The sequence below is a fragment of the Allosphingosinicella sp. genome, from assembly GCF_036387615.1.
GTDB lineage: Bacteria > Pseudomonadota > Alphaproteobacteria > Sphingomonadales > Sphingomonadaceae > Allosphingosinicella.
The window spans coordinates 1-56,132 of the sequence record NZ_DASVTH010000061.1; the positions used below are offsets into that span (position 1 = coordinate 1).

Annotated in this window: 55 protein-coding genes and 1 tRNA gene (1 of these 56 running past the window's edge); 33 read left to right on the forward strand and 23 right to left on the reverse strand. The window is 64.8% G+C overall.

The window, feature by feature from the left end; all coding sequences use genetic code 11:
* Positions 1-133: DUF1289 domain-containing protein (locus tag VF631_RS13160; RefSeq protein WP_431850884.1), on the reverse strand; the 133-nt coding region annotated here is incomplete at its 3' end.
* Positions 134-202: 69 nt separating this feature from the next.
* Here VF631_RS13160 and VF631_RS13165 point away from each other — a divergent pair.
* On the forward strand, positions 203-586 hold the full coding sequence (locus VF631_RS13165; protein WP_431850774.1) for a GntR family transcriptional regulator: 384 nt from the start codon (positions 203-205) through the stop codon (positions 584-586).
* Positions 587-1,255: 669 nt separating this feature from the next.
* Here the strand turns inward: VF631_RS13165 and VF631_RS13170 are convergent.
* The 4 genes from VF631_RS13170 to VF631_RS13185 all read right to left on the reverse strand — a co-directional run bounded on the left by VF631_RS13170 (position 1,256) and on the right by VF631_RS13185 (position 6,982).
* Complete coding sequence (locus VF631_RS13170) at positions 1,256-1,453, reverse strand: hypothetical protein (RefSeq protein ID WP_431850775.1); 198 nt, start codon at positions 1,451-1,453, stop codon at positions 1,256-1,258.
* Positions 1,454-1,719: 266 nt separating this feature from the next.
* Positions 1,720-5,310, reverse strand: a complete 3,591-nt coding sequence (locus VF631_RS13175; RefSeq protein WP_431850776.1) for an ABC transporter permease/M1 family aminopeptidase — start codon at positions 5,308-5,310, stop codon at positions 1,720-1,722.
* Between the two features lie 11 nt (positions 5,311-5,321).
* Positions 5,322-6,200: an ABC transporter ATP-binding protein gene (locus tag VF631_RS13180; RefSeq protein WP_431850777.1), complete on the reverse strand. Its 879-nt coding sequence runs from the start codon at positions 6,198-6,200 to the stop codon at positions 5,322-5,324.
* A gap of 125 nt (positions 6,201-6,325) precedes the next feature.
* A complete protein-coding gene (locus VF631_RS13185) occupies positions 6,326-6,982 on the reverse strand; it encodes a redoxin domain-containing protein (protein ID WP_431850778.1) in 657 nt (218 codons plus the stop codon).
* Positions 6,983-7,115: 133 nt separating this feature from the next.
* On the opposite strand from VF631_RS13185, the gene VF631_RS13190 reads away from it, so the two are divergent.
* The 4 genes from VF631_RS13190 to VF631_RS13205 all read left to right on the forward strand — a co-directional run bounded on the left by VF631_RS13190 (position 7,116) and on the right by VF631_RS13205 (position 10,634).
* Entirely contained in the window at positions 7,116-7,832 is a 717-nt protein-coding gene (locus VF631_RS13190; RefSeq protein ID WP_431850779.1) for a response regulator, read from the forward strand.
* Positions 7,829-9,178, forward strand: coding sequence for an ATP-binding protein (locus VF631_RS13195; RefSeq protein ID WP_431850780.1), 1,350 nt, complete (start codon positions 7,829-7,831; stop codon positions 9,176-9,178). The genes VF631_RS13190 and VF631_RS13195 overlap by 4 nt, the downstream gene beginning before the upstream one ends.
* 77 nt (positions 9,179-9,255) lie before the next feature.
* A complete protein-coding gene (locus VF631_RS13200; protein WP_431850781.1) occupies positions 9,256-9,696 on the forward strand; it encodes an MAPEG family protein in 441 nt (146 codons plus the stop codon).
* A gap of 320 nt (positions 9,697-10,016) precedes the next feature.
* Positions 10,017-10,634 carry a recombinase family protein gene (locus tag VF631_RS13205; protein ID WP_431850782.1) on the forward strand — a complete coding sequence of 206 codons (618 nt, stop codon included), beginning with the start codon at positions 10,017-10,019 and terminating at the stop codon, positions 10,632-10,634.
* A gap of 165 nt (positions 10,635-10,799) precedes the next feature.
* Here the strand turns inward: VF631_RS13205 and VF631_RS13210 are convergent, their stop codons facing one another.
* Together VF631_RS13210 and VF631_RS13215 are read right to left on the reverse strand one after the other, a co-directional pair.
* Complete coding sequence (locus VF631_RS13210) at positions 10,800-12,170, reverse strand: sensor histidine kinase (protein ID WP_431850783.1); 1,371 nt, start codon at positions 12,168-12,170, stop codon at positions 10,800-10,802.
* Positions 12,164-12,859 carry a response regulator transcription factor gene (locus VF631_RS13215; protein WP_431850784.1) on the reverse strand — a complete coding sequence of 232 codons (696 nt, stop codon included), beginning with the start codon at positions 12,857-12,859 and terminating at the stop codon, positions 12,164-12,166. Before VF631_RS13215 ends, VF631_RS13210 begins: the two co-directional genes overlap by 7 nt.
* A 142-nt stretch (positions 12,860-13,001) precedes the next feature.
* Here VF631_RS13215 and VF631_RS13220 point away from each other — a divergent pair, with 142 nt between their 5' ends.
* Positions 13,002-13,880 (forward strand): ABC transporter ATP-binding protein, encoded by an 879-nt coding sequence (locus VF631_RS13220; RefSeq protein ID WP_431850785.1) that lies wholly within the window; start codon positions 13,002-13,004, stop codon positions 13,878-13,880.
* A 12-nt stretch (positions 13,881-13,892) separates the two neighbouring features.
* The gene (locus VF631_RS13225; RefSeq protein WP_431850786.1) at positions 13,893-17,486 is read left to right on the forward strand and encodes a M1 family aminopeptidase; all 3,594 of its coding nucleotides are present in this window, start codon (positions 13,893-13,895) and stop codon (positions 17,484-17,486) included.
* 284 nt (positions 17,487-17,770) lie between these two features.
* On the opposite strand, the gene VF631_RS13230 is transcribed toward VF631_RS13225, so the two are convergent.
* From VF631_RS13230 to VF631_RS13255, 6 genes are all read right to left on the reverse strand, one after another.
* Positions 17,771-17,929 carry a hypothetical protein gene (locus tag VF631_RS13230; RefSeq protein ID WP_431850885.1) on the reverse strand — a complete coding sequence of 53 codons (159 nt, stop codon included), beginning with the start codon at positions 17,927-17,929 and terminating at the stop codon, positions 17,771-17,773.
* Positions 17,862-18,641 (reverse strand): hypothetical protein, encoded by a 780-nt coding sequence (locus tag VF631_RS13235; protein ID WP_431850891.1) that lies wholly within the window; start codon positions 18,639-18,641, stop codon positions 17,862-17,864. The genes VF631_RS13230 and VF631_RS13235 overlap by 68 nt, the downstream gene beginning before the upstream one ends.
* A 168-nt stretch (positions 18,642-18,809) precedes the next feature.
* Positions 18,810-19,802, reverse strand: coding sequence for a bifunctional DNA primase/polymerase (locus VF631_RS13240; RefSeq protein WP_431850787.1), 993 nt, complete (start codon positions 19,800-19,802; stop codon positions 18,810-18,812).
* A gap of 155 nt (positions 19,803-19,957) precedes the next feature.
* Positions 19,958-20,034 (reverse strand) — tRNA-Pro (locus VF631_RS13245).
* Positions 20,035-20,130: 96 nt separating this feature from the next.
* Positions 20,131-21,435, reverse strand: a complete 1,305-nt coding sequence (locus tag VF631_RS13250) for an FAD-dependent oxidoreductase (RefSeq protein ID WP_431850788.1) — start codon at positions 21,433-21,435, stop codon at positions 20,131-20,133.
* A 61-nt stretch (positions 21,436-21,496) separates the two neighbouring features.
* Entirely contained in the window at positions 21,497-21,826 is a 330-nt protein-coding gene (locus tag VF631_RS13255; RefSeq protein ID WP_431850789.1) for a polyhydroxyalkanoic acid system family protein, read from the reverse strand.
* A 149-nt stretch (positions 21,827-21,975) separates the two neighbouring features.
* Between VF631_RS13255 and VF631_RS13260 the strand changes: the two genes are divergently transcribed.
* The 5 genes from VF631_RS13260 to VF631_RS13280 all read left to right on the forward strand — a co-directional run bounded on the left by VF631_RS13260 (position 21,976) and on the right by VF631_RS13280 (position 29,154).
* Positions 21,976-24,642 carry a TonB-dependent receptor plug domain-containing protein gene (locus tag VF631_RS13260; RefSeq protein WP_431850790.1) on the forward strand — a complete coding sequence of 889 codons (2,667 nt, stop codon included), beginning with the start codon at positions 21,976-21,978 and terminating at the stop codon, positions 24,640-24,642.
* A 77-nt stretch (positions 24,643-24,719) separates the two neighbouring features.
* Positions 24,720-26,474 carry a type I secretion system permease/ATPase gene (locus VF631_RS13265; protein WP_431850791.1) on the forward strand — a complete coding sequence of 585 codons (1,755 nt, stop codon included), beginning with the start codon at positions 24,720-24,722 and terminating at the stop codon, positions 26,472-26,474.
* 126 nt (positions 26,475-26,600) lie between these two features.
* On the forward strand, positions 26,601-27,845 hold the full coding sequence (locus tag VF631_RS13270) for a pilus assembly protein TadG-related protein (protein WP_431850792.1): 1,245 nt from the start codon (positions 26,601-26,603) through the stop codon (positions 27,843-27,845).
* A gap of 5 nt (positions 27,846-27,850) precedes the next feature.
* Positions 27,851-28,342 carry a TadE/TadG family type IV pilus assembly protein gene (locus tag VF631_RS13275; protein ID WP_431850793.1) on the forward strand — a complete coding sequence of 164 codons (492 nt, stop codon included), beginning with the start codon at positions 27,851-27,853 and terminating at the stop codon, positions 28,340-28,342.
* On the forward strand, positions 28,342-29,154 hold the full coding sequence (locus tag VF631_RS13280; RefSeq protein ID WP_431850794.1) for a TadE/TadG family type IV pilus assembly protein: 813 nt from the start codon (positions 28,342-28,344) through the stop codon (positions 29,152-29,154). The genes VF631_RS13275 and VF631_RS13280 overlap by 1 nt, the downstream gene beginning before the upstream one ends.
* Before the next feature lie 30 nt (positions 29,155-29,184).
* Here the strand turns inward: VF631_RS13280 and VF631_RS13285 are convergent, their stop codons facing one another.
* The gene (locus VF631_RS13285) at positions 29,185-29,376 is read right to left on the reverse strand and encodes a hypothetical protein (RefSeq protein ID WP_431850795.1); all 192 of its coding nucleotides are present in this window, start codon (positions 29,374-29,376) and stop codon (positions 29,185-29,187) included.
* Between the two features lie 69 nt (positions 29,377-29,445).
* Positions 29,446-30,405, reverse strand: a complete 960-nt coding sequence (locus VF631_RS13290; protein WP_431850796.1) for a YncE family protein — start codon at positions 30,403-30,405, stop codon at positions 29,446-29,448.
* Between VF631_RS13290 and VF631_RS13295 the strand changes: the two genes are divergently transcribed.
* Positions 30,404-31,102, forward strand: a complete 699-nt coding sequence (locus tag VF631_RS13295; protein ID WP_431850797.1) for a hypothetical protein — start codon at positions 30,404-30,406, stop codon at positions 31,100-31,102. The genes VF631_RS13290 and VF631_RS13295 overlap by 2 nt on opposite strands.
* Positions 31,103-31,141: 39 nt before the next feature.
* Here VF631_RS13295 and VF631_RS13300 read toward each other — a convergent pair whose 3' ends face one another.
* On the reverse strand, positions 31,142-31,915 hold the full coding sequence (locus VF631_RS13300; RefSeq protein WP_431850798.1) for a CsgG/HfaB family protein: 774 nt from the start codon (positions 31,913-31,915) through the stop codon (positions 31,142-31,144).
* A gap of 9 nt (positions 31,916-31,924) precedes the next feature.
* Between VF631_RS13300 and VF631_RS13305 the strand changes: the two genes are divergently transcribed.
* The 4 genes from VF631_RS13305 to VF631_RS13320 all read left to right on the forward strand — a co-directional run bounded on the left by VF631_RS13305 (position 31,925) and on the right by VF631_RS13320 (position 36,363).
* Positions 31,925-32,110 carry a hypothetical protein gene (locus tag VF631_RS13305; RefSeq protein ID WP_431850799.1) on the forward strand — a complete coding sequence of 62 codons (186 nt, stop codon included), beginning with the start codon at positions 31,925-31,927 and terminating at the stop codon, positions 32,108-32,110.
* A gap of 63 nt (positions 32,111-32,173) precedes the next feature.
* The gene (gene lepA / locus VF631_RS13310; protein WP_431850800.1) at positions 32,174-33,991 is read left to right on the forward strand and encodes a translation elongation factor 4; all 1,818 of its coding nucleotides are present in this window, start codon (positions 32,174-32,176) and stop codon (positions 33,989-33,991) included.
* A 355-nt stretch (positions 33,992-34,346) separates the two neighbouring features.
* A complete protein-coding gene (locus VF631_RS13315; RefSeq protein ID WP_431850801.1) occupies positions 34,347-35,471 on the forward strand; it encodes a hypothetical protein in 1,125 nt (374 codons plus the stop codon).
* Entirely contained in the window at positions 35,461-36,363 is a 903-nt protein-coding gene (locus VF631_RS13320; RefSeq protein WP_431850802.1) for a hypothetical protein, read from the forward strand. Before VF631_RS13315 ends, VF631_RS13320 begins: the two co-directional genes overlap by 11 nt.
* On the opposite strand, the gene VF631_RS13325 is transcribed toward VF631_RS13320, so the two are convergent.
* Positions 36,332-37,519 (reverse strand): DNA cytosine methyltransferase, encoded by a 1,188-nt coding sequence (locus tag VF631_RS13325; RefSeq protein WP_431850803.1) that lies wholly within the window; start codon positions 37,517-37,519, stop codon positions 36,332-36,334. The two genes, VF631_RS13320 and VF631_RS13325, sit on opposite strands and share 32 nt — an antisense overlap.
* A gap of 447 nt (positions 37,520-37,966) precedes the next feature.
* Between VF631_RS13325 and VF631_RS13330 the strand changes: the two genes are divergently transcribed.
* Complete coding sequence (locus VF631_RS13330; protein WP_431850804.1) at positions 37,967-38,437, forward strand: SOS response-associated peptidase; 471 nt, start codon at positions 37,967-37,969, stop codon at positions 38,435-38,437.
* Between the two features lie 103 nt (positions 38,438-38,540).
* On the opposite strand, the gene VF631_RS13335 is transcribed toward VF631_RS13330, so the two are convergent.
* Positions 38,541-39,473: a hypothetical protein gene (locus tag VF631_RS13335; RefSeq protein ID WP_431850805.1), complete on the reverse strand. Its 933-nt coding sequence runs from the start codon at positions 39,471-39,473 to the stop codon at positions 38,541-38,543.
* Positions 39,474-39,565: 92 nt separating this feature from the next.
* Positions 39,566-40,663, reverse strand: a complete 1,098-nt coding sequence (locus VF631_RS13340; protein WP_431850806.1) for a helix-turn-helix transcriptional regulator — start codon at positions 40,661-40,663, stop codon at positions 39,566-39,568.
* 218 nt (positions 40,664-40,881) lie between these two features.
* Here VF631_RS13340 and VF631_RS13345 point away from each other — a divergent pair, with 218 nt between their 5' ends.
* The 9 genes from VF631_RS13345 to VF631_RS13385 all read left to right on the forward strand — a co-directional run bounded on the left by VF631_RS13345 (position 40,882) and on the right by VF631_RS13385 (position 48,540).
* Entirely contained in the window at positions 40,882-41,475 is a 594-nt protein-coding gene (locus tag VF631_RS13345) for a hypothetical protein (protein WP_431850807.1), read from the forward strand.
* A gap of 40 nt (positions 41,476-41,515) precedes the next feature.
* Complete coding sequence (locus VF631_RS13350) at positions 41,516-42,145, forward strand: penicillin-binding protein activator LpoB (protein WP_431850808.1); 630 nt, start codon at positions 41,516-41,518, stop codon at positions 42,143-42,145.
* 9 nt (positions 42,146-42,154) lie between these two features.
* Positions 42,155-43,285, forward strand: coding sequence for a hypothetical protein (locus VF631_RS13355; RefSeq protein WP_431850809.1), 1,131 nt, complete (start codon positions 42,155-42,157; stop codon positions 43,283-43,285).
* A gap of 20 nt (positions 43,286-43,305) precedes the next feature.
* Positions 43,306-43,770: a DUF1425 domain-containing protein gene (locus tag VF631_RS13360; RefSeq protein WP_431850810.1), complete on the forward strand. Its 465-nt coding sequence runs from the start codon at positions 43,306-43,308 to the stop codon at positions 43,768-43,770.
* Between the two features lie 20 nt (positions 43,771-43,790).
* The gene (locus tag VF631_RS13365; RefSeq protein WP_431850811.1) at positions 43,791-44,585 is read left to right on the forward strand and encodes a hypothetical protein; all 795 of its coding nucleotides are present in this window, start codon (positions 43,791-43,793) and stop codon (positions 44,583-44,585) included.
* Positions 44,586-44,738: 153 nt separating this feature from the next.
* Positions 44,739-46,223: an ATPase domain-containing protein gene (locus VF631_RS13370; RefSeq protein ID WP_431850886.1), complete on the forward strand. Its 1,485-nt coding sequence runs from the start codon at positions 44,739-44,741 to the stop codon at positions 46,221-46,223.
* Positions 46,220-47,878, forward strand: a complete 1,659-nt coding sequence (locus VF631_RS13375) for a response regulator (RefSeq protein WP_431850812.1) — start codon at positions 46,220-46,222, stop codon at positions 47,876-47,878. The genes VF631_RS13370 and VF631_RS13375 overlap by 4 nt, the downstream gene beginning before the upstream one ends.
* 131 nt (positions 47,879-48,009) lie before the next feature.
* A complete protein-coding gene (locus tag VF631_RS13380; protein WP_431850813.1) occupies positions 48,010-48,240 on the forward strand; it encodes a hypothetical protein in 231 nt (76 codons plus the stop codon).
* 90 nt (positions 48,241-48,330) lie between these two features.
* Positions 48,331-48,540, forward strand: a complete 210-nt coding sequence (locus VF631_RS13385) for a DUF2945 domain-containing protein (RefSeq protein ID WP_431850814.1) — start codon at positions 48,331-48,333, stop codon at positions 48,538-48,540.
* A gap of 3 nt (positions 48,541-48,543) precedes the next feature.
* Here VF631_RS13385 and VF631_RS13390 read toward each other — a convergent pair whose 3' ends face one another.
* The 3 genes from VF631_RS13390 to VF631_RS13400 are packed head-to-tail and all read right to left on the reverse strand — an operon-like array spanning position 48,544 to position 51,036.
* The gene (locus VF631_RS13390) at positions 48,544-49,455 is read right to left on the reverse strand and encodes a 50S ribosomal protein L11 methyltransferase (RefSeq protein ID WP_431850815.1); all 912 of its coding nucleotides are present in this window, start codon (positions 49,453-49,455) and stop codon (positions 48,544-48,546) included.
* Positions 49,452-50,348, reverse strand: coding sequence for a subclass B3 metallo-beta-lactamase (gene bla, locus VF631_RS13395; RefSeq protein ID WP_431850816.1), 897 nt, complete (start codon positions 50,346-50,348; stop codon positions 49,452-49,454). Before bla ends, VF631_RS13390 begins: the two co-directional genes overlap by 4 nt.
* A complete protein-coding gene (locus VF631_RS13400) occupies positions 50,338-51,036 on the reverse strand; it encodes an SDR family NAD(P)-dependent oxidoreductase (RefSeq protein ID WP_431850817.1) in 699 nt (232 codons plus the stop codon). The genes bla and VF631_RS13400 overlap by 11 nt, the downstream gene beginning before the upstream one ends.
* A gap of 95 nt (positions 51,037-51,131) precedes the next feature.
* Here VF631_RS13400 and sdhC point away from each other — a divergent pair, with 95 nt between their 5' ends.
* The 6 genes from sdhC (at position 51,132) to VF631_RS13430 (ending at position 55,686) form a co-directional block, all read left to right on the forward strand.
* Positions 51,132-51,530, forward strand: a complete 399-nt coding sequence (gene sdhC / locus VF631_RS13405; protein ID WP_431850818.1) for a succinate dehydrogenase, cytochrome b556 subunit — start codon at positions 51,132-51,134, stop codon at positions 51,528-51,530.
* Positions 51,527-51,916 carry a succinate dehydrogenase, hydrophobic membrane anchor protein gene (gene sdhD, locus VF631_RS13410; RefSeq protein WP_431850819.1) on the forward strand — a complete coding sequence of 130 codons (390 nt, stop codon included), beginning with the start codon at positions 51,527-51,529 and terminating at the stop codon, positions 51,914-51,916. Before sdhC ends, sdhD begins: the two co-directional genes overlap by 4 nt.
* Complete coding sequence (gene sdhA / locus VF631_RS13415; RefSeq protein WP_431850820.1) at positions 51,916-53,703, forward strand: succinate dehydrogenase flavoprotein subunit; 1,788 nt, start codon at positions 51,916-51,918, stop codon at positions 53,701-53,703. Before sdhD ends, sdhA begins: the two co-directional genes overlap by 1 nt.
* A gap of 223 nt (positions 53,704-53,926) precedes the next feature.
* Positions 53,927-54,181 carry a DUF1902 domain-containing protein gene (locus VF631_RS13420; protein ID WP_431850821.1) on the forward strand — a complete coding sequence of 85 codons (255 nt, stop codon included), beginning with the start codon at positions 53,927-53,929 and terminating at the stop codon, positions 54,179-54,181.
* Between the two features lie 2 nt (positions 54,182-54,183).
* Positions 54,184-54,381 carry a type II toxin-antitoxin system HicA family toxin gene (locus VF631_RS13425; protein WP_431850822.1) on the forward strand — a complete coding sequence of 66 codons (198 nt, stop codon included), beginning with the start codon at positions 54,184-54,186 and terminating at the stop codon, positions 54,379-54,381.
* Between the two features lie 60 nt (positions 54,382-54,441).
* A complete protein-coding gene (locus VF631_RS13430) occupies positions 54,442-55,686 on the forward strand; it encodes a threonine synthase (protein WP_431850823.1) in 1,245 nt (414 codons plus the stop codon).
* A 6-nt stretch (positions 55,687-55,692) separates the two neighbouring features.
* On the opposite strand, the gene VF631_RS13435 is transcribed toward VF631_RS13430, so the two are convergent.
* A protein-coding gene (locus tag VF631_RS13435) for a hypothetical protein (RefSeq protein WP_431850824.1) crosses the window boundary here: on the reverse strand, positions 55,693-56,132 show its 3' portion. 1,201 nt of this gene lie beyond the right edge of the window; the window shows 440 of its 1,641 coding nt (coding positions 1,202-1,641); its start codon lies beyond the right edge, outside the window; its stop codon occupies positions 55,693-55,695.

The following is a 56,132-nucleotide window of genomic DNA, read 5'->3' on the forward strand; positions in this document are numbered from 1 at the left end:
TCTTGAGCTTTTCTTCAGTTCCCGCGATTGGCCAACGTCCAATCTCTGAGGCTGTGCGACCACAACCCACACACCACCGCGTGGGTCGGTCCAACTGGCACACGCCATTGCAAGGAGAGGGTGGCTCTTGCATTATAGTGGCCAACCAGATTGCCGTCGCGTCCGCAACCGCAAGTGATGGGATGTAGATGGGCTCACAACATTGACCAACCACAGACCATTATACCAGCGGATCAGGAGCAAGATTGTCGCACTGATCCTGGACGGCCGTGCTAAAGAAGGGGACCTACTTCCCTCTGTTCGATCCTTGGCAGCCGATCTCGGCGCAAACCCCCTCACCGTTGCAAAAGCGTATCAGACACTCCTGGAAGCGGGCTTTGTGAGGGCAAGGAGGGGTATCGGTTTCGTCGTTGCCGACGGGGGCACCAGCAGACTGAGGCAGAGCGAAAGGGTGAAGTTCACGTCTGCGGAGTGGCCAGCGATCCGGGCTGAAATGGAGCTGCTTGAACTCGATACAGAGGCTTTGGTCACACGGGCCCTAGAAGATCGCCGGTTGCGTGCTCCCGGCGTGCGTCACCCAAAATGACTGCTGACCTATAGCCGCCCCGCGAGCGCCCGGTGTGGGTGGAAAGCAGACGCTCGACGCAAGCTTCGACTGCTGCCAGCTCGTGGTCGCTCGGCAAGCACCCACAAGAACCTCGCCACTTCACCGTGTTCCCGTTCGCCGATGATCTCCTCACGCCTGACGAGGAAACCCGCTTCCTTCAGCAGTCGGAGGTTAGTGGGCGCATCAAAGTGGCTGAAGAACATCACCGCGCCGTGCACGGCATCAACGTGGAAACTGAATCCGGGCCGAGTGGCACTATGGTCCGGGTGGGTATCGTTCGTGCCGGAAACCTAGGATGATCTGGATCGGGAGCCAAGCGAGGCACCGTGCTCTTTCGTTTTAAGTGACCCTGGCATAGGTGGCGTTAGCCTCACCGGCTCAAGGCCCGCTTTGCCCCTTTTTCGCCGGAAAGCAGACTGTCCGATCCCGGCCACAAGCAGACGTGGGGCAGGGGCGTCCGCTATGCGCCAAAAGCAGTCGTTTATGGCTGGGCAGCCCCGAAAACCCGACCTCTGTTCGGGCGAGACCAAGGTCCGTCTACGAGCGGCGCCGATTGAGCGCCCAACGTAAGGGCCCCGACTCGCCATATCGAGGTAAACGGGAGCTTCGCGCCCGCACAAGGAAGTCGCGCGCTTGAAGCGCCGGGTGCTAGGCCATGGGCAGTGTGTGGCATGGGATCACGTATGCGTCCGCGTCGCTTAGCGTCACGCAGAGCTGGGGCACGACGTCCTCGACCGGGCAAGCCACGAAGACCAGAACACGCACAGTGAGGGCGAAGAAGGGCGCGCCAAACATGATGTAGACGAAGCTGGGGCTGTTTAGCGCGCCCCTCATCTCGACGTGCATCCGCGGCGCGAGCAGGGGCCAAGCGGCGCGATGGCCAAGATGCGGCTGAATGCACGCGAAACGTTCGAGTAGGAATGGCTCGCTTTGTCGAACCTTAGCATAGGCACTCACCTCCAGACGAGAAGCGATATGCGGGAGCGACGTTGCCGCTGAATTTCAGGCCGGTTTCGCTTTGTTGCAGCCCTGAAATGCCGGTCAATCGACCTAGAATCAGCAAGCGAGGCGCCATCCGCCACCACGCCGCTGCTCGCCCACTCCCCATTCCATTAGTTCTTCACGCCCGTGAGATTGTCGGCCGAGTTGCGGTCGATGTAGAAATTGTACGGATCGATGCCCGCATGAGTGGGCTTCTTGTCAACCGCGAATTTCAGCAGCTGCCGGCCTGACCGGATCTGTCGGCGCTCCATCAAGACGACGTTCCGCCGATCGAACGCGCCGCTGCCGGGCTCCGCGGTGAACAAGCCGATCTCGATGTGCTCGGCGAGCGGGGTTTCCTTCTCGGCTCCTTCGGAGTTGGCGTAGAATTTTCGCGCTTCGACCGGCACGCTGACCTCCCATTTTCCGTCCGGACGGCGTCTCGCCTCCGGATCCGCCGTCTTGAGGTCGTAGAGCGTGATGCGCTCGAAAAGATCGGTGATGAGCGCCTGATCCTCCGGCGTCTTCGCCTCCTTCCGCAATGCCGCGACGAGGTCCACCGATCGGGCATAAGGCGCGCTCTTGAACTTGTACCTGTCGAGCAGGCTCCTGAGCGCACGGTTCACGGCGGCCTCACCAAGTCGCTCCTGGACGAGGTACATGGCCAGCGCGCCCTTGTTGTACATGAGATATCTCTGGTGCCCGACCCTGACGAGCGGGACCTCCTCCAGCTTCTCCCAGGCGCGGCCGGAGAGATAGCTATAGAGCTGCATGCGCAGCTGTCGCCGGATCTGATCCTCGCCATTCACCTTACGCATCACCATGATCGCCGAATATTGAGCCAGCGTCTCAGTGAGGAGCGTTCCGCCCTCCATGTAGGCGGGAGTCAGCTGATGAGCCCAATATTGGTGCGCTATCTCATGCGCCACGAGGCCGGCGACATAGTCGAGCGCATCAGGTGAGCTGAGTTCGGCGAGGAAGCCGAGCGTCTCGGCGTTTGGGATCGTGTTCGCGAAGGCCTGGGCGTAGTTGTAGCTGTAGCTGGGGAACTCGATAACGCGGGCCTGGTCGAACTGGTAGGGTCCGAAGTTGGCCTCGTAATAGGCGAGCGACTTGTCCAGCATGTCGAGCATCCGGTCGACGTTCCAGGCGTGACCGGGATGATAGTAAACCGAGAGATTGATGTGTCGGTAGCGCCGGTGCCGTTCGGCATACCGGGCAGACTGGACCGCGAAGGAGCTGCGGATCGGAGCATCCGAGACGAAGCGCGAAACGCGCCGGCCGCCTCGTGTGACATCCGACACCTTCTTGCCCGGCGCGAGGGGCGTCTGGTCGGCCGAGGTCGACAGAGTGATGTCGGCCGTCGTCCACGAGCGCTCGCCGGATGCGGTCTTCACCGCCGGGAGATCGTCGAGCCTGGCGAGGCCCCGCAGGGGCGGCAGGCCATGCTTGCGCCGCGCCGCGGGGCTGATCAGCTTGGGCTCGCCGTTCATGCCGACGACCGGCAGCAGCTCGTCATTGCTGAGGAAGGTGCCGTTGTCGACGATCCTGGTGCTTGGCGCGCCGTTCGGAAAGCCGCGGTGCCAGCGCTGCGCCTCGAAGGTCATCGTGCGGGTCTCGCCCGGCGCCATCGCCCGGTCGAGGCGGAATATGCGATAACCGTATTTGCGATCCTCGAAGATCAGGCGGGCGCCCGAAACGGCGGCGGCTACCAGCTTCAGGTCGCGGTCCCGTTGCAGCACGTGCACGTCCGCTACCGGCCGGTCCTCGACGTTGCGCAGCAGATAGGCGCCCTTCACCGTCGCCCGCCGCTCCCCCGGATAAAGCGCGACCTCGAGCTTCACGTGGGAAATGGACGGCTGCGGCAAACCGTCATACTTCATGTACTTCCGCTCATACCCGGCCCAATAGGCCTCTTCGGCTTCGGGCGCCTCGTAGCGGTTGAGGATGTTGGTATTGTAGAAGGCGTAGGCGCCCGTGGCCGCAAAGGTGAGCAGCGCGACGGCCGCGACGAGCCGCGGCGCGCCGGTAAGCCGCCTCGCCGCAAGCTTCAGCCTCGGCTTCAGCCGGAGCTCCGTGCCGCGCCTCCACAGGAGGTGCGCCGCGACCAGCAGAAGCACCGCCATCGCGCCCCAATAAAGCCGGAACACCAAGGGCCCCTCCCACAAGGAGGTGACGCCGTCCATGTCGCTGTAGTGGATGGGCGGCCGGCCGGCATAGTTGAGCAGGTTGTGGTCGGGCGTGAACCCGGTGAACTTGGCCGCGACATAGAGCACCATGATCCCCCAGCCGATGAACTTATGGGGGCTTAGCGCCTGCACGAAGACGGCGAGCGCGGCCGCGAGCATCGCATCCCAGGTCATCGGCAGCACATACCAGAGAAGGTACGTGCCGATCTCCACCCGGCCGAAGCCGAGGGAGAGCTGGGTCACGACGGCGGCCGCCACGCTCGCCACGAACATCGAGAGGAGCACGATCGCGATCGCCGCCGTCTTCGGCACCACATAAGCCCAGTTCGGATGGGGGGCCGCATCGACGATCTCGTGCATCCTGCGGTCCCGCTCGCGCCAGACCAGCTCACCGGCATAGATGATGACAACCACCACCGGCAGGATGAAGAATATCTCCTCGAGCTCGGGGATCATCGTCACGGTGAGCGGGTGGCTGGGCCGTCCGTCGGGATCGCGCTGCGTGATCAGCACGAACAGGGCCGTGAACGTTGCCCAGAGCATGAGGATGATGAAGGCCGGGCTCTTCAGCACCTGCTTCATTTCGAACCGCGTGCGCACCGCCAGCAGGGCCCAGGCGGCGCTGCGGCCGTGCTGCGGCGATGGGAGGGGACGCAGCGAAGGGGCCTCGGCAGAGTCTGCCGCAGCTTCCAGGTCCGCCATCCTCTGCTTTCTGCGCCTGCGCCGCGAGATTTCGCCCTTGCTGGCGAAGTTGAAACCGAAATAGGCGATCGCCAGGAACAGGACTGAGATGCCGATCCACAGCAGCCGGTTGTAGAGCAGGGTCCCGGAAAATGCAGGGAGCAAGGCGTTGCGTTCCGGGGTCGTCCAGTAGCGCGTCGCATCGTCGAACGCGCGGTTCGCGAACGGCTCCGCCATCCCGAAAGTATGGATGAGCTCAGGATTGTTGCCGAGCAGGCTGAGGAGCGTGAAATAGAGGGCGAGAAAGCTGATGAGGCCGACATAGGTGCCCATCATCGAGCGCGAGACCGTCGCCAGCGTGAAGAAGATGGAGGCGGTGATGAGCACGTTCGGCAGCGCGATCAGGAAATAGGCGTAGAGATGATCACCGATGCGGTTGGGACCGACCGTTGCAGGGTCGACCCATGGCATCAGCGCTCCTAGCCAGATGCCCGGAGTGACGAGCGCGAGGCAGAGCGTCACGATCGCGAGCGCGCCCAGGAAACGCCCAAAGAGATAATCGAATTTGGTGATGCCCGTTGAACGCAGGATCGGCCCGAACTCGGTCTCGTCGTCGCGCAGGACGATGTTCGACACAAACACGGTCGTCGCGAACATGAACAGGCACGAGATGATCGTGTACTTGCTGATCACCTCGTAGCTGGAATTCTTGAAGACCTTGACGTCCTCTTCGAGCCCCATGCCGAGCGCCAGCGAGGCGAAGGGTATCAGGAAGACGGCTGCCGCGGTCATCCACAGCAAAGGGTTCTTGAGCAGGTAGCGGAACTCGAAGGCGGCGATCCTGGCGAGCATGTCGGAGCTCCTCAGGCGGCGCGGCGCGATTGCGCAAGTGTCGAGAAATAGACGTCGGCAAGGCCGCCCTCGAGCGTGGCGAAGCCGTCGCCCGGATCGCTGTCCGAGAGGATGTGAACGATCGTCTGCCCGGCGAATAGACGCGTCGAGATCACCGCGTATCTCTCCCTGCACGCCTCGAGCTCGGCCCGGTCGATCCGCTTCATCCAGATCCTGCCCCTAGTCGCGCGGATGAGCTCGGCCGGTGCCCCTTCGAGGCGGATGCGGCCGTCCGCGATCACCGCCATGAGCGGGCAGAGGTCGGAGACGTCCTCGACGATGTGCGTGGAGAGGATGACCACAACATTCTCGCCGATCTCCGCGAGGAGATTAAGGAAGCGGTTGCGCTCCTCCGGGTCGAGCCCGGCGGTCGGCTCGTCGACGATGATTAGCTCGGGGTTGCCGATCAGCGCTTGGGCGATGCCGAAGCGTTGCCGCATTCCACCTGAGAAGGAGGTGAGCGCCTTTCTCCGGACGGGCCAGAGGTTGGTCTGCTGGAGCAAAGTTTCGACTGTCGCCTTGCGGTCGGGGGTCGACGCGATGCCCTTCAGCGCCGCCAAATGGTCGAGCATCTCCCAGGCCGAGACCCGGGGATAGACCCCGAAATCCTGGGGCAGATATCCAAGCGTCCGCCGCAGCTTCCCCGGCTCCCTGACGACGTCGATGTCCCCGAAGCGGATACTTCCTTCGGTCGGCGTCTGAAGGGTCGCGACCGTCCGCATCAGCGTCGACTTGCCCGCGCCGTTCGGGCCAAGAAGACCGTACATCCCGCGCGGAATGGAAAGCGTCACGTGGTCGAGCGCTCGCGTTCCGTTCGGATAGACATGGCTGACGCCGTCGAGTTCGAGCATGGGTGATTATTCTCCCTCATCACGGGAGGGGGTGGATCAACCATGTTGCCCGAGAATTTCGCGACGTTTCCGTTTGTTGCAGGTTTGAAACAACAAGCGCGTGCCGCTGCTCAGGCGACCTCGTATCAACTATATTTGACGGAGCACCCATAGGCGCGGCTCGTCGGCACGGAGACGGGCTCGCCGGCCTTCAGCTCCCTGAGCGCGGCTAGGACATGATTGCGGGGGCCTTTGTCCGCCTCGCTCTTAGCCGGAGTGTCGATGCCGCCGCTGATCCCTCCGCGATAAACGAGCGCCCCGGCCTTGTTGACGACGTAGAGGTGCGGAGTCGCCTTGGCCCCATAAGGCCTTCCGACCAGCCCCTCGGGGTCGAGCAAGTAGGCGGTCGGCTGCGCTCTTTGCGCCGCAACGTAGGCCTTTGCCTCGGCCCCGTTCATATGGCCCTGCCTCCATGGCCCGCCTGAATTGATCGTCAGCCAGACAACTCCGTCGGAGGCTGCGGCGGCCTGCGTCTTCTGCATGGTGCCGCTCTCATAGTGCTCCTTCACGGTCGGGCACTGGGGATTGTTCCACTCGAGCACGACAGTTTTGCCGCGGAAATCTGCAAGGCTGACGGCGCGGCCATCCGCATCGGTGGCGCGAAAGTCGGGCGCCGCCGTCCCGATAGGGAGATCGGCGAGAACCGGGGAGGCAGCTGGAATGCCGAACATCTGGAGGTACGACAATGCGGAAGCACCCACCACACCGGCAGCTGCAAGCGTAATCTTGCTTCTCCTCCTCATCTTCATCCTTCCAGGAAGCCGCCGAAGCCGAGGAGAGCAGCGTGACTCAGTCACGTTACAGCAGAATTTCGAAGCGTTTCGCTTTGTTGCACCGCTGAAATAGTTGGGCAACGCGAGAGGCGGAGAAGCAGGCATGAACGAAGCAGGTGTAGAGCAGGCGAGTCTCGTCCTGCTCGTCGACGACGATCCGGACATACGGCAATTGATCGGGGACTTCCTCGCTCAGCACGGTTTCCGCATCGCTGCCGCTGGCAACGGTGCCGAGATGGATCGGCTGATCGCTGCCGAGCGCCCAGCGCTCGTTGTGCTCGACCTCATGCTTCCAGGCGAGAACGGCCTCGCCATCTGCCGCCGCCTGTCGGCCGTGCGAATTCCTGTGATCATGCTGAGCGCGCTCGGGGAGGAAACCGATCGTGTCGTCGGGCTCGAGCTCGGCGCCGACGATTATCTTCCGAAGCCGTGCAGCCCTCGCGAGCTGCTCGCTCGAGTACGCGCCGTCCTGCGCCGCCACGAAGGCGTTGAGCCCTCCAAGGACGCAGTCTATCGCTTTGCGGGCTGGTCGTTTGACGCCCGGCGGCGCGAGCTCAGCTCGCCGGGTGGCGTCGTCGTCGCGCTATCCTCCGGCGAGTTCCGGCTGCTGAGCGCCTTCCTTGAACGGCCGCTACGCGTCCTCAGCCGCGACCAGCTCCTCGACTTTGCCCGCGGCTCGAGCGCCGAGGTGTTCGACCGCGCGATCGATGTTCAGGTCAGCCGCCTCAGGAAGAAGCTTGCCGACCAAGGCGGCGCCGATCTCATCGTCACCGTACGCACCGAAGGCTATATGCTCGCTGTCCGGCCGGTGCTTCGATGAGCCGCCTCGCACGCGCTCCGCTCTTCTCGCAGACGCTGGGGCTGGTGGCGGCGACGGCGCTGGCGGCCCAGCTTACTACCTTTGCAGCCGTGGCCATCATGCCAATGCCGCACAGCGCCTTCACTCTCGACGAGGTCGCCGACACGTTGCGCGGCGCGCCCCCGCCGGATGACGGGCGCGTGAAGCTGTCGGTCGAGATCGTCAACGCGCCGCCGCCGGGCTGGGAGCAAGACGACCGACGCGAGCGGCGCTTCCGGCTGACGCTGGCGGAGCTTCTCGGCAGGCCGCTGGCGGATCTGCGGGTCGAGCAGCAAATGCCCATTCCCGGGGGAATGTGGCTGCTGCGTCTCAACCAGCCTACGCGCCCTGACGCTGAGCTTCCGACGCGCCCCTACGAACGCGGAGGCGCTACGTCCTTCGAGGATGCGGCCGTGGCGATGCGCCTCGCGGACGGCCGCTGGATCGTGGTGACCGATCCGGCCGAATGGGGTGGGATCAGCGCTTTCCTACTGACCTGGCTTGCGGCCAACGCACTCGTCCTAGGTGCGCTCGCCTGGAGGTTCACGCGGCGGCTGGTCGCGCCGATCCGCGCCTTCGCTGATACCGCCGAAGCCGCCGGCCGTGGCGATCCAGACGCCACCTTCGCGATTGCCGGGCCGCGCGAGGTGCGCAAAGCGGCGCAAGCCCTGGCCGAGATGCAGGGCCGCATACGCGGCGCGTTGGAGGAGCGGACCAAGCTGCTCGCCGCCATCGCCCACGATCTGCGCACGCCGCTCACGCGCCTGCGCTTTCGTGCCGAATATGCCCCTCCCGAGCACCGCGACCGGATCGTGCAGGACATCGAGCGGATGGATGCGATGATCGGCGGAGTCCTTGCATTCGTCCGCGGCGAGGAGCGGATCGAGCGGCAGCGGCTCGAATTCGCCGCGCTGGTCCAAGCGTCGGTTGACGATTGGGCAGATTCGGGAGCCGACGTGATTGTCACCGAGGCCACCCCCGTTCAGGTGGACGCCGATCCGCTAGCCTTGCGTCGACTCGTCTCCAATCTCCTGGAGAATGCCGTCAAATATGCCGGCAGTGCCCGATGCCGCGTCTATGGGGACGGCGCCGATGCGCTGCTGCTGGTTGACGATGACGGGCCTGGTATCCCCGAGGAGTCGCTGGAGCGCGTTTTCACGCCGTTCGAGCGGGGAGACGCGACGCGGGATCCTGCAACGGGCGGCGTCGGCCTGGGGCTTGCACTCGCTCGCGGGATCGCAAGAGCGCATGGTGGCGACGTGTGGCTGAGCCGACGTCAAGGCCGAGGCCTCAGCGCGCAGGTACGACTTCCGGCTGCGGGGCTGTGACGCAACAAGCTTGCCGTGGGCAACCGCTACGGTGTCCGAAAACGTCGGCCTGGTACTGAAGTTCAAGAGGTGTTTTCATGGACAATAAGGTCAGTCCGTTGCTCGCTCCGGTCGTCGCGCTCGTTATCTGGACTTTGATAATTCAGATCTGGATGTATGCGACCCGTCTTCCGGCGATGAAGCGCAAGGGGATATCGCTGAAAGGTCGTGTCGGCGGCAAGCCCGGCATACTGGACGGAGTGGTCGAGGATCATGTCCAGTGGAAGGCTCACAACTACAATCACCTGCTGGAGCAGCCGACGCTCTTCTACGCCGTTGCTATTTCGATGGTGCTTTTACACGGACACGGCGACAGCGTTACGAACATCGTGCTCGCCTGGGCTTATGTTGTCTTCAGGATCGCTCACAGCTTAGTCCAAGTGACGGTAAACGTGATCCTGTACAGGTTCGTGCTGTTCAACCTTGCATCGATCGTTCTGCTGGGCCTCGCCATACACGCGGCAATCCACGCATTCTAAACAGAAGCGGATATGCACCGAAGGCGAGCTTACCGTTCGCCGTAGAGTGCCTGAAGCCAATCGAACGGCGCTGAACGCGAGCGGCCGCTTCGACCATCCGACTGACCGGAACCGGTCCTTCCGCTTGCGGCCAGACTCCGCCATTCCGATAAGCGCAAGCGTCAGCCGCTTACTGACGCCGGCTTAGGTTCACTACCGTTGACCGGGCCTACAAGTCCACCTAACGTTCGTCACGCGAGTTTGCAGAGGGCGCGCCGATGACGAAAGCAATTGCTTACTATCGCGTCTCCACCGCCAAGCAGGGCGCATCGGGGCTCGGGTTGGATGCGCAGCGATCCGCGGTGGAAACGCTCTGCGCCAGTCGAGCCTGGCAGATTATCGCCCCACCTTTCGTCGAGGTTGAGAGCGGAAAGCGCGATGACCGGCCCGAGCTGCTCGCCGCCATCGAACGTTGCAAGGTGACAGGCGCAGTCCTGGTTGTTGCCAAGCTCGATCGCCTGAGCCGGAACGTGGCCTTCCTGGCGACGCTTCAGGACAGCGGCGTCCGGTTCCTGGCCGCGGATATGCCCGAGGCCAATGAGCTCACCATTCACATCATGGCGGCAGTCGCTCAGGCTGAACGGAAAGCCATTTCGAAGCGCACCAAGGAAGCCCTGGCGGCGGCCAAAGCGCGTGGACAGAAGCTGGGCAACCCAAACGGCGCTGCTGCCCTCCGTCGCGCTGGCAAGGGCTCAGTAGCAGGAACCGCGGCCGCTCGGGCGAATGCCGATGCGCACGCAATGCGCTTGAAACCCGTTCTGGAGCGGATGCGAGGCGAGGGCCGCAACTCGCTTGGTGAGTTGGCGAAGGCGTTGAATGATGAAGGTATGGTCACCCCCCGCGGTGGGCGATGGCACTCATCATCGGTTCGCAACCTACTCGCTCGACTTTCGCCTTGAACGCGGTTCTGGCGGAGTGAGTGGGCTACGGCGCAATCGTGCGACCGTTGATGAACGTCCAGAATTGGCCGAAAGCGGAACGTCTGCTAATACGGCGGAGGGCATCAAAGCGGGCCTGTGCTGACCTCCGGCGCGCGCTTCAATCTCAGTCGTTGCTCAGAGCTCCTAGTTTTCATGAGAGAGCTCCTCGATCGGCGTGAGGAATTCCAACCTGAGCGCTGCCCCCCGCTCTGTCGGAAGTAGGCGCGCGTCACCGCCCTCCTTGCGCATTATCTCGCGGGTTAGGTGAAGGCCAAGGCCGCATCCCTCGCCGGTCCCGTTGCCGCGGGTGAAGGGCTCGAACAGATGCGGCAGCAGCGACGGCGGTATGCCGGGGCCCTCATCGGCAACCTCGATCGTGCCCTTCAGGCCCACCGCGACGCAGATCTTGCCGGTCCCGCCACCATAGGTGATTGAATTGCTGATCAGGTTAGTCAGCGCTCGTACGATCGCGTGCTCGTCGCCAATTACCGTCACCGGCGTTTCCGGCGCGTCGAGCGAAACTTCGTATCCTGACCTGATCGCCATCGGGGCGAGATCGGCAAGCACGTCGCGGGCGATGGCGACTAGGTCGACCGGGCTGCGCTGATCGCTGGACAATGAAAGGCGCTCAAGGTCGAGCATCTGCGCAACCAGGCGCGTAAGGCGTCCTACGCCGCGCCGCAGATCCTCCTTTGCAATCTCATCGGCCAGCGCTTCGACGCGCAGCGACACCACGGCCAGAGGCGTTCGAAGTTCATGCGCCGCGTCGGTGATGAAGCGCTTGCGCCGGGCTAGCTCGGCCGCGAGGCGATCGAGCGTCGCGTTGAAGGCGCGGACCAACGGCAGCAACTCCCTCGGGGCCTTCCGCTCGTCGACCCGGCGTCCGGGATCGTGCGGAACGACCGCACCGGCTTCGGCGGTGAGCGGCTGGATCGCACGAGTGAAAAGCGGCAGTGCAGCGCCCATCGCGACCAGCCCGAGAAGGCCGATGATGACAAGCGCGACCACCACGCTTTCCGGCCCAAACAGGCGCAAAGAGTCGATGGGTGTGAGCGTTGCCGAGTTCACCCCTCCCGCCGCCAGAATGAGTGCGTCGTCGCCGCTGCCGATGCGCTCCAGCTTCGCGCTGGCAACCTCCGAAGGCACGCCGGGGACGCGGAAGCGGGCGCTGTCAAAGGGATCCCGAGAGCGATCAAACAGGTGGAGAGCCGCAGGCGGCACGGTACCGAAGGTGAACGAGCGATCGCCACGACGGGCAACCAGCCACATACCCGGGTTCCGTGCCGCAAGCTGCGCGAAGGCGCCGTCGTCCGGGAGCTTGAACGAGCCTCCTGCCTCGGTCAGCTCGTCACTCGCGAAGGTCATGGCTGTATGGGACCCGGCATAGGGTTCTACTCCAACGTCGAAGGCGCTCGAAAAGACAAGCATCGCCAGGAAGGCGGCGAACACTGCGACGTAGATCGACATGAAGATCAGGGCGGCGCGCAGGGCCAGCGAGGGCGGTGCCTTCAGCATGGCTGAAGCATGTAGCCGACGCCCCGGATCGTCAGCAGCTCGACGCCGGCCGCGGCGTCCTCGAGGCGCCGGCGCAAGCGGGACACGACTGTTTCAAGGGCGTTGGCCGTGAAATCTCCGTCGAAGCCGTAGAGCTCCGATTCGAGATGCGACCGCTGGACCACGCGTCCGGCCCGCCGCACCAGCAGTTCAAGCAGGGCGAGTTCGCGGCGCGGCAGGGCAAGCGCGCGGGCGTCCACCCAAATCTCTCGCGTGGCTGGATCGAAGAAAAGGCCACCCACTTGGATTGCCGTGGGCGCGCCTTCTGTTGCCGGCCGCCTGCAGGCAGCCCGGACGCGGGCGAGCAATTCCTCAAGCGCGAACGGCTTCACCAGATAATCGTCGGCTCCGGCGTCGAGGCCCTCGATCCGATCGGCAATGTCGTCGCGCGCCGTGAGGAAAATGATGGACGGCGGCGACGGCCGGGATTTTGCCGCCGGTACGAGGCCGATCCCGTCGCCGTCGGGTAGCCTGCGATCGAGGAGGACCAAGCGGTAGCGGAGGGTGATCACCGCCTCGAAGGCGTCGGCCAGCGAGGAGACGTGATCGGCTGGCCAGCGCTCGCGCTCAAGCGCACGCATGATCTCGCGCGCAAGGGCGGGTTCGTCCTCCACCAGCAGAATTCTAGAGCCCTCGGACACTCCCGGCACCTACAGCGCAACCCTGACTGGAACCTGACAGAAATGGATTGCCGCGGCCAGAAAGGCGTCAGCCGGCGCCGCTACTCAGCTGGAGCGAGGGAACGGGCATGCGTCGCGCCTCGACCGCAGCTTGCCGGGGGAATGGTTCGAAATGCTCGATCTTCATCGTGTCAGCCACGTTTATGCCAATGGGACGCGCGCGCTCGACGAGGTCAGCCTGTCGATCCCGCACGGCATGTACGGGCTGCTGGGGCCGAACGGGGCCGGCAAGTCCACCTTGATGCGCATCGTCGCGACGCTGCAGACCCCGACGCGGGGGAGCATCCGCTTCGATGACATCGACATCATCGCGGAGCCAGAGAAACTGCGCCGCAGACTCGGCTACCTGCCGCAGGATTTCGGGGTCTATCCGCGCGTCTCCGCCTACGAGATGCTCGACCACATGGCGGTGCTGAAGGGGATCGTTTCCCCCGCGGACCGGCGCGAAACGGTGGAGCGGCTGCTCAACCAGGTCAATTTGTGGCCGGTGCGGAAGAAGGCACTGGCGGGCTTTTCCGGCGGAATGCGCCAGCGTTTCGGCATCGCGCAGGCGCTGATCGGCGATCCCGATCTCATCATCGTCGACGAGCCCACAGCCGGCCTCGATCCGGAGGAGCGCAACCGGTTCCTGAACCTCCTGGCCGGGATCGGCGAGGAAGTGGTGGTTATTCTTTCGACGCACATCGTCGAGGATGTCGCCGACCTGTGCCCCCGCATGGCCGTCTTCGCGGCAGGGCGCATCCGTCTCGAGGGCGCGCCGTTGCAGCTGATCGAAGCGTCGAGGGGCCGCATCTGGAAGAAGACGATCGAGCGGAAGGCGTTCGACAGCTATCGGGACCGCTACGAGCTCATCTCCAGCCGGCTCGTCGCGGGCCGCACCGTTATTCACGTGCTCTCCGATGGTGATCCCGGCAACGGCTTCATCCCTGTGGAGGGCGACCTTGAGGATGTCTATTTCTCCACCCTCGCGCACTCGCGCCGCGCCGCCTGAGGAATGACGTCCATGCTCCTCAAGATTGCCGCCTTCGAGCTGCGCTATCAGCTCAGAAGCCCGGTGTTCATCACCGTCGCTACGTTTGCCTTCCTCATCCGCTTCGGCGGCATGAGCGTTGAAAGCCTGTCATTCGGCGGAGGCGGCAACATCCTCCAGAACAGTCCTTATGCCCTCAGCATCGCTCAGCTCCTCACCTCGATAGTCTTCTGCTTTGTGGCGGCCGCCTTCGTTTCGGTTGCTTTCCTGCGCGATGACGAAACCGCCTTCGGCCCAATCATTCGCTCGTCGCGCATCGGTAAGGCGGACTATGTCCTCGGCCGCTTCCTCGGCGCTTTCACGCTCGGAGCCCTGGTGATGGCCATGCTTCCCCTGGGCAGCTGGCTGGGTACGCTGATGCCGACCGCTAGCTCGGAGGCGATCGGACCCAATCACTTCGCCGCTTATGCTTATGCCTACGGGTTTTTCGGGCTCCCGAACGCGCTGATCGTCTCTGCGATTCTGTTTGCCGTCGCGGCCTGGACGCGCTCCGCTATGGGAATTTACCTCAGCGTGATCGCCATCATCGCGCTCTACCTCGGATCGCAGTTCTTTTTCGCCACCCGCCAGCTCGAAACCGCGCGCGCCTTGGCCGATCCGTTCGGCGTCGGCGCCTTTCAGCAGGCCATGAGCTACGCCACCGCGGCGGAGTTGAACGCGGGGTCAATCGCGCTCACCGGGCCCTTGCTGTGGGGCAGGCTGCTCTGGGTAGGCTTTGCGCTCGCCCTTCTGGCGCTGACCTATTCCCTATTCCGTTTCTCGGAAAAGGGCATGTCGCCCCGAAAAGTGGCCAGCTTTCTCATCCAGCAGGCGGAGAAGCAGGCACCGGCTCACGCGGCGGCCGGAGTGACCGCGCTAGTTGACCTGCCGATGCCGCGCTTTGAGGGCCGGACCGCCCGCGCCCAACTCGCCGCGCGCGCGCGCATGGAAGCGCAGCATATCTTCAGGAGCCCTTCTTTCTTCGTCCTGCTCCTTATCATCCTGTCACTGACCTTGATGAGCCTCTGGTTCGCTGAAAATCAGTTCGGGCAGGAATCCTATCCGCTCGCGGCGCTGGTCATTCCGCAGATCCACGAGGTTCTGGGCGACTTTTTCCCGATAATCGCCATTTTCTTCAGCGGCGATCTCGTCTGGCGCGAGCGCGAGCGGCGCGTGCACGAGATCATCGATGCGACGCCGCTGCCGACCTGGGCCTTGATGCTTTCCAAGGTCTTGGGCCTCATGCTCGTACTCCTGGCAGTTCTGCTGGTCATTTCCGCCGGCGCGATCTTGGTTCAGCTGGTGCGCGGCGGCGTGCCGCTGGAGCTCGGGAAGCACCTTCTCTGGTATATGCTTCCCGGTGCGGCCGACGCGGTCTTGATCGCCGTCCTCGCGGTATTCGTCCAGGCGCTCAGCCCGAACAAGTATATCGGCTGGGGCATAATGGGGCTCTACCTCGGCGCGCTCATGTTCGGCGGCATGCTCGGCCTCGAGCATCACCTGTTCGTCTACGGCAGCATCCCGGCAGTGCTGATGTCCGACATGAACGGGATTGGCATCTACTGGGAGGCGGCCTGGTGGTTCCGGTTGTTCTGGGCTGCGATGGCGGCGCTGCTGCTGGTGGCGGTGCATCTCCTTTGGCCACGTGGCACCGACAGGAAGCTGAAACCGCAGCTTCGCCGTTTGCCCATGCGCCTCAAGGGGCCCGCTGGGATCACGGCGGCGGCGGCCGCAGCGGTGCTGACCGCGTCCGGCGCTTGGATCCTCCACAACACCGCCATTCTCAACGAATACGAGATTTCCGCGGAGAAGGCGCGTGACCTTGCGGACTATGAGAAGCTTTTCGCGCGCTACGTAACCCTCCCGCAACCGACGGTTCGGCACGTCGAACTCAATGTGGCCCTCCATCCGAGCGACATTCGCCTCGAGGCGCATGGCCGGTACCGGATCGTAAATGAAACCGCACGTCCGATCGAGCAGGTCCATGTGCGCATGGTCGACAGCCAGAGCGAGTTGGCCGGCGTCGATCTGCCGGGAGCTCAGCTGGAGAGGAATCACGTGGCGTCCGGTTATCGCATCTACCGCCTGAGCCGGCCGATGCTGCCAGGGCAATCGCGCGACCTGCTCTTCCACGTCCGTAGGCAGCAGATCGGCTTCCGGACTTCGGGGGCGGACCAGCGGCTCGTGCCAAACGGCACCAACCTCAACAATTTCGAAGTTGCGCCCCGCATCGGCATGACTCGTGACAACCTGCTCGAAGATTCGGCTGCGCGTCGCAAGCACGGCCTGCCCGCCGTGAGTGGCCTGGCCCGGCTCGACGACATGTCGGCTACGGCCAGGAACCGGGGCAACCAGAGTTGGATCACGGCCGATATCACAGTCTCGACCTCGGCCGAGCAGACCCCGATCGCGCCCGGCAAGCTGGTATCTGACAGGATACGAGACGGTCGGCGAACCGCCCGCTTCCTGTCCGACACGCCGATCCTGGACTTCTATTCGATCCAGTCGGCCCGCTACGCCGTAAGGACGGTCAGCCACGAAGGGGTTCAACTCGCGGTGTACCATCATCCGGCCCACCATTGGAACGTAGAGCGGATGCTGACTGCCATGCGTGGAGCGCTGACCTATTACCGAGACGCATTTGGGCCATATCAGTTCGACCAGGCACGGATCATTGAGAGGCCGGCTTATGGAGGCGGCGGTCAGGCATTCGCTAATACCATTGCCATGTCGGAGACCCTCGGCTTCACCACCGATCATCGCGGCGCGCCGGAGATCGACGTACTGACCTTCGGCGTGGCGCATGAGCTCGCGCATCAGTGGTGGGCGCATCAGGTGATCGGCGCCCATATGGAGGGCGGCGACGTGGTCACCGAAACCCTTGCCCAATATTCGGGCCTGATGGTGATGCGAAAGCTGTCGGGCGGAAACAGCATCCGCCAGTTCCTGAGGTTCCAGCTCAACCGTTATCTGACCGGGCGCCTCCTTTCGGGGAAAGAGGAGCTGCCGCTCGCGCGCGAGAATGAGCCTCACATCGTCTACGGAAAGGGCGCTCTCGTCATGTACCTGCTTCAGGAGCGGATGGGCGAGGATGCGGTCAATCGCGCGCTCCGCCGCTTCGCTCAGAGGTTTCGGTTCGCGGGACCTCCCTATCCTCGCTCTACGGACCTCATCCGGCTGCTGCGCGACGAAGCCCGCACTCCCGAGCAGCAGGCGCTTATCACCGATATCTTCGAGCGGATCACGATTTATGATCTCAGGGCAGGTGATCCGATGGCTGTGCGGCGCACGGACGGCCGCTGGGACGTGACTGTGCCGGTGACGGCGCGCAAATACTATGCTGACGGAAAAGGTAATGAGCGGGAGGCTCCGCTGAACGAGCAAATCGAGATCGGCTTGTTCACGGCCCACCCAGGCGCCGAGGCCTTCAACCGGTCCAACGTCATCCGCATGGAGCGCCGGCCGATCCGCACCGGAGCGCAGGTGCTGCGCTTCGTCACCCCTGTGAAGCCGAGCCATGCCGGTGTGGATCCGTACAACTTCTACATCGACCGCGAGGACGATGACAATGTCGGCTCGGTTAAGTGAGGCTGGGAAACCTACTCTGCGCGTCAGCCGCCCAAAATCTCATTTCGTGAGACAGGGACGCAGCGCATGGCGTCCTGCAGGACGAGAACGAAGCCGCGCCATTTGACCCTAGATTACGGGTTTTCCACTAGGCTTACCAGCACGACTAGCAGATGCGGCCCATCATAATCCGAACGTCCGCTCTTTGGCCCTCGCTCTGTCGGTCAAAGTGTCCGGACGTGGCGCTAAGCGGACGATTGGCTCGGCGCGGGCGAATATCCGCAATGGGTCAAAACAGACATTCGTTAGGTCGCCCTCAGCGCCCGCAGGAGCCCCGCTGCGGCTCGTCTGAGACTCACAGCCTCATCGCTCCAGCTGCCATGCTTCCAGGCGCCGTTAGCGGCTCCTTGTGGCGCTCCTGAGCCTTTGCCCCCGTGCATGCGGCAGACCCGCTGCCCCTTCAACGCCGGAGATAGGCAGGAGACCTTCTGCCGCGTCTGAGCTTGGCAGCGCGCTGCTTGCGCCATCGCTGACAATCCTGCTGTCCATGGGTGCATGGGGTTGGCCTCCATTCTCTTCCCCTCCCCTGTGCACATGCACATGCTGGTGCTGGTGGATATGCTTCTCATGGCTGACCTTGATGTTCTGGCGGCTGGTTTTGCGGCCTCGCAACTTTACGAGCGTCTCGCTCTGAATGGCGAACGTCCGAGCCAGCTTGGCTGCCACGGCGGCCATCCGAGGATCAGCGCAGGCGTAGGTCTGAAGAGCTCGGGCCGAGACACCCATCATCATCATGTGAACCGCAACCATCTGTGCCGCCAGCGCAGCTTCCATCTCATTGCGGGGCTGGATGCCAGCGATCATGTTCAGGATCATGTTGAGCTGGCACTCGTCAGGGCACCATTCGCCGCCGCCGGCCTCGTCTGGATGCCAGTTCTGCTCACACAGCACCACCAGCTGGTTGAGGAAGGTAAGTGCGTTAGCTTCAGAGCGCGTGCCGAACGCATCGCAGACCATGGCCTGCCAAGCTTCTGTGTCCCTGTGGGGAGAGGCAAGTCGGTAGCCTCGCTCCGTCACCTTCTCGACTTCAACCTCGATCGCCACTCCGGGATTGGCATGCCGCTTCCTGTGGCGCTCGCGAGCTTCTTCAGCCGGTTGTTCCAGGTGCGCAGGCATGGCCGGCTTTTGCGAAGCTTTGCGCAGCCGGCGGAGAGGAACTGGTCGGTCGTGAGTTCGCATACTATTGTTCCCGAAGGTTCTGCCCCGAGCGCGCTAGCGGGCCCATTGACCTTACTCGATAGCGGGAGGGGCAGAGGGAAGAGGGTGTAGGTTTCTTATTGGTGTTCATTTCTGCCCACCCTTAAACCTGTAGCGAGCGGGTCCACGGTGACGGCTCGCCGGGGTTAACTCCACAATCTCGCCGAGCTCGATCAGCTGCTTTCGCGCCGCTGCAAACCGGTGCCTGCGCCAACCTCCCGCGGGCATAGTCTCGTGCATCCCATTGGCTACGACGAACTCGCGACCCCAATGGTGCCGCCTCAGGAGAGCCAGCAGCAGGAATGCGTCGGGATGAGTGTGTAGTAGGCCGTCAACCTCAGCGGTGTCGAAGACGACGCGACCGCCCCTGCCATACCAGTTTGTGCCTGTAATCTCCTTGTCCCAGGCGCTGGCGACAACCTTAAGCACCTCGTGGGCGGGCAGAGGCTCGTAGAATTCGGAGCGGTTAATTCGCACAGCTTCCTCCATCAATTCGGAAACGTTCGCGGCTCTATGAGCATGCCTCATGCAGTGTCGCCACAGTGTGTCATTCCTGCGTCCAGCCTCAACCTGGCGCCCGCTGTCTGTCCAGCCGAGTGGAGCGAGCGGCGCTTCGGTGCGCCGCATCGTCGGCAAGTGCGCAAGATCGTCCAGCCCACCAGCTATTATTTGATAGGCTCCCTTTTTGCCTCGTGAGGGCGGGGCGACGACGAACCCATCTCCGAGTATGTCGATCGGTCGAGCTGGATCAGGGCGGACCTTCCGCGGCTCGCCATTGTGACGGTACCACGCTTGAAAATTGCCCGAGCCGCTCATGACCACGAAGGGGCTAGGGCCCACCTCGCTCATGGCGTCCGCGAGCAGTCGCTCGTCCGGAGCATCAACATCAAGCACAGTGATGCGGCTAGGTCGGCAGGCGAACCCAAGTGCTTCTGCGGCCGGAAACTTGCTGACGTACTCCCGCGATGCTCGGAGTCCGCACTTGAGGTATCCCCGGACCGCCGGGCGCTTTCCCCGCACCGGGAATGTCGGAATGCCGCGCTCAGCGTACCGCGGCTGCCACTCGGCGAACGCGCTCACAAGTCAGCCGCCGGCCGTTGAGGCCGAAGGGTCTGTGGGGGCGCAGCCTGGCTGTGCTCGGGCTCAAACCTGCTTCGCGGGCAAGAACATATCGCGTTCGTCGGACATTCGTCGGACGCTGTGGTAAGCAGAAAATCAGAAAACGGCGAAAAAGTTGGTCGGGGAGAGAGGATTCGAACCTCCGGCCCCTGCCTCCCGAAGACAGTGCTCTACCAGGCTGAGCTACTCCCCGACCGGTGCGTCCGGCCTTGCGGCCGACCGGGAGACAGGCGGCGGGCTATACGGGCGCGGCCAGCCTCGCGCAAGCGCGGTCTGGCGGCTTCCCGGCCTAGCTCCTGCACAAGCCAAGCATCTCCTCCACCGCGACGAATTTCTCGCGCGGGCTGCCGTCGCGGGCGCGCGCCGCCTCCGCCGCTTCGATGCGCTGCCAATCGGCGAAGGTGATGACGTGAACCCCGCGGCTCGCGAGCAAGTCGTCGAGCCCGGCCCCGCCCGGCTTGTCGCCGCCTGAGCCGGCCAGGTCGGCGGCGATGCGTTCGGCCACCTCGATCCCGTCAGGGCGGTTGGTGCCGATCGTGCCGGTCGGCCCCCGCCGAGCCCAGCCGACGCAGTAAAGTCCGCCGCCGATCACTCCGCCCTGGTTGCGGAACCGGCCAGCGGCTTCATCATAGGGGACCCCCTCGATCGGCGGAGTCTGGTAGCCGATGCAGGGGATAACCAGGCCACATTCAACCGTGTAGATTTCGCCGGTACCGGTTGCGCGGCCGTCAGGCTCCAGTCGGGTTCGCTCGATGCTCAGCCGTTCGACGCGCCCGTAGCCCTCGATCGCGACCGGGCGGGCGAAGAAATCGAAATGGATCGTCTTGGGCTTACCCGATGGCGGGGCGGCGGCGAAGTCGCGCAGGTGCGCCACCGATTTGCGCAAGCCCGGGTCCAGCGCCGCATCGGCTTCGGACGAAGGCAGGTCGGCCGGATCGACTTGCGGGCGCGCGGCTTCGAGATGGCCGAGTTCGCCCAGCTCCTTGGGCGTCATCGCGATCTGGTGAGGCCCGCGGCGACCGAGCACATGGATGGTCCGGATCGACGATCTTTCCAGCGCATCCAGCGCGTGGCCGACAATGTCCGATCCCGCGAACTCGTCGCGGGTCTTGGACAGGATGCGAGCGACGTCCAGCGCGACATTGCCGTTGCCGACCACGGCGGCGGCCGCGACATCGAGCGGCGGGGCAAGCCCGGCATATTCCGGCAGGCCGTTATACCAGCCGACGAAGGCCGCCGATCCGATCACGCCGGGCAGGTCGTCGCCCGGGATGCCGAGCGGCCGGTCGCGCGGGGCTCCGGTGGCGACGATCACGGCGTCATAAGCGGCGACGAGTTCGGGCACGCTCACGTCGCGCCCGACCAGCACGTTGCCGAGGAAGCGAACCTTGCCGCTCAGCGCCACTTTCTCGTAGCGCTTGTGGACGGCCTTGATCGACTGGTGGTCCGGGGCGACGCCGAAGCGGATGAGGCCGTAGGGAACCGGCAGCCGGTCGATCATGTCGATCCGGATCTCGTCGCCGAGCAGCTTGAGAAGCGCCTCCGCGCTGTAATAGCCGGCCGGCCCGGTCCCGATCACCGCCACATGCCGCATCAGCCGAACTCCCGCTGTCCCTTTCGGATGCTAGCGGGCACGCGCGCGCCGGGCAAATCGCTCAGCCGCTTTTCCCGCCGCTCTTGTCCTCCAGCATCTCACCCCCCTTGGAGCGAAGGTATTTCTCAAGCGGGCCCGCCATCATCGCGAGCAGCGGCGGCAGCATGAGCTCGACATGAACCTTGCTCTCCTGGACGTCGAGCGTGCCGCTGACCGTCTGGCCCATCGCCACCACGTGAAGATGGAGCCGGTCGCCCTCCCATCGCGACTCCACCTTGGCGGCGCCGCCCGGAATATGCTCGGGCAGTTTGCCGATCCCGTTCTGCATCCGGCGCTTGGCCTCATCCCGGCCAAGCTTGTGCGGCATGTCGACTATGAAAGGCTTGTTCATGGTCCGGCTTTAGCGGCCCGGCATGTGGCCCGGCAACAACAGTGTCACGCAATCGTCGCCGGTTCGGGACCAACCTATTTTAACTTCTCTGAAAAAACCTACTCTCCCAGTGGGAGCGGCCCGGGGGAGAGCCGCATGGGGAACATGCCATGACCAAGATCACCAAGCTGCTGCTGCTCTCGACCCTGTCGACGTTCGCGCTCTGCGCGCCCGCGGCCGCGCAGGAGACGAACGCCGATCCCGCCGATCCGGCTCTGGATGCGGTCGAGACGACCGAGCAGGACGTCGTGCCGCAGGAGACGATCATCGTCACCGGCACGCGCCGGACCGACCGCGTGGTCGCCGACAGCCCGGTGCCGATCGACGTCATCTCCGCCGAGGCGCTGACGCAGAGCGGGTTCACCGACACCAACCGGCTGCTTCGCGAGCAGATACCGTCGTTCAACTTCCCGCAGCCCTCGATCACCGACGGCACGGACGTGGTTCGTCCCGCCAGCCTGCGTGGCCTGTCGCCCGACCAGACTTTGGTGCTCGTCAACGGCAAGCGCCGCCACACGACTGCGCTCCTCAACATCAACGGCTCGGTCGGCCGCGGATCGGCGGCGGTCGACATAAACCTCATCCCGACCATAGCGCTGAGCCGGGTCGAAGTGCTGCGCGACGGCGCCGCCGCACAATATGGCTCGGATGCGATCGCGGGCGTGATCAACTTCCAGCTGTCCGACCGCAGCGAAGGCGGGCGCTTCACCGTCAATGTCGGCCGCTATGAAACCCGGGTCGAGGGCATCGAGGAATTCACCGGACTGGCGCTCGGGCCCAATGGCCAGCCGCTGCTCGGCCCCGATGCCAACCGCAACGGCAACGGCGACATCTTCCAGACCACCACCACCGGCCGTGACCTCAAGCGTTCGGACGGCAGGACGATCACGCTCGCCGGAATCGTCGGCGTGCCGCTGGGCGCCGAGGGCCACCTCAACATCTCGGCCGAATATCAGGACCGCAATCCGACCAACCGCACCGGCTTCGATCCGCGGCGCCAATATGCTCGCATCGGCGGCAACGTCGATCCGCGGGAGTTCGATTTCGATCGATTCAGCCACCGCTACGGCGACGCTGGGACCAAGGACCTGAAGCTGTTCGCGAACGCCGGCCTGCCGATCGGCGACGCCGTCGAACTCTACAGCTTCATCACCTATGGCGGCCGGCAGGGTCAGAGCGGTGCTTTCTACCGCCTGGCCAGCGATGCGCGCAACGTGCCTGCCATTTACCCGAACGGGTTCTTGCCGCTGATCAATACCGACCTTGAGGATTACTCGATCGTGGCCGGCGTCCGCGGCGAGGTCGGCAACGGCTTCCGCTACGATCTGTCCGGCAGCCACGCCCGCAACGAGTTCGATTTCTTCATCTCCAACACGCTTAACCGCTCATTCGGTGCGGCATCGCCGACCGGCTTCGACTCCGGCGGGCTTCGCTATGGTCAGGACCTCATCAACCTAGACGTCAGCAAGGACCTCGCGATCGGCTTCTTGAAGAGCCTGACCGCCTCTGCGGGCGTCGAATATCGCAAGGAACGCTTCCGTATCCGTCCTGGCGAGCCGGCGAGCTACGGCAGCGGCGGTATCGCTCTGCAGCCGCTCGGCGCCCAAGGGTTCCCGGGTTTCGCCCCGGTGATCGGCGGTCAGGACGTCGCGGGTGAGCGCAGCCGCGACAACGTCTCCGCCTACGTCGAGCTGGACGCCGACGTGACGGAGGCTTTCACCCTTCAGGTCGCCGGCCGGTACGAGGATTATTCCGATTTCGGCTCCGACATCAACGGCAAGATCGCGGCCCGCTTTGAGCCAGTCGAAGGCATCGCGCTGCGCGGCGCCGCCTCCACCGGCTTCCGCGCGCCCTCGCTCCAGCAGCAATTCTTCGCCGCCCAGGCGACCAACAATGTGGGCGGCGTGCTGCTCGAAACCGTGACGCTTCCGGTCGACAACCCGATCGCGATCTCGCTCGGCGCGACGCCTCTCGATCCCGAGACGTCGGTATCCTACTCGGCAGGGCTCGTCTTCACCATGCTGCGGGGGCTCAGCGTCACGATCGACGCCTACCAGGTCGAAATCGACGATCGCATCGTGGTGACCGACAACCTGACCGCCAACCGCAGCGCGACCGCCACCGATCCGGGCCGCTCCATCGCCCGCATCCTGGACCAGGCCGGCTTCAACACCACCAACGCTGCGCGCTTCTTCGTGAACGGCATCGATACCCGCACCCGCGGCGTCGATGCGGTGGCGACTTATCGCACCAGCCTGGGCGATCTCGGCCGCGTGTCGCTGACGGCCGGCTTCAACTACAACAAGACCAAGATTCAGGATGTGCTGGCCGCTCCGGGTCCGCTCGCCAACATACCCAACCTCGTGCTGTTCGGGCGTCAGGAGTCGATCCGGCTTACGCAGGGCCAGCCCAGGACCAAGATCAACTTCGGGCTCGATTACGACTGGCAGTGGCTCGGCTTCACCGCACGCACCAATCGCTACGGCAAGGTGCTGGCGGCCGGCACCGACCAGTTCGGCGACGTCGAGCTCGAGGCCAAGTGGGTCACCGATTTCGAGATCCGCGCCCAGGCTCTGGACAAGGTCGAGTTCGCGATCGGCGCCAACAACGTGTTCGACGTCTACCCGACCAAGGTCCCGACCGGTCTCGGCACCGACCCGGTGACGAATGCGGCCCGCGCCTATCCGGCGACCAATTATGTCGCGCCGTTCTCGGCCTTTTCACCCTTCGGCTTCAACGGCCGCTACATCTACCTGCGCTCGGCGGTGCGCTTCTGATCGCCTGATGGGGCGGCTTGCCCTTTGGGCGATGCTGCCCCATCAGGCGGGTCCGACCGGATAACAAGGGCCAGACGATGGCGAGCCCCGAAGGCGCTAAGTCAGAACTGAAGCGAATCCTGGCCCAGTCGCGCGCTGCTTTCATCGCAGTCGCGATCCTGAGCGCCGTGCTGAACATCCTGGTGCTCGGCGGCTCCATCTTCATGATGCTGGTCTATGACACGGTCCTGCCCAGCCGCAGCGTGCCGACGCTGGGCGGGCTGCTGATCATGCTGATCGTCGTCTACCTGTTCCAGGGCGTGCTGGACGTGATCCGCGGCCGCATGCTCGCCCAGATCGGCGCCACGGTCGATCGCGGCCTCGGTTCGCGCATCCATCAATTGATCGGAAAGATGGCGCTCAGGATGAAGATGCCGGGCGATGGCCTGCAGCCGGTGCGCGACCTCGACAGCGTCCGCTCCTTCCTGTCCGGCGCCGGTCCGTCCGCGCTGATCGACCTGCCTTGGATGTTCTTCTTCATCCTGATCCTGTTCCTGCTTCATTACTGGCTGGGGATCACCGTCCTGGTGGGCGCGCTGATCCTGATCGCGCTCACCTTCGCGACCGAGCGGATGACCAAGGAGCCGAGCAAGCAGGCGACGGCGCTCAACGCGCAGCGCCAGGCGGTCGCGGAATCGACCCGCCGCCACGCCGAGGTCGTGCAGGCGATGGGCATGGGCGGCCGGCTCAACCAGACCTGGGTCTATATGAGCGACCAGAGCCTGGCCGCACAGCAGAAGCTCACCAACGTCGCGGGCACGCTCGGCGGCAGCAGCAAGATCCTGAGGCTCCTGCTGCAGTCTCTGGTGCTCGCGGTCGGCGCGCTGCTCGTGATCAACAACCAGGCCACGGGCGGCATTATCTTCGCCAGCGCGATCCTTGCCGCGCGTGCGCTGGCGCCGGTTGAAGTCGCGATCGCAAACTGGAAGGGCTTCGTGGCCGCACGGCAAAGCTGGGCCCGGCTCCAGGAGATGCTCGGCCAGATGCCGGACGACGACGTCCAGCATATCCTGCCGCCGCCCACCGCCACTCTTTCGGTGGAAGCACTCTCGCTCGCACCCCCGGGCGCCAACAAGCTGACCGTCGACGGCGTGACCTTCGCGGCCAAGGCCGGCGAGGCGATTGCGGTGATCGGGCCGAGCGGCTCCGGCAAATCCACCCTGGTGCGCGGGATCTGCGGGATTTGGCGGCCGATCAGGGGGAGCGTGCGGCTCGACGGGGCGACGCTGGACCAGTGGGCGGGCGACGATCTTGGCAAGCATATCGGTTACCTGCCGCAGAATGTTGAGCTGCTCGACGGCACTGTGGCGCAGAACATTGCCCGCTTCGATCCGGCCGCGCCGTCGGAAGCGATCACCGCGGCCGCCAAGCTCGCCGGCGTGCACGATCTCATCGTGCGCCTGCCCGACGGCTACGAATCGCAAGTCGGGAACGACGGCTCGAACCTGTCCGCCGGCCAGCGCCAGCGCATCGCCCTTGCCCGGGCGCTCTATGGCGATCCGTTCCTGATCGTCCTCGACGAGCCCAATTCCAATCTCGACGCCGAGGGCGAGACCGCCCTCGCCGAGGCCGTCAACTCGGCCCGCAAGCGCGGCGCGGTCGTGGTGCTGGTCGCCCATCGCCAGACCATCCTCGCGGTGGTCGGCTCGATCCTCTACATGCGCGACGGTCGGGCGCTGGCCTTCGGCCCCCGCGACGAGGTGCTGCGCAAGCTGACGGGAACGGAACCGCCCAAGAAGATCGCGGCGAGCGTCGCCACGGCCGAGGCCGCACAGGCGCCGTCCAAAAGCTAAGCGGCTGCGACGCCCCGCGGAACAGGGCAAACTTCCCGTTCACCACTTCCTCTAACAAGCCGTAAACGACGACTTCTCTAAACCGGCTCACAACGGCCCAGTGCCGATTTCCTGTGAGGGTTTGAGATGAGCGTTTCGAAATTCCTCAGCCGCCTACAGCACCACGAGTCCGGCAACGTAATGGCGATCTGCGCCGCGATGATGCCGCTGCTGATGGGATCGGCCGCGCTCGCGATCGACGCAACGCAGATCGCCTTGTGGAAACGGCAGCTGCAGCGGTCTGTGGATTCCGCGGCGATCGCCGGCGCCTATACGCTGACGCAGAACGGCAGCAACGGCCAGGTGGAACAAGCCGTCGACGACGACCTCGACGAGAATCCGCATCCGCCGATTACTAATCAGACGGTGGTTATCGCCCCGGCGTCGGGCTTCCAGCAGACGGTAAGGGTCGCGCTCACATCCCAGCGGACCCTGCCCTTCGCCAACATCTTCACGAACACGCCGACCACCATCGCCGCCGACGCGACCGCCGCGATCGTGACCGCGGGCAATTATTGCATGGTGTCGCTTTACAGCGGCCCCGACACCGGGATCGACATCAGCGGCAACGCCACCGTGACTTTGGGGTGCGGGATGATCGCCAACAGCCGGTCCAGCGAGGCCGTTACGGCCAGTGGCAGTTCGTCCGTCACCGCGAGCCCGGTTGGCGCAGTCGGAGGCCTGAACGGCGGCACGCAGAATTTCGAAGGTGAGACGGTCTTGCTGCCCTACACGGCGCCGCAAGCGGATCCCTACGGCTATCTGCCCGATCCTGAGAAGCCCGAAGGGAAGGACTGTACCGGCAACGCGCCAGTCGGCGAGATCATCCCGGGGGGCAGCTGCTACGCGTCCTGGAACGTCGGCAATGGTGAAACGCTGCTGCTCGGGCCGGGAACCCACTACATTTACGGCGGCGACTCAACCTTCCACGGTACGGTCAAGACGGTTGCCGTTGACGGTGTCGAAGGCGCGACCGTCATCATGACCGGGCCGAGCGGCAAGGCCGGCGACATCAAGATGAACGCGCAGGCCAGCATCCAGATCAAGCCATCGCAAAGCGGCACCTACAAGGGCATCACCTTCTACCGGGATCGCCGTGCGGATTTTGTCGAAATCAAGATGAACGGCGGCGCCGACGCTGTTTACACGGGCGGCTACTACTTCCCCTCGGCCGACCTCTGGTTCAACGGGAACGCCAGCATCACTTCCAATTGCCTGCAGATGGTCGCCCAGAAGCTGACGTTCCGGGGCACCTTCGATCTCGCCAATACGTGCGCCGATGGTCCGAACAACGGCAACTTCCGTCGCCGGCTCGTCCGGCTTGTGGAGTAGTCCTGATGCATCTCCCCCCTCAGCGCCTGCGCCGTCTGTTCAACGATGAGCGCGGCTTGACGATCGTCGAACTCGGCTTGGTCGCGCCGTTTCTCGTGCTCCTGCTCGCCGGATGCATTGACCTCGGCCGCGGCCTGTCGGAGCGTTACGCGTTGCAGCAGGCCGCCCACCGCACGATCGAACTCGCCAATTCGATGACGCTTGCTGCCGACAAGGATGCGAACGAGATCGACTTCGGCCCGCTGAAGGCAGAGGCGGCCGCCGCCGCGGGTGTGCCGGAGTCGGCTGTAACGCTTACCCGCTGGGTGGAGTGCAACCGCGTGGTGAAGGAGGCCTACAACATCGTGTGTCCGCCAGGTGAAATGGTCGCGCGCTACATCCAGCTCGAGATCGTCGGCAAGTATGTGCCTATGCTGAAGCTCGCCCATGTCTATCCTCTCACCGACGCCAATGGCGAAGTGACCATGACGGTAGAAGCAGCCGTGAGGATCCAGTGATGAAGCTCCTGTCCCTCCACACCGATCAGCGCGGCGCCTCCGCAGTCGAGTTCGCGATGATAGCGCCGGTCCTGTTCTCGATCATGATCGGGGCCGCCCAGATGGGCGTGCTCTTCTTCGCCAACACCGGCCTCCAGCATGCGGTGGGGGAAGGTGCTCGGGTTGCGATGATCTTCCCGCGCCCGACCGACGCCACGATCAAGGAGTCGGTCAACAACGCGAAATACGGGCTCGATCCCAATTATCTGGTTGGGGATCCCCTCATCACTTATGAAGACGACGGAGGCGTTTGTGCCGCCGTGATCAGATGGAGCTACAATGTTCCGCTGAACTTCATCTTCTATCAAACGCCAGCGGTGACGCTGGAGCATGAGCGCAGAGTCTTTCTCCAGGGCGGTACGGCGGGTGCACTCACCTGCGACGCAGCCGGAACACCGACCGGCGGCGGCGCTGGCGGCTCTGGCGGCGGCACGAGCAGCGGCGGCGGCACCACCACCGGAGGCGGCACGACCAGCGGAGGGACAACCACCGGCGGGACAACCAGCACCAGCAGCGGCGACACCGGCGGGACGACGAGCACAAGCACGGGCGGCACAACCAGCGGCGGGACGAGCACAACGAGTGGAGGAAGCACGACCAGCTCAGCCAGCTCCACCAGCGGTGGATCGACCACGACCAGCAGTGGAAGCACCAGCTCAACGAGCACCAGCTCGACCAGCACCAGTTCGTCCAGCAGTGGCAACAACGGCAGCAGCGGCAACAATGGCAGCAGCGGCAACGGCAAGGGTTCGGACAAGGTCAAGGGCAAGTAAGCGGCCCGCCCTTCGCCTGAACCGCAATAGTCAGGGCTGGGCCGTGTTCCCGCCCCCGCCCGGCAAAGCCTTGGGGATCGCCGTTCCGGCGGCCGACGGCTCGCTCGGCGGGTTGCGCAGGAAAGCCCAGGCCGCCAGTCCCGCGATCAAGGCGAGGAGGAGCAGCAGCATGACCATGTTGCAGCCGCGGCCACGTCGACTCGGCGGTGGAACTTCAACCACTTAGCGCTCCCTAATGCGTCGCCGGCCAACGGCTTCCTGTCGCGGGAGTTCCGGGTGCTCGCGAAACGATCATGGCGCGATCGCCAGCCCATCTCCTTGCTTGCCGGACTTGAATCGGCGCAACACCCTGCCGGACGCGAACTCGACCTCGGCCACCTCGTTCCGCCCGGTCTCGGCGGCGTAGATCCGCTTGCCGTCGGCTGAAAACAGGATGGTGACCTGCTGCGCCGCATCGCTGCCGCTGACCTGCACTTCGCGGACCGCCTTGCGGGCGCGGGCGTCGATCACCGTCAGGCTGCCGCTGCCCAGGTTGGAGGTGACGATCCAGCGCCCGTCCGGGCTCGCCGCGACACGGATCGGCACCGGCCCTGTCTTAACCTCGGCAAGTTTCGCGAACGTCCGGGTGTCGAACGCCTGCACCCGCGCGCCGTCGAGATCGGCGACCCAGAGTTCGCCGCCAGCGCGGGCCAGCGCGATCCCTTCCGGCTTTCCGCCCACCGCCAGGTCCCGCAGCTTGGCGCCGGCAGGCAGGTCGATCACCGACACGGTGCCGGCCGCGATGTTCGCGGTGTAGGCGCGGCTCCTGTCCGGCGAGACCGCGACCATGTGCGTGCCGGCCTGCCCGGTCGGCACGGCCGACACGGCATCTCGCCGCCGGGTGTCGATCACCGTCAGGCTCTGGCTGCGCTCGGTGGTGGCGACCAGCCGCCCGTCCGGCAACCAGACCAGCCCGTGCGGCCCCTGATTGGGCGCGAGCTCGACCGTGCGAAGCTTGCTGCGCCGCCGCACATCGAAGATGTCGATGCTCGACCCGCCGTAAGCAACCACCGCAGCTTGCCGCCCGTCCGGAGAAACGGCGATTTCGTGCGGCATCCGGCCGGTCGGGACGCGCGCCAGCTCCTTGCCGGTGCGCAGGTCGATGAAGCTCAGCGTGTCCTCGCCCTTGTTGCCGACCAGCAATGTCTGCGCCGCCGCCGCGCCGCAGGCGAGCGCCAAAGCCAGCAATGCTCCACCCAGCTTGAACCGCATGCCCGTCTCCCTCGTTGACAAGGCTATGCTAGGCCGCCCGCGTCCACAGGCAAGTTCTCCGCGCCGCTCCCGGCGGGCGGGCCGCGCCGTCGCGCTGGCGGTGGTGGCTGCGCTTGCGCTTGCTCGCCCGGGCGCCGCGCAGGAGCAGGCAGAAGGGCAGAGCAAGGCGGATTACCATGCATGGCTCGCCCGCGAGCCCGCCGCCCGCGCGCAGCTGCTCGCCTTCAAGCAGTTCCTGGAGATGCGCGAGGTGGATGGCGTGCTGCCGACCTGGCAACTCGTCCGCACCGCCAGCCGCTGGCGCGAGTGCAATGGTCCACGCTTCGAAGTCGCCCCCTTCACCGAGTGGAACAACGTCGCGCGGACTTTGCGCTTCATCAAACTCCATGTCGAGCCGGTGGTCGGCGATGTCGAGGCCATGTCCGGCTATCGCAATCCCGAGCTCAACGCCTGCTCCGGCGGCGCGAAGGAAAGCGCCCACCGCCGTTTCTTCGCGGTCGACCTCGTGCCGCTGAAGCCGATCGGCCGCGCCGGCATGATCCGCAGCCTGTGCGCGATCCACGCCTGGCGCGGAGCCGGCTACGATGTCGGCCTCGGCTTCTATCAGGGCCGGCGCTTCCACATCGATTCCAAAGGCTTCCGCAAATGGGGCCCCGACGGCAAGGGCGCGACCAGCCCCTGCGTGACTGGGATTTAGGCCAACCCTCCCCCCGCAAGGGGGGGGAGGGCTCAGGCCTCAGCGCGTCGCCTGCGGGGCGGCCGCGCTCGGATTGGCCGGCAGCCCGCCGAGCTGCGTCACCATGTCCTTGTAGGCGTCGAGATAGGCGAGCACGAGCACCTGGCCGATGTCGGTGTCCTGGTAGCCGCCGCCGGCGATCCCGCCGAAGCCGCCGCCCCAGAAGCCGCCGGCGCCGCCGCCGAAGCTCCAGTCGGACTTGCGGGCATAGCCCTCGGTCATTCGCTCCTGCTCGGTGGTGCGGCTGTTGACCAAAGTCAGCAGCACATTGGCTTCCTTCTTGTTGACGCTGATGTTGCCCGCGATCGCACCGAAACCGCCAAGCCCGCGGCCGAGACCGCCCAGCACGCCGCCGAGGCCGCCGCCACCCGACCGCTCGTTCTTCGAAACGATGTCCGGCACGATGAAATAGTCCGCGGCCTTGACCTGGCCGCGGCCGATGTTGGAGCCGCCCTGCAGCTCGCCATTGTCGGCCAGCGCGCGTTCGATGTTGCGGCTGGCCAGGCCCTTGTTGCGGTCGACCAGGCTGAAGCAGCCCGACTTCATCACGAACAGCTTCAGCACCGCCTCCGGGCTGCCCAGGCCCATCGCCTGCCACCAATTATTGTCGGGCTCGACGATCGAGATCGTGCCGAGCTTCTTGGCGCAGACCGGGATTTCGGCAACGCCCCGCTCCTGCGCCTTGCGGCCGGACGATTTGCCCTGCGCCGCGGCCGGCGAGGCGGAGATAACCAGCGCCGCAGCGGCGGCGGCGAGAACAGCGAGCTTCTTCATAAGTCCCCCATGGACGAAAGAGTGGCGCCCGGCTCCTTGCCAGGCATGGCGGCCCGCTACGCCGCCCTCCTCTCCCTCGCCCGCCGGCTGCGTTCGGCGCGTCCGATCCTGCGGCGGAGTCGCCGCCGGCGCGACGGGCGCCGCAGCTTCGTCGACGAAACCGGCTTCAGCCGCGGCCGTCACTTGGATGCCTGACCCGGTTGGCCGCACCCGCCCCCTCTGCTACGGCGCCGCGAAACACCCCCGAAATTGAGCGAAATGACTGAGCTTTCACGGATACGTAATTTTTCCATCATCGCGCATATCGATCATGGGAAGTCGACGCTTGCCGACCGCCTGATCCAGCGGACGGGGGGGCTGACCGACCGCGAGATGTCGAGCCAGGTGCTCGACAACATGGACATCGAGAAAGAACGCGGGATCACCATCAAGGCGCAAACGGTGCGGCTCGACTACCGCGCGCAGGACGGGCTCGATTATGTCCTGAACCTCATGGACACGCCGGGGCATGTCGACTTCGCCTACGAAGTCTCGCGCAGCCTGGCCGCGTGCGAGGGCGCGCTGCTCGTCGTAGACGCGGCTCAGGGGGTGGAGGCGCAGACGCTCGCCAACGTCTACCAGTCGATCGAGCACGACCACGAGATCGTGCCCGTCATCAACAAGATCGACCTGCCCGCGGCCGAGCCCGACAAGGTCCGCAAGGAGATCGAGGATATCGTCGGCCTCCCTGCCGACGACGCGGTGCTCACCTCCGCCAAATCCGGCATCGGCATCGACGAGGTGCTGGAGGCGATCGTCACCCGCATCCCGCCCCCCACCGGAGACCGCACGGCGCCATTGAAGGCGATGCTCGTCGACAGCTGGTACGACCCCTATCTCGGCGTCGTCATCCTGATCCGCGTCATCGACGGCGCGATCCGCAAGGGCCAGAACGTCAAGTTCATGGCCGGCGGCACCGAGCACCTGGTCGACCGCGTCGGCGCCTTCCGCCCCAAGATCGAGCAATTGCCCGAACTCGGCCCCGGCGAGATCGGCTTCATCACCGCCCAGATCAAGGACATCTCGGAAACCCGCGTCGGCGACACCATCACCGATGTGAAGAAGCCCGCCCTGGAAGCCCTGCCCGGCTTCAAGGAAGTCCAGCCGGTGGTCTTCTGCGGCCTGTTCCCGGTCGACGCCAACGACTTCGAGAAACTCCGCGAGTCGATCTCCAAGCTCCGCCTCAACGACGCCAGCTTCAGCTTCGAGATGGAGACCTCGGCCGCGCTCGGCTTCGGCTTCCGCTGCGGCTTCCTGGGCCTCCTCCACCTCGAGATCATCCAGGAGCGGCTCACTCGCGAATATGATCTCGATCTCATCACCACCGCGCCGAGCGTCGTCTACCGCATCCACCTCACCCACCCCAATCCCGACGGCAACAGCCTGATCGAGCTCCACAATCCCGCCGACATGCCGGATCCGAACCGGATCGCGGACATCGAGGAGCCGTGGATCGAGGCGACCGTCTACGTGCCCGACGAATATCTCGGCCCCATCCTCAAGCTCTGCCAGGATCGCCGCGGCATCCAGAAGAACCTGACCTATGTCGCCGGCCGCGCCCAGCTCACCTACGAGCTGCCGCTCAACGAAGTGGTGTTCGACTTCTACGACCGGCTGAAGAGCATCAGCCGCGGCTATGCCAGCTTCGATTATCACCAGATCGGCTATCGCGAGGGCGACCTCGTCAAGATGAGCATCCTGGTCAATAACGAGCCGGTCGACGCGCTCAGCATGATCGTCCACCGCGGCACCGCCGAGGCCCGCGGCCGCGGCATGTGCGAGCGCCTCAAGGACCTCATCCCCCGCCACCTCTTCAAGATCCCGATCCAGGCCGCGATCGGCGGCAAGGTCATCGCGAGAGAGACGATCGCGGCGCTGAGGAAGGACGTCACGGCGAAATGCTATGGGGGGGATATTTCGCGCAAGCGGAAGCTGCTGGACAAGCAGAAGGAGGGAAAGAAGCGGATGCGGGAATATGGGAGCGTGAGCATCCCGCAGGAGGCGTTTATTGCGGCGCTCAGGATGGGTGAGGAGTAGCCTTCCTTTTCCGCCTGCTGGACGAGCACGAAATGAGGGCGGACTCTCGATCCGGGGGATCGGGGAAGCCGCCCTCATGGGAAGAAGCGGATGCGAGAATATGAGCGTGCAGGTACCGAGCGAGGCGTCGATTGCGGCGATGCGGATGGGGCGGAGTAGGTTTCAGGAGGAACTAGCGGACCCGAGCGCGAAGGGCTGCCAGCTTGGTGCTGGCTCAGCCTAACCGGCAAAAAAGCAACGTTCGAACGGACATGCTCATTGGCTCCAGGTGACCGCAACACTCAGAAATGGCGGTGCTTTCGCATTGACATGTGAAGCCGTTTCAGCGGAGTTTGAGCTCCAGGGGAGAAGGCCGATGATCAGTAAACAGATCGAATACATCGACATCGATAATCTGCTTCTCGATCCACAAAACCCGCGAATAGGTCGACGAAACCGCCTGCAGCCAAAGTCTCAAGACGCACTCTTGAAGTTGATGATTCCCTGGACGCTGGATGAACTCGTCGACTCTTTTTTGAAGGCAGGTGGATTTTGGACCCAAGACGCTCTGATAGCTATCACGAGCAGTGATGAAACTGGCAAATTAGTCGTAGTGGAGGGTAATCGTAGATTAGCGGCTCTTAAATTGATGAGGTCGGCCGTGAGAGGAGAAATCGAGCCTCCGAAGTGGCTCCGTGAGCGCTTGTCAGGCACCAACGTTAAGGAAGATGCCGAGTTTTTTACTTCGGTTCCGTATCTTATGGCTGAGACTCGAGAAGACGTCGATGCATACCTTGGGTTTCGACACGTGAGTGGCATCAAAGAGTGGGCACCAACCGAAAAAGCTGAGTTTATGACTCGGTTGATCGACGAGGAGAACAGTACATTTCGTGATGTTGCAAAACAGATTGGTACACGAGCTGACATTGTAAAGCAAAACTACGTTGCCTATAAAATATTACTGCAGATGGAGAACGAGCTTGATCCAGAGGAATGGCAGGAGGTGGAGGAAAAATTCTCTGTTCTGTTTCTATCGCTCAGGTCGGCCGGAGTTAGGCATTTCCTCGGTATTGACCTGAGGAATCTCAACGAAGGAACGCACGATCCGATCCCGGAGAGTCATAGAGGGAACGTCCGAGAATACATCGCTTGGCTCTTCGGAACTAAGAAGAGCGGCCCTTTAGTGAAAGATTCTCGACACGTTGATCGTTTCGGAGAAATTCTTGCTGAACCTAAGGCTGTGGAATATCTTCGCAGCCAGGATGAGCCACAGCTGGAGTACGCCTACGCCTACACCAAGGCGTCTGTTGATCTTGTGGCAGAGCCTCTCAAGGAGGCGGCGAGAAGCATCCGGTTAGCCTTGCGCGCCATTCCAGGCCGCGAAGACGATGAGATCTTACAGGAGGAGGCTTGGCCGGTAACAGAGGGCGGTATAAAGCTTGCTCTTGTATTTAACGGTGCCTACCAAGCGCGGGCTCAGGAACTTCTCGGTGCAGCTTGAGCTGCCGAGCGCTGGATACGGGTCAGCACGCAGACCAACTGCCCGAAGGAATGAACTTTTCTCTGACTGGATTGAGGCCCAAGCATTTCTACTCGAATCGGCAGTTTCGAAACCTTGGCTCGTCGAACGATTAGATGGAAGCAAGCTCGTCAAGAATGAAGCTGACGCATGGACTCTGGTCAGTGACTGTTTTGCGCTGTGTCGCCAACGGCGGAAAAGTATTGGAGCGCCGTATCCGTTCAGTATAGCCGGTGACGCACTGGAGTACTCCGGTGAGGGTTCGGCGTACACCTTCTGCCTACTGGCCTCGCTGCCTGAGCAATTTGTCGAGCTGAGGGAGGGCTACCCTGCTACGTTTCGCGACATATTCGAGGCCGTAGTCGCTGAGTCGCTCCGCTCGTCGTTTCCCCGGTGGGACGTGCTTGAGACCGGTTGGGCTAAAATCGCAGAGGAAGGTCGGAAACAAGCGATCCGATCAATTGCAGATTTCGCTCGTGGGAAATTCCTAGACGAAACGGTTTTTAAGCAACCCAAAGATGCGCAAGTCGATGTGGCGCTTCGCCGGGCTTTCTCTGACGAGCGACCTTCATTTCCAGTGATAATGGGCCAATGCGCTACTGGTGTCACAGATTGGAAGGACAAAGCAATTCGGCCGAACTTGGACAGATGGCAGAAGGCTGTCCAGTTTAGCGCCACTCCCACCAAGTTGTTTGCTGTTCCGTTCGCTTTTGATCATGAGACCTTCTGGTTTGCGGCCACTGAATCCAGCGGGTTGGTCTTGGAGCGAACTCGAATCACGGCTGCACTCGGAGCGATCCCTGCGCAGCTGGCCGGTCAGATCTCTGCGTGGCTCGAGCAGGCTAAACCGCTGATTCCAACTCTCGAGATGTAAGCCCGCGAGGTCGGGGACCTTTGCCCGGCCCCGGGTGATCCAGGTGATTCCCCGCGAGCTTCAGATATTGCTTTGGAACGGGAGCGACGTTCGGCAGGACAGGGGTACAGCCCTGCCGGCCCAGACGGACCCAGCGCCGATCCTCTGGCTCCCTGCCGAAAGCATCCAGAAGAGACCGACCGAGGGCCTCAGCGAGGATCGGAGGCACCGCGTTACCAATTTGCCTGTGGCGAGAGGCTCGATCCCCAGAGAATTTGAAAGTCGGTGGAAAGGATTGGAGGCTTGCCAATTCCGTGGTGGAGAGGAGCCTGTTCTCCCAATGGAAGGGACCTGAATTCTGCGATGGACTCGCAACGATAGTCGGGGCTGGAAGACCGGGATCGATCTTCTGTAGGAAAGACCAGTACCGCGTCCGCCAGCCGAAAAGGGGAAGGCCGCCTCCTCTGGCTGTGTGCCAAAGGTAGTTCTGCCCGGGCGGAATTGATGGCAGCAGATCAGACCACCGACCTCGCGGCGTCAGTTCGGGCTCATTTTCGAATTTGAACGAGGTCAGCCCGCCTAAAGCGTCCCAAGTGGTTCGGTAAGGTTCAAAACCCTGTCCGTGAGTGGGAAGGGGAAACTTGTAAAGCTCCGCCCCAGATCTAACCCCAATAGCGAAGAAACGTTTACGGTGCTGCGGCACGCCGAAGGCGGCTGCATCTATAATCTTCCAGCTAAGATCATAGGAGATTCCGCGAGTTCTTAATTCATCTAGCTTGGCGACAATCCTATCGAGTCCGCCGAAACCTTTGAAGCCAGGAACATTTTCGATAAGAAATCCCTCGGGCTTCAATGCTTCAACGCAGGAAAAGAAGTCATCAATGCTAGTAGCTCGTGCGTCTTCAAACCCCCTCGCCGCCTTCGTGGTCCAAAGAGCTGATTTGGAGAAGGGCTGACAAGGGGGGCCTCCAACTACGAAATCAATCTGCCCGAAGCTCGCGAGATCACCGTCAGAAAGAGCGTCCACTCGCTTCTGGATCACTCTGTGCTCGAAGTTTCGGCTAAGCGTTTCGCAGCAGTCCCGATCCACTTCAACGCTAGCGGCAATAGAGAAGCCAGCGGATTGGAGGCCCTGATCTAAACCGCCTGCACCGGCGAAGAGACTGAGGCACTTCATGCTGATGTGAGCTCCGAAACGCCGGAGTCGCTGTCAAGAGAAAAGCGGCAGAACGAGTCCGTCCCTTGGGGAGCTGAGCCCTCCGCAATCCTGCGCTTAGGCTCGGGCTTCGCCTTGTCCTCGGCTATCGCAAGCGATAGCCTTGGGGCTCAGCCGCAAGGCGCGGGAGTGAATCCCGCGCCGTCGATCGCGCTTCGCGCGTCGGCCGAGCGTCCGGCTCTCTCGCCTAGCGCGCTGGATCGCTGCGCGATCGCACGCTAGGCTCGGGCCTACCGCTATGTGCAATCGCTATCGCGTCACCGCCAAGCAGATCGAGATCGCGCAGCGCTACGGCGTCCTTCGACAGGCTCAGGACGGTCGGACCAACTGATCCCCGAGCCCCCCGGATCAAGTCCGGGGCAGGCTAAGACGCTGCCGCTCCTTCGACTGGGCTCAGGATAAACTGAGTTGTTCCCGAAGCGGAGCGGGTGGGTGCTGCGCAAGGAGGAGGGCGTGCGGCGGCTGGACATGATGCGGTGGGGCATTCCGCTCCCGCCCACCGGCAAGCCCGTCACCAACGTGCGCAACCTCGCCAGCCCGTTCTGGCGATCGATGCTGAAGAGTCCGGCGCGGCGCTGCCTGGTGCCGGTGACCGACTTTTGCGAATGGTCGGGCGAGAAGGGGGCGAAGCAGGAGCACTGGTTCTCGCTGCCGTCCAAGCCGATCCTCAGCTTCGCCGGCATCTGGCGGCCGACGCCGGAAGGGAATGCCTATGCCTTCCTCACCTGCGAGCCCAACCCGCTGGTCGCGCCGATCCACGCCAAGGCGATGCCGGTGATCCTCCACGACGAGGATTACGACCGCTGGCTGGACGGCGAGGTGGACGAGGTGTGTTCGCTGGCGACGCCGTTCCCGTCGCAGCTGATGGCGGTGGGTTAGGGGCTGGTCAGGCGGTGGGGCCGTCACGGGAGTAAATCCCGTGACGTCGGACGTGTCCTCGCCGCTGGCTCGGCACGCCGGCCGGCCGGCAGCGTCTCTTCGCCTATGGTCCGGCGTCGCTGCCGCGTCGGCGGTCATAGGCTCGGCGCTGCTCGGCTTCCCACTCAACCTGTTCCTTCGCACCCTTGGCGTGGCGCTCGCGGAACTGGCGTTGCTGCTCGTCGTGGCTTTGCGGCTGACCGCCGTAGGTGGCCTCGAGCGGTTCGGTGCTGAAACGGCCGTAATCGACAAGGCGGCCGCGGGGCGGGTGTTCGGGGCGGACGGGCTCGCCAAGCGCGGCCCATTGGAGGCGGCGCGCTTCGCCCAGGATCCGCGACAAGGGCGTTTCGGCGATGTCGATCAGGGAATGGCCGTCGGCGCGGAAATCTGCGAGCAGCTTCAGGGCATCCTCGCTGAGCAGATCGAGCGTGGTTTCGAGCCAGGTCATCTGGCGGAGGTAGAAATCCGTCTCGACAACCCGGCCGTCGAGTCGGGCGCGCCGCTCGGCCTCGACCTTGATCAGGTATTTGCGCAAGATGGAATCGAGCCATTGGCGGCGCTGCTGCGGCACCTCCTCCTGCTCGGGCGGCGCGGCGGCGGGGCGCTGCCGGGCGCGGGAGGCGGCGCCGCCCCAGCCGCCGAGCGAGGGCGCCCAGGCCGCATCCTGATCCTCGACGACCTGGAGGCCGGCGGCGATGCGGCGGCTGCCCCTGTCGCGCGAATAAGCGGAGGCCGCGTCCCAGGCGGCGTTGAAGCTCTCGGCTCCCGATGCCTTGCGCAACTGTTCGGCGCCCCATTGCGCCTTGCCGACGGCGGCGGCGGCGCGGCGCGGCGAGCCGGTGAGGGCGAGCGCGTGGATGAAGCCGCGCTGGCGCTCGGCTGTCCAGCCATCCACGCGCTCCGTCTTGCGCGGCACGGGGGTGAAGGCGAGGAGATCGTCGAGCGGGTCGGAGCAGGGATCGAGGGGCGGTTCGGGGGTGGGTTCGGAAGCGTTCATGATTCGCGGAATGAACCACAAGGGTTCGCTGTAGGACAGCAGTTTCTCCGCGCCTGGTGTGCAGCTGCTTGCAACGCGGCGCGGACAGCGCGCTACAGCGCCCGCACGGGCGCGATGCTCTTGACGATGGTCACGATCTCCGACTGGCGGCTGCAGTGCATCTTCTGCGACAGGGCCTTGAGCTGGCTGCGCACGGTCGAGACCGCGACCTGGCGGTCCTCGGCGATGAGGCGGACATCGTCGCCGTCGGCGATGCGCTTGGCGATCTGCGCTTCCGCCTCGGTCAGCTGGAACAAGGAGCACAGGTGGCGCAGCAAGGCGGGATCGGCACCGTCGGCCTCGCCCAGGATCAGGAGCGCGTGGCGCGCCGCCCCGTCCGCCCGCACCGGCGCGACGGTGGCGATGCGCGCCCTGCCCTTGCGCGCGCGCAGCTGGACGGCGGAGGCGGAGGGCGAGGCGGCGCAGGCGAGCTGCACCGCCATGCGCAAAGCGGCGCCGGAGCCGGCGGCGGCGGCCTCCACCTTGCGCTGCGGGGCTTCCAGCACGTCGCCGGACCGCAGCGCCGCTTCGCCTGCGGCATTGGCATAGACCAGGCGACCGTCGGCGCTCACCAGCAGGGCCGGTTGGGCGAGCGCGTCCATGGTCGCCTCGATCGAGCTCAAGCGGCGGTGGAGCGCCGCGAACTTGCCGCGCACCGCCAGCATCCGGCGCAGGTGCACGCCGATCTCGCCGAGCGCGGCGACGTCGGCTTGGGCGAAGGCGGGCTGGGTCTTGCCGCGCTGCAGCGCCACCATCCCGTTTCCCCACTGGTTGTGGACGCGGACGCCGAGGCAGCGGAACGTGTCGTCGCCCATTCCGCGAATATATTCGTTGTAGAACAAGCTTCTCTCGAACTGTTCGTCCGATACGAGCTGGTCGAGCCTCATCGCGTGGTTGGGCGGCTGGAGTTGCGCGGCGGCGCGCGCCCAGGGATCGTGAGCGGCATAGTTCAGCGCATAGTCGGCGAGCTGGCTGTCGGTGAAATAGCCCGAATGGCTGAGCACCTCGGCAGTGCCGTCGCCGTAATGCCAATGAAGAAGCGTCGACCGCGCATCGAACGATCGAGCAAGCCGTTGGCACAGTTCGGAAAGGGCATGATCATCGAGTAAAGCGTCGTAGATCTGGTCTGGCGTTATGTGGCTTCCCTGCATCTGTTCTGTTCTCGCTGGGCTGAAACACAGATCAGGCAGAAGAACACGCCATGACAGGCGCCATACCTCATTTGGGGGATGCGAATCGTCAAGAAGAATTTACCCTTAAGCTCTGATCTTCGAAGATTTCTGCTGAAGCCCGCAAAGTCGGGCACGGCAAGGGGCCGCGAGGATTGCAAGCGCCGGCTGGGAACCGGCTTGATACGGGGGAATACAAGATGAAAAGCAAGCGTTTGCTGGCGGCCCTGGCCGTCGCCTCAATGGTGTCTGCGTGCGCGAGCGTCCCGGCCATGCCGGATGTCGCCCAGATCTCCGATCCGGCCGAGAAGGAGCTGGCGATCGCCAAGCTTCAGGCGGTTGCGCCCAAGCCGCTCGAGGGCAATGGCGGCAAGTTCATGTCGCCCTTCACCAGCGACGGCGTCACCGCCGAGTGGGTCACCAAGGCGATGAAGGTCAAGGCGAGCGGCGAACTCGGCCAGGCGGCCGGGCAGATCGCAGGCGACCAGCTGCTCAGCAACATCCCGTTTGCGGGCATGTTCGCGGGCGAGGCCACCAAGAAGCTCGCTCGCGACGCGGCGATGAAGTCGATCGGCGGCGAGGAGTTCCTCAAGTCGAGCAGCGATCAGTCGTTCGATACGCTCGAGGACATGGCGGGTTACATGTACGCATACCATGCGACCCACGCCGACTATGCGGCGATCGTCGAGGCGGCCGCCGGCATCTATCCGGAATTCGGCCCGCTTTATTACTCCAAGTATCCGAAGCCGCAGGCGCCCAAGAAGGAGAAGAAGGAAGCTGAAAAGACTTCCTGATCGATCCTCTGCGTCTCCACTGCTTTTCGGGAAACCTGACATGAGTCGTATCCTTGTTTCAGCCGGCATCGGGCTTGTTCTCCTGTCCGCCGCCGGCCCGGTGGAGGCGCAGCGGCGCCGGCAGCCGCCGACCGTCTACTCGAGCCCGGATTCCTCCGGCGCGGTCAGGGGGGTCGGGACGGAGTCGCAGGACATCGTCTCGATGAGCGATCAGATGATGCGGGACCTCCTCACGGTCCCGCAGCTGATGAACGCATCGACGCCGCCGCGGGTGATCATCGACCCGCAGTTCTTCCGCAACGAAAGTTCGGAAATCATCGACAAGGCGCTGATCACCGATCGCCTTCGGGTGCTTCTGGTCCGCGCGGCGGGCGGGCGCATGCGCTTCATCGGCCGCGAATATGCCGACGCCACTCAAATGGAGCGAGATCTCAAGGACCAGGGCATCGTCGATGTCGGCACCACGGGGCGTACCCGCGCGATGGCGGGGGCTGATTTCCGGCTGGTCGGCCGGATCGGCACGCGCGACGCGGTCAACCCAGCGTCCGGCGTCAAGGAACGCTACAGCATGTACACGTTCGAACTGCTCGATCTCGAATATGGCGAGCTCGTCTGGTCGAACCTCTACGAGTTCAAGAAGGCGACCCAAGACAACGTCGTCTACCGCTGAGGCTCAGACATGCGCGCGCTTCTTCTTGCTCTTGGAACCCTCGCCGCTGGGTTCCCGACGTCGGTCATCGCGCAAGCGGCTGCCGAGCCGACCGAGTATCTCGCAAAGCTCCAGTCGGAAGGCGACCGGAACCGCGTGCTGAACCAGATGGAGATCGGCACGCGCTATTTCTGGGCCGAGCGCGACGATCTCTCCGCGGCCGCCTTCAACGACGCGATCGAGAAGATCGAGACCGTGTTCAAGCAGGACCCTGGCGCCACCAAGGCGCGCAGCCTGTGGTACGAGGAGGGCTCGAAGAGCTTCAAGGGCGAGCCCTATGAGCGGGCGATGGTCTATTATTATCGCGGTCTCGGTTATCTGCGCGCCGGCGATTACGAGAATGCCCGCGCGGCATTTCGCCAAGGCCTGATGCAGGACGCCTTCGCCGAAGAACTGCAGGACCAGGCCGACTTCGCGCTGCTGCTGTATCTTGAGGCGTGGGCGTCGCACCTGAACGGAGACGCGGACCTTCGCGACGAGGCGATGAAGCGGGTCAAGGCGATCCGCCCGGACGTGCCGGACATCGGGGCGGACCACGACACCCTGGTGCTGGTCGAGACCGGGACCGCCCCGCGCAAGCTGGGTGACGGCGCCAACCACAGCTATTTCGTCTATCGCCGCGGCAAGGGCTTCAAGGAGAACAAGGCCGAGCTGCTGCTCGGCTCCGAGCCGCTCCGGCTTTACCCGATCGAAGACGTCTATACCCAGGCCAGCACCCGCGGCGGGCGCGCGATCGACAAGATTCTCGACGGCAAGGTCGAATTCAAGCGCACCACCGGCAGCGTCGGCTCGGGCCTCGCGCAAGGCGCGACGATGTTCTCGGCGATGGGAGGCGGCGGCGCTGCTGCCGGCGCGATCGGCGCGGTCGGCGCAATCGCATCCTTGATGTCGGCCAACGCCAAGCCCCGCGCCGATACCCGGCAGTGGAGCTCGCTGCCCGACACGGTTCACGTCCTGACGCTTGCATCGGCGAAAGCCGGCAGCGCGCCGGTGGTGGTCAAATATTATGCCGGCGAAGAGCCCGGCGCCCGCGAGGATCAGCCGATCACGTTCAAGGCTGATCCCAAAGGCAAGCGTCTGGGCCTGCTCCGGTCGCGCTAGGTGTAAACAGGGGGAAGAACATGCGTAACCATTCGAAACTGACAATGGCGGCCCTGATCGGTGCGGCAACGCTCGCAGCCGGCTGCACAACGCCTGCGGGCCCACCTCCCGAGGGCGGATACAGGATCGACAATCAGAACGTCACCCGCCCGACCCTTAACACCGTCCGCGTGATCGACGGCAGCCTGGCCCAGTATCGCGACCGCCAGTACAATGTCCGCTCGGTGCTGGACGTCGAGAACATCGTCGTCAGCAACACCGGCACGGGCCTCAAGCGTATCAGCGTCGAGCTTCGCAACAAGGCGCAGGTCGAGATCCCGCTGGAAGTTCGCACAAGCTGGTACGATCCCTCGGGTCGCCCGGTCGATGCCGCCGCGTCCTGGAACCGCCTGTTCGCCAAGCCGATGTCGATGGCGCTCTACGAGCACGTCTCGAGCAGCCCGGCCGCGCAGCAATATTATGTCGAGGTCCGGGCGGCCCAGTGAAGCCCCGAAAGGTCTTTCCCATGCGCAAAGCGCTCGCCCTGTTCTGCATCTGCCTGCCCGGCGCGCTGTCGGCGCAGGATCGTCCAGGCCTCCCGCCGGTCGGGCCAGGGGAAGTCCGGCCCGGCCTGCCGGATGTAAATCCCAGGCGCTTCGATGCCGATCCGCGAGACAATCTGCAGGCTGCTTTTTCAAGCTTCGGCGCCTGGTACCGCGGCAACAATCGGCCCCGCATCCTGCTCTTCTGGAACCGGCAGCTGAGCGACGAAACGACGACGCGCTACCGTGATCGCACGCGCGGGTCTGAGATCACGGTGGCGCGCCCGGGCGCCGTCGCATCCGCCTACGACCAGGTCAGTGAGCAGGAGCGGACGACCGGCAAGACCTATTCCGAACTGCATCCGGACGATGACGGCGAGTTCGAGACCGGATTCCTATCGGCTTTCGCCAGCGCGGGCGCGGACATGATCGACCGTTCGGCGCTGATGCGGAAGGTCTCCACGGGGCATGGGCAGGGCGACCGGTCCGACCAGCAGTTCATGGAATCGATCGCGCTGGAACAGGGGATCGAGTATCTGGTCGAGGTGCTCCCCGACTACCGGGCATCGAGCAAGACCGGCATGATGTTCACGGTCAAGATCACGCACTTGCCGAGTTCCGCGGTGCGCGCACAGTTCCGTTCGGAAGGCCGTCCGGAGGCGGGCCCGGAGCGGCTGGTCGCCCGAGCCGGCGGCTTTCGCCGGGAGCGCGACGAGCGACTTTCCAGTGAGAACGTCGCCGAAGCCCTCGCGGCGGAGACGATGCGCCGGTTCCGATAGGCCGGTTGCCGGACTAGCCGGCGCCTCCCGTCCAGCCTGGAACAATGCTGCTCAGCCGAGCTTTTCGGGATCAGCATCGCGCCGGGATGCAAGTCCGGGACGATTCCGTTAGGCGCTGATTTCACGAATCAATCATCAGGCGGGCTTTCCTTGATCGAAGCGGTGGAAAAGGCGGCAACCGGGATCGTCGGGCTGGACGACGTGACCTGCGGCGGGTTTGCGCGCAAGCGGCTGTTCCTGCTGGAGGGAAGCCCGGGGACAGGCAAGACCACGGTCGCGACCCAGTTCATGCTGGCCGGCGCGGCGGCGGGCGAGCGGGGACTGTATATCACTTTGTCGGAGAACCGGGACGAGCTGGAAGCGGGCGCTGCCTCGCACGGCTGGAGCCTCGAAGGGTTCGACATCTTCGAACTGCTGCCGCCGGAAAGCCTGCTCGATGCGGACCAGCAGCAAAGCCTGCTCTACTCATCCGACCTGGAGCTGGGCGAAACCACCAGGCTCATCATGCAGGAGTTCGAGCGGGTCCGGCCGGACCGGGTGGTTCTGGACAGCTTGTCCGAAATCCGGCTGCTGGCGCAAAGCTCGCTGCGCTATCGCCGGCAGATCCTGGCGCTGAAGCATTATTTCGCGAGGTCGGGCGCAACCGTGCTGATGCTCGACGATCTTACCGCGGAGGCCGACGACAAGACGATGCACAGCGTCGCGCACGGGGTAGTCCGGCTGGAGGAGCTGTCCCCCGAATATGGAGCGGAGCGTCGGCGCATGCGGATCGTGAAATATCGCGGCCAGCGTTACCGCGGCGGTTATCACGATTTCTGCATCAAGACTGGGGGCGTGAGCGTGTTCCCGCGACTGGTTTCGGCCGAGCATAAGCGGCCGGTCAATCGCGAGGTGCTGGGGAGCGAGTCGGCGGAGCTGAACGCGCTTCTCGGCGGCGGCGTGCATCGCGGCTCTGGTGTGCTGGTGCTGGGGCCTGCCGGGACCGGCAAGTCGCTGCTCACGCTGACCTTCATCGTCGGCGCGGCCAAGCGTGGCGAGAAAGCCGCGATGTTCGTGTTCGACGAGGAGATGGGGCTGCTGTTCGATCGCGCGATCGGGCTCGGCATCGATCTGCAGGCGATGGTGGATGCGGGGCAGCTGAGCATCCAGTCTGTCGACGCGGCCGAGTTGTCGCCGGGCGAGTTTTCGGAGCGGGTGCGCGCTTGCGTCGAGCAGGGCGGCGCGCAGACGGTGGTGATCGACAGCCTGAACGGGTACCAGGCGGCGATGCCGGAGGAGCAGTCGCTGATCCTCCACATGCACGAACTGCTGCAATATCTGAACCGGCAGGGCGTCTCGACTTTCCTCACAGTGGCGCAGCATGGGCTGGTCGGCGACATGCGATCGCCGGTGGACGTGACCTATCTGGCCGATACGGTGATCCTGCTGCGCTATTTCGAGGCGCGCGGGCGGGTGCGGCGGGCGATCTCGATCGTCAAGAAACGCACCGGCGCGCATGAGGATACGATCCGCGAGTTCCGGATCGACGGGCGCGGCATCACCATCGGCGAGCCGCTGGTCAATTTCCATGGCGTGCTGCGCGGGGTGCCGCAGCTGGTGGGCAAAGACGAGCTACTGCTCGAGGCGGAGCCGAATTGACCAACGCGTCCGAACGAGCGCTCATCGTAGCCCCCCAGGGGCGCGACTGCAGGATCGCCGGCTCGGTGCTCGGCGAGGCGGGGATCGAGAGCGTCGGCTGCCGAGACGTTGCATGTCTTCTCGACGAAATGGCGTCCGGCGCGGGCTTCGCCCTGATCACGGAAGAGGCGTTGCTCACCGCCGATCTGCACGCCCTTGCCGCCTGGATCGATGCACAGCCGGAATGGTCCGATTTCCCCTTCGTGCTGCTGACGCAGCGCGGAGGTGGCCTTGAGCGCAATCCCGCCGCGGCCCGTCATCTCGAGACGCTGGGAAACGTGACTTTCCTGGAGCGGCCGTTTCACCCGACGACATTGGTCAGCCTGGCTCGCGCCGCCTTGCGCGGACGCCGGCGGCAATATGAGGCGCGCGCAAGACTGCTCGACCTTCATCAACTCGCCGCCGATCTCGAACGGCGGGTCGAGGAGCGGACCGCCGCGCACGACGAAGCGGTCGCACAGCTTCACGAAGTTCAGAAGCTCGAAACCCTGGGCCAGCTTACCGGCGGCGTCGCGCATGACTTCAACAATCTGCTGACGCCGATCACCGGCGTGCTCGATCTGTTACAGCGACGCTATGGCGACAGCGACGCGCGCTCGGCCCGGCTGATCGCAAATGCTCTGCAGGCGGCTGATCGCGCCAAGACACTGGTGCAGCGCCTGCTCGGCTTCGCGCGCCGGCAGGCGCTCGAGAAAAGGGCGGTGGACGCGGCTGCGCTGCTCGACGGCATGCGGGATCTGATCGCCAGTTCCGTCGGCCCGACTATCGAGCTGCAAATCCGGCACGAAGCCGGACTGCCTTCGGCTCTGGCCGACCCCAATCAGCTCGAGCTTGCGATCCTGAACCTGTGCGTCAACGCCCGCGACGCGATGCTGGAGGGGGGAACCTTGACGGTTGTGGCGGCACAGGTCGCGCTTGGGCCGCAATCCAACCCGAAGCTCACCCCTGGACTGTATGTGCGGATCTCGATCATCGACAGTGGCCAGGGCATGAGCCCCGAGACGCTGGCCCGCGCCGTCGAGCCGTTCTACTCGACCAAGGAAACGGGGCGCGGCACGGGGCTTGGGCTCTCGATGGTGCATGGCCTGGCCGGACAGCTTGGCGGCGGCTTCGCGCTGGCGAGCGTGCTTGGACAAGGAACCCGCGCCGATCTCTATCTGCCGGTGGCGGACGAGAAGGCGCCCCGCGACACCGGCAAGAACCGCGGGCCGTTGCTCGCCGTCGGCCGCTCACTCTCGATCCTGCTCGTCGACGACCAGGAGCTGGTGCGGGAAGGAACCGCGGAAATGATCCGCGACCTTGGCCACCAAGTGGTCGAGGCCGGCGGCGGCGCGGAGGCGCTTGCCAAGCTCGCCGCCGGCTTCGCCGCCGACGTGGTGATCACCGACTACAAGATGCCGCGGATGGATGGAGCGGAGCTGGCGCGCCGGCTTCGGCGCGACTACCCTTCGATCCCGATCCTCCTCATTACCGGCTATACCGGCGCGACCGAGGATACGCTTCACCTGCCCCGCCTGGACAAGCCGTTCGGCCAGGCCGACCTCGCTTCGGCGCTTGCGGCCCTGATGATGCCGGACGCGAAGGTTGTCAGACTGCCGGTGACGCGGCGGCCCTGATCGAGCGTCGGACCACCGGACTGGTCGCAACTGGCGCCATTCCCGAATTCGTTTGCGCTTTGCGGGGCAAGCGCCCACGCCTTCGGTTTGCGCTCAGGACATGCTTGGGCATACCCACGAAAGGGAACCCCATGAGCTCATCCGAGGACTATCAGGCAAAGGCGGCCGAGGCGTTGGTGCAATTGGGCGAGGCCAAGACCGAGGCGGAGCGGGTGCGCCTGCGGCGCGCGCATGGTGTCTACATGAAGCTTTCTACGCACGGCGCCGAAGCTGCCGAGCGGGCCGCAGCACGCCCGCCCAAGCGGATCGTGCCGGAAAAGGCAGCGCCGCCAAAGCCCGGCCCGAGCTTTCGTCTGAGCTGACCCGGCACGCTCGGGCCGCGCATCATCGGCCCTGACTCGCAACCTGCGGCGAGTGCGGCAGTTCTTCTCCCACCAGCAGGAGAGAAGAGCATGGCGGACGAGTTGAAGAAGGGCGACAAGGTCAAGTGGAAGAGCCATGGCGGCGAAGCGCACGGCCATGTCGAGAAGAAGCTGACCTCTGACACCAAGATCAAATCGCACCAGGTCCGCGCATCGAAGGACGACCCGCAATATCTGGTCAAGTCGGACAGTGGCAGCGGCGTCGCGGCGCATAAGCCCGATGCGCTGACGAAGGAGTAGGCGCTACCTCCAGCCGAACGTGCGGCGCTTGCGAAGCGTCAGCGTCGGCCAATCGCCGCGTTCGACGGTGAAGGCGAGCGCGAGGCCGTGACGGCGATAGGCGGCGAGCACCGCCTCGGCCTGGTCGCGCAGCAGCCCGGCGAGGATCAGCCGCCCGCCCGGCTCGACCGCTCTGGCGAGGGCCGGGGCGAGCTCGATCAAGGGCGCAGCGAGGATGTTGGCGATCAGCAAGTCGTAAGGCGCGCGCGCTTTCAGCCGCAGGTGATCGAGACCGGGCGCGACAACGAGCTCGAGCCGGCCGCGGGCGCGGCCGAGCGGGACGCGGTTGATCGCGGCATTCTCCGCGGCGACCTCGATCGCGACCGGATCGATGTCGGACGCGATCGCGCGGGCAGCGGGCCAGAGGCGGAGCGCGGCGAAGGCGAGCAGGCCGGTGCCGGTGCCGATGTCCGCGAGGTTGCCGAAGCAGGCGCCGCTTTCCTTCAGCCGGGTGAGCGCGAGGAGGCAGCCGGTCGTGGTCTCGTGCTGGCCGGTGCCGAACGCCCGGCCGGCGTCGATCTCGAGCGGAGATGCGTTCGGCGGAATGCTGTCGCGGTGTGCCGGCGTGTGGACGAAGAAGCGACCGGCCTGGATCGGCTCCAGCCCCTGCTGACTGAGCGTCAACCAGTCCTGCTCCTCGACCGGCTCGACGCTGGCGGGCGCGCGGGTGGCGGAGGGCACGAAGCTGCGCAGCAGCATCACCGCGGCGCCATCCGGCTCGGTTTCGAAATAGGCATCGAGCCGCCACTGCTCCGCCCCGTCCTGCTCGCTGGTCATCAGCACGGGCGGCGGATCGAGCGCGGCGAGCTGGGGCAGTTCCCCCGTCAGCGCTTCCGCTTCCGCCTTGGTGCACGGCAAGGTGAGCTTCCAGCTCATCGCGCCGCTTCGCTCGCCAGCCGATCGTCGAGGCGCTTGCGGGCGGCCTGCGCGTAGGCCGCGCAACCGCCTCGGTCCACCAGGGGCGCCCGGCCGGCCAGGCGCGGGAAGAGATTGCTGGCGCTCGGATGAGGGGTGATCAGGATATCGCAGTCGAGCCGCGCCACTCGGTCGAAGGTCGCCCGGAACGGCGCCACCCGCTCGGGATGGTCGGTGAAGCGGTAGCCGTCGGCCGACACCGGCGTGAGGCTGTCCACAAAGGTGACCGTGCTGCACCGGCCCGCCTCGCAGACCCGCCAGCTCCAGCTGGTGCCGCCGTCCGTGTGGCCCGGCGTGGCGTGGGCGGTGAGCGCGATCGGGCCGAGCCGCACCGTCTCGCCGTCCGCAATGACCCGATCGACCGCCACGCCGGGCATTCCGGGGATGGCGCCTGCTTGCGGATCGCGCGGATCGACCTTGCCGCTCTCCAGAACGGATCGCGCTTCTGCTCTTGCCACCAGCTTCGCGCCGCTCAACTGCTTGAGCGCCGCAAGGCCGCCGGCATGATCGAGATGCTCGTGGCTGTTGAGAAGATAGCGGACGTCGCGCGGGTTGAAGCCGAGGCGGCGAATGTTGGCCGCGATCAGCGGCGCCGCATCCGGTGGGCCGCCGTCGATGAGGACATGGCCTTGGCGGGAGGTGACCAGCAGCGACGTGATCCCGCACGTGCCGACATAGTAGAGGTTGCCGATGATCCTTGCCGGCGGGGCCGGATCGCTCCACCCGTCCCGCCCGGCGCAGGCCGCGGCAAGACTCGGGGCGATCGACCCGCTCGATTCGGCCGCTACCGGCGGCGGGGCGGCGCATCCGCCGACGAACAGAGAAAGGCCGAGTGCGACCGCTTTAACGGACATAGCTCGCGCCATTGACGTCGATCACCGCACCTGTGGCGGAGGGGGGCGCTTCGACGGCCAGCCAGCGGACCGTTTCGGCGACCTCATCCGCCCCGGCCACGCGGCCGAGCGGAATGTCGGCGAGCAGCTTGGCCCCGCCGCGGCTTTCCAGATAGTCCTCGGCCATGCCGGTCATCGTGAAGCCGGGGCAAACGGCGAAGGCGAGGATGCCCTCGGCCGCATAACCTCGTGCGATCGACTTGGTCATGCCGATCATGCCGGCCTTGCTCGCCGCATAATGCCAGTGCTGGGGCGAGTCGCCGCGATAGGCGGCGCGGCTGGAGACGTTGACGATTCGCCCCCCGCCCTGCTCACGAAAGTGAAGGACAGCGAGCCGACAGAGCGCGGCCGAGGCGGTGAGGTTCACCTGCATGGTACGCTCCCAACCGGCCAGCCAGCCGGCATCCCCTTGCTCGATGGGGGTCGCTTCGAAGATGCCCGCATTGTTCACCAGCACGTCGATGCGCCCGTCCAGGCGCCCCATCGCTTCCCACCAGAGCGCGGTGACCTTGTCCGGGTCCGACAAGTCGGCCGCAACAGCGCCCTCGCCGCCGCGGGTGGAGTGTCCGACCACGTTGTGGCCCGACAATGCGGGAACGATCGCGGCGCCGATGCCGCGACTGGTGCCGGTTACGAGAATGTTCGCCATGGCCCGGCCCTAGCCTCGCCCGCCCGAGGTGGGAAGCGTTGCAAAGTTGCGCGGGCGGTATAGATGGGAAACGATCATTCGGGGGGATCACGACCATGAACCGCAATCCTTCGCGTCCCATGTCGCCGCACCTGACGATCTGGAAATGGGGACCGCACATGCTGGTCTCCATCCTGCACCGCGTCACCGGCGCCGGCTTGTCGGTGGTGGGCGGCGCGATCTTCGTCTGGTGGCTGGTCGCGCTGGCCAGCGGGCCGGATGCTTACCGCAGCTTCACCGACCTTGCGACCAGCTGGTTCGGCATCCTCGTCTTCGTCGGCCTGACCTGGGCGTTCTGGACGAAGGCGTTCGGCGGCATCCGCCACCTCGTGATGGACATTGGCGCCGGGTTCGAGATCCAGAAGAACAAACTGTGGTCGATCATCGTGGTGGCCCTGGGCATCGTCTTCACAGGGCTGACCTGGGCCTACATCTACTGGAGGGCCGGCGCATGAGAATGGGAAGCCCGATCGGCCGCGTGCGCGGCCTGGGATCGTCCAAACAAGGGGCGCTCAACTGGTATCATGAGCGGCTCTCGTCCGTGGGTACGTTGCTCCTGTTCGTCTGGTTCCTGGTCTCGCTCGCCCGCATGCCGAGCCTCGATTATCAGGCGACGGTGCGCTGGCTGTCCTCCCCGCTCGCCGCGGTGCCGATGGTGCTGCTGATCTACACGACCTTCTGGCACGCCAAGGACGGGCTTCGGGTCGTCGTCGAGGATTATGTTCACGACGAGGGCGGCAAGTTCTTCTGGCTGGCGCTGATCAACTTTCTGTTCATCGTCGGGGGCGCGCTTGCCATCTTCTCCGTGCTGAAGATCGCCTTCACGGGGGGAGCCGCCTGATGGCCGACGCTTACAAGATCATCGACCATATCTACGACGTGGTCGTGGTGGGGGCCGGCGGCTCGGGCCTGCGCGCGACCATGGGCGCGGCCGAAAAGGGGCTCAAGACGGCTTGCGTGACCAAGGTTTTCCCGACCCGCAGCCACACGGTGGCGGCGCAGGGCGGCATTGCAGCGAGCCTCGGCAACAACACGCCCGATCACTGGACCTGGCACATGTACGACACCGTCAAGGGATCGGACTGGCTGGGCGACCAGGATGCGATCGAATATATGGTTCGGGAAGCTCCGGCCGCGGTCTACGAGCTTGAACATGCAGGCGTGCCCTTCAGCCGCAACACGGATGGCACCATCTACCAGCGCCCGTTCGGCGGCCACATGCAGAATATGGGTGAAGGGCCGCCGGTGCAGCGCACCTGCGCCGCGGCCGACCGCACCGGCCATGCCATGCTCCATTCGCTCTACCAGCAGAGCCTCAAGTACGACGCTGATTTCTTCGTCGAATATTTCGCGATCGACCTGATCATGGAAGACGGCGAGTGCCGTGGCCTGATCGCGCTCTGCTTCGAGGACGGCACCATTCACCGCTTCCGCGCCCAAGCGGTGGTGCTGGCGACCGGCGGTTATGGCCGCGCTTATTTCTCCGCGACCTCCGCGCACACCTGCACCGGGGACGGCAATGCGATGGTGCTTCGCGCCGGTCTGCCGCTCCAGGACATGGAGTTCGTCCAGTTCCACCCGACCGGCATCTACGGCGCGGGCGTGCTGATCACGGAGGGCGCGCGCGGCGAAGGCGGCTACCTGACCAACTCGGAAGGCGAGCGCTTCATGGAGCGCTACGCTCCCTCGGCCAAGGACCTGGCTTCGCGCGACGTCGTCTCGCGCTCGATGGCGATGGAGATCCGGGAAGGCCGCGGGGTCGGCAAGGACAAGGACCACATCTTCCTGCACCTGGATCATCTCGATCCCAAGGTGCTGGCCGAACGGCTGCCCGGCATCACCGAGACGGGCAAGGTGTTCGCGGGCGTCGACCTCACCCGCCAGCCGCTGCCGGTGGTGCCGACAGTGCACTACAACATGGGCGGCATCCCGACCAATTACTGGGGCGAGGTGGTGACGCTGAAGGGCGGCGATCCGGACGCGATCGTGCCCGGCCTGTTCGCGATCGGCGAGGCGGCCTGCGTATCGGTGCACGGCGCCAATCGGCTCGGCTCGAACAGCCTGATCGATCTGGTCGTGTTCGGCCGCGCGACCGGCCACCGCCTGAACGAAATCCTGAAGCCCGGCGCGGCGCAAAAGCCGCTTCCGCGCGGATCGGAAGAGATGGCGCTATCCCGCCTCGACCGCTTCCGTCACGCCAAGGGCGGCAGCCCGACCGCCCAGATCCGCGCGGCCATGCAGAAGACCATGCAGGCGGACTGCGCCGTGTTCCGCACCGAGGAGACGCTGCAGGAGGGCAAGGTCAAGATCGATCAGGTCAACGCCCGCATCGCCGACGTCCACGTCACCGATCGCAGCCTCATCTGGAACACCGACCTCATCGAGACGATGGAACTCGACAATCTGCTCGCGCAGGCGGTGGTGACCATGCATTCGGCCGCCAACCGCAAGGAAAGCCGCGGCGCCCACATGCATGAAACCTATCCGACGCGCGACGACGTGAACTGGATGAAGCACACGATCGCGTGGTTGAACGACGGGGAAGTGACGATCAACTACCGCCCGGTCCACGAATATACGCTGACTGACGAGGTGAGCTACATCAAACCGAAGGCTCGGGTTTATTGATGGGCAGCACGACCGTTCCCGCCTTTCACAATGGCAACGGTCAACGTGTGGAGCGCCTCACGAAAGCTGCAAGCAATCACTACAATCAGAAAGTCTATGAACTGTCATGTACGCGGTGCGGATCGCATTACGGCGCGAATGGGTGTGACATTCACATCCGTCGCTGCCCGGATTGTCAGAACGGACAACCGGGGCTGACGTTGTGATTGCTGCGTTGTAGGAAATGGCGATGGCACTCTGGACAGTCTGGGCTAATTACGCCGCCGAGGAGCGGGTCTGGTACGCTATGCAGAGCGACATCCCCGGCCTGTTTATCGACGCGGAGACAATTGAGGAGTTCGCCAGGAAGGCCGGCGAGCATTTGCCCGACCTGCTTGAAATTCACGCCGACGAGTTCGGGGACAAGTCGCAGCTTGAAGGCCCGCACAGAATTCGGATCGTGGCGTTTCATGAGCGTGAGTTCGCGGTGGCGGCCTGAGCTTGGTTCAGGGCTACACAGCGGAGCTGAAGCGCATCCTGCTCGCAAATGGCTGCCGCTTTGTTCGGGCCGGCAAAGGCGACCACGAAATCTGGCTCTGCCCAGAAGCTAAGAGGCCGTTCGTGGTGGATGGCAAGATCATGTCGCGAGCGGTCGCCAATGCCGTTCTCAAGCAGGCCGGGATCAAGGAAAAGCTCTAGCGCCTCCCGCCGCCGTGCTTCGCGTGACTGCACGTCCGAGCGTGACTATGAGCACCGCTCATGAGCACCAGCAACGATAACCTCACTGCAGACCGGCCGACCTTCGTCACGCATCTGGAATGCTCGATGACGGGCGAGCGCTACGAGGTCGACCGGCTTAACGGGCTTTCGAGGGCGGGGCGGCCGCTGCTGGTGCGCTACGATCTGGATCGCGCGCGGGAGGAGATGAGCAGGGAGGCGCTCGCCTCCAGGCCGCTCGACATGTGGCGGTGGCGGGAGATCCTGCCGGTTCGGCGCGTCCAAGACATTGTCAGCCTTGGAGAGGCAGCGACGCCGATCGTGGCGCTCACTCGGACCGGCGAGAAAGTCGGCGCGGCGAACCTGCTGGTCAAGGACGAGGGGCGGCTGCCGACGGGGTCTTTCAAGGCGCGCGGGATCGGGATGGCGGTGTCGATGGCGAAAGCGCTCGGCGTCGCCAAGATCGCTATGCCGACCAACGGCAATGCCGGGGCGGCGCTGGCGGCTTATGGCAGCCGCGGCGGAATCGAGACGATCGTTTTCTGCCCGGACGACACGCCGGAGATCAACGTGCGCGAGATCGCGCTGCAGGGTGCGCGCGTTTATCGGGTGAACGGGCTGATCGACGATTGCGGCAAGATCGTCGGCGAGGGCGCGGCGCAGGGCCATTGGTTCGACATGTCGACGCTGAAGGAGCCGTACCGGATCGAGGGCAAGAAGACGATGGGGCTGGAGCTTGCCGAGCAGCTCGGCTGGCGCCTGCCGGACGTTATCTTCTACCCGACCGGCGGCGGCACCGGGCTGATCGGGATGTGGAAGGCGTTCGGGGAGATGGAGGCGCTTGGCCTGATCGGCCCCGAGCGGCCGCGGATGGTGGCTGTGCAGGCGGAAGGCTGCGCGCCCATCGTCAAGGCGTTCGAAGACGGCGAGGAGCATGCGCCGCGCTGGGAGGATGCGTCCACTGTGGCGGCCGGCATCCGCGTGCCGAAGGCGGTCGGCGACTTCCTGATCCTGCGGGCGGTGCGGGAAAGCGGCGGCTTTGCCACGGCGGTGTCAGACGAGGAGCTGATGCGCGGCGTGGAGGATGCCGCGCGCGATGACGGCTTCCTCCTGTGCCCGGAGGGCGGGGCGACCCTCGCCGCATGGCGAAAGGCGGTCGAAGGCGGGCTGGTAAGCAGCAGCGACACGGCCCTGCTTTTCAACTGCGCCACCGGTCTCAAATATCCGATGCCGGACCGCTCATCGGTGCTCGACCGCCACGGCCGGATCGACTTCGCCGCGCTTTGACGGCCGCTAGGCGGCTTCGCGGCGTTGGCGGAGGAGCGGCAGCACGAGCAGGATCTTTGCCGAAATCCAGTCGATATCTGTGCGGAACCGCCGAAGCAGGGCGTCTTCGTCCAGACCGGCGACTTCGCTGATCTGTGGCGCGGAGAGCGAGAGGCGAAGGGTTGCCGTCCACGCGCCCCCTTCCCCGCGCGCACAACGCACCGGCTGGCCGACATGGCAGGTCTCGGCCGCGATCATCCGCTCCCAAGGTTCGGAGAAATGCTCGGACATGTCGGTGTAGAGCATCGCGTAGATCGCGCGTGCATCCTCGATGTCGAGCGGGTGGCCGGTCTCCGGGTGCCGGAGGGGAATGCGAAAGGTGTGCAGCATCGTGCGGTCGAGCGGCTGAAGCTCCTCCTCATTGGCTCGGTCGCGTTCGGGCAGGAGCTCGAGCGGGCCGTCCGCGG

Excerpts from the sequence above, each read along its gene's own strand:
- VF631_RS13170 (WP_431850775.1), bottom strand. The coding sequence starts at position 1,453 with ATGCACGTCGAGATGAGGGGCGCGCTAAACAGCCCCAGCTTCGTCTAC.
- VF631_RS13175 (WP_431850776.1), bottom strand. The coding sequence starts at position 5,310 with ATGCTCGCCAGGATCGCCGCCTTCGAGTTCCGCTACCTGCTCAAGAAC.
- VF631_RS13180 (WP_431850777.1), bottom strand. The coding sequence starts at position 6,200 with ATGCTCGAACTCGACGGCGTCAGCCATGTCTATCCGAACGGAACGCGA.
- VF631_RS13185 (WP_431850778.1), bottom strand. The coding sequence starts at position 6,982 with ATGAGGAGGAGAAGCAAGATTACGCTTGCAGCTGCCGGTGTGGTGGGT.
- VF631_RS13190 (WP_431850779.1), top strand. The coding sequence starts at position 7,116 with ATGAACGAAGCAGGTGTAGAGCAGGCGAGTCTCGTCCTGCTCGTCGAC.
- VF631_RS13195 (WP_431850780.1), top strand. The coding sequence starts at position 7,829 with ATGAGCCGCCTCGCACGCGCTCCGCTCTTCTCGCAGACGCTGGGGCTG.
- VF631_RS13200 (WP_431850781.1), top strand. The coding sequence starts at position 9,256 with ATGGACAATAAGGTCAGTCCGTTGCTCGCTCCGGTCGTCGCGCTCGTT.
- VF631_RS13210 (WP_431850783.1), bottom strand. The coding sequence starts at position 12,170 with ATGCTGAAGGCACCGCCCTCGCTGGCCCTGCGCGCCGCCCTGATCTTC.
- VF631_RS13220 (WP_431850785.1), top strand. The coding sequence starts at position 13,002 with ATGCTCGATCTTCATCGTGTCAGCCACGTTTATGCCAATGGGACGCGC.
- VF631_RS13225 (WP_431850786.1), top strand. The coding sequence starts at position 13,893 with ATGCTCCTCAAGATTGCCGCCTTCGAGCTGCGCTATCAGCTCAGAAGC.
- VF631_RS13235 (WP_431850891.1), bottom strand. The coding sequence starts at position 18,641 with ATGCCTGCGCACCTGGAACAACCGGCTGAAGAAGCTCGCGAGCGCCAC.
- VF631_RS13250 (WP_431850788.1), bottom strand. The coding sequence starts at position 21,435 with ATGCGGCATGTGGCGGTGATCGGGACCGGGCCGGCCGGCTATTACAGC.
- VF631_RS13255 (WP_431850789.1), bottom strand. The coding sequence starts at position 21,826 with ATGAACAAGCCTTTCATAGTCGACATGCCGCACAAGCTTGGCCGGGAT.
- VF631_RS13260 (WP_431850790.1), top strand. The coding sequence starts at position 21,976 with ATGACCAAGATCACCAAGCTGCTGCTGCTCTCGACCCTGTCGACGTTC.
- VF631_RS13265 (WP_431850791.1), top strand. The coding sequence starts at position 24,720 with ATGGCGAGCCCCGAAGGCGCTAAGTCAGAACTGAAGCGAATCCTGGCC.
- VF631_RS13270 (WP_431850792.1), top strand. The coding sequence starts at position 26,601 with ATGAGCGTTTCGAAATTCCTCAGCCGCCTACAGCACCACGAGTCCGGC.
- VF631_RS13275 (WP_431850793.1), top strand. The coding sequence starts at position 27,851 with ATGCATCTCCCCCCTCAGCGCCTGCGCCGTCTGTTCAACGATGAGCGC.
- VF631_RS13280 (WP_431850794.1), top strand. The coding sequence starts at position 28,342 with ATGAAGCTCCTGTCCCTCCACACCGATCAGCGCGGCGCCTCCGCAGTC.
- VF631_RS13295 (WP_431850797.1), top strand. The coding sequence starts at position 30,404 with ATGCCCGTCTCCCTCGTTGACAAGGCTATGCTAGGCCGCCCGCGTCCA.
- VF631_RS13290 (WP_431850796.1), bottom strand. The coding sequence starts at position 30,405 with ATGCGGTTCAAGCTGGGTGGAGCATTGCTGGCTTTGGCGCTCGCCTGC.
- VF631_RS13300 (WP_431850798.1), bottom strand. The coding sequence starts at position 31,915 with ATGAAGAAGCTCGCTGTTCTCGCCGCCGCCGCTGCGGCGCTGGTTATC.
- VF631_RS13305 (WP_431850799.1), top strand. The coding sequence starts at position 31,925 with ATGGACGAAAGAGTGGCGCCCGGCTCCTTGCCAGGCATGGCGGCCCGC.
- lepA (WP_431850800.1), top strand. The coding sequence starts at position 32,174 with ATGACTGAGCTTTCACGGATACGTAATTTTTCCATCATCGCGCATATC.
- VF631_RS13315 (WP_431850801.1), top strand. The coding sequence starts at position 34,347 with ATGATCAGTAAACAGATCGAATACATCGACATCGATAATCTGCTTCTC.
- VF631_RS13325 (WP_431850803.1), bottom strand. The coding sequence starts at position 37,519 with ATGAAGTGCCTCAGTCTCTTCGCCGGTGCAGGCGGTTTAGATCAGGGC.
- VF631_RS13335 (WP_431850805.1), bottom strand. The coding sequence starts at position 39,473 with ATGAACGCTTCCGAACCCACCCCCGAACCGCCCCTCGATCCCTGCTCC.
- VF631_RS13340 (WP_431850806.1), bottom strand. The coding sequence starts at position 40,663 with ATGCAGGGAAGCCACATAACGCCAGACCAGATCTACGACGCTTTACTC.
- VF631_RS13345 (WP_431850807.1), top strand. The coding sequence starts at position 40,882 with ATGAAAAGCAAGCGTTTGCTGGCGGCCCTGGCCGTCGCCTCAATGGTG.
- VF631_RS13350 (WP_431850808.1), top strand. The coding sequence starts at position 41,516 with ATGAGTCGTATCCTTGTTTCAGCCGGCATCGGGCTTGTTCTCCTGTCC.
- VF631_RS13355 (WP_431850809.1), top strand. The coding sequence starts at position 42,155 with ATGCGCGCGCTTCTTCTTGCTCTTGGAACCCTCGCCGCTGGGTTCCCG.
- VF631_RS13360 (WP_431850810.1), top strand. The coding sequence starts at position 43,306 with ATGCGTAACCATTCGAAACTGACAATGGCGGCCCTGATCGGTGCGGCA.
- VF631_RS13365 (WP_431850811.1), top strand. The coding sequence starts at position 43,791 with ATGCGCAAAGCGCTCGCCCTGTTCTGCATCTGCCTGCCCGGCGCGCTG.
- VF631_RS13380 (WP_431850813.1), top strand. The coding sequence starts at position 48,010 with ATGAGCTCATCCGAGGACTATCAGGCAAAGGCGGCCGAGGCGTTGGTG.
- VF631_RS13385 (WP_431850814.1), top strand. The coding sequence starts at position 48,331 with ATGGCGGACGAGTTGAAGAAGGGCGACAAGGTCAAGTGGAAGAGCCAT.
- VF631_RS13390 (WP_431850815.1), bottom strand. The coding sequence starts at position 49,455 with ATGAGCTGGAAGCTCACCTTGCCGTGCACCAAGGCGGAAGCGGAAGCG.
- bla (WP_431850816.1), bottom strand. The coding sequence starts at position 50,348 with ATGTCCGTTAAAGCGGTCGCACTCGGCCTTTCTCTGTTCGTCGGCGGA.
- VF631_RS13400 (WP_431850817.1), bottom strand. The coding sequence starts at position 51,036 with ATGGCGAACATTCTCGTAACCGGCACCAGTCGCGGCATCGGCGCCGCG.
- sdhC (WP_431850818.1), top strand. The coding sequence starts at position 51,132 with ATGAACCGCAATCCTTCGCGTCCCATGTCGCCGCACCTGACGATCTGG.
- sdhD (WP_431850819.1), top strand. The coding sequence starts at position 51,527 with ATGAGAATGGGAAGCCCGATCGGCCGCGTGCGCGGCCTGGGATCGTCC.
- sdhA (WP_431850820.1), top strand. The coding sequence starts at position 51,916 with ATGGCCGACGCTTACAAGATCATCGACCATATCTACGACGTGGTCGTG.
- VF631_RS13420 (WP_431850821.1), top strand. The coding sequence starts at position 53,927 with ATGGCGATGGCACTCTGGACAGTCTGGGCTAATTACGCCGCCGAGGAG.
- VF631_RS13430 (WP_431850823.1), top strand. The coding sequence starts at position 54,442 with ATGAGCACCAGCAACGATAACCTCACTGCAGACCGGCCGACCTTCGTC.